This is a genomic window from Streptomyces sp. NPDC051913, assembly GCF_044593635.1.
In the GTDB taxonomy this organism is placed as follows: Bacteria; Actinomycetota; Actinomycetes; order Streptomycetales; family Streptomycetaceae; genus Streptomyces.
The window spans coordinates 170,862-227,940 of the sequence record NZ_JBIUCI010000008.1 but is presented as its reverse complement, the minus strand read 5'-3'; the positions used below and the strand labels follow the sequence as shown (position 1 = coordinate 227,940).

Annotated in this window: 50 protein-coding genes and 4 pseudogenes (1 of these 54 running past the window's edge); 32 read left to right on the top strand and 22 right to left on the bottom strand. The window is 70.2% G+C overall.

The window, feature by feature from the left end; all coding sequences use genetic code 11:
* Positions 1-124: 124 nt before the first annotated feature.
* Positions 125-772, bottom strand: a complete 648-nt coding sequence (locus ACIHIX_RS25265) for a hypothetical protein (RefSeq protein ID WP_399959798.1) — start codon at positions 770-772, stop codon at positions 125-127.
* A 28-nt stretch (positions 773-800) separates the two neighbouring features.
* Here ACIHIX_RS25265 and ACIHIX_RS25260 point away from each other — a divergent pair, with 28 nt between their 5' ends.
* Positions 801-938, top strand: a complete 138-nt coding sequence (locus ACIHIX_RS25260; RefSeq protein ID WP_399959796.1) for a hypothetical protein — start codon at positions 801-803, stop codon at positions 936-938.
* Between the two features lie 125 nt (positions 939-1,063).
* Here ACIHIX_RS25260 and ACIHIX_RS25255 read toward each other — a convergent pair whose 3' ends face one another.
* From ACIHIX_RS25255 to ACIHIX_RS25245, 3 genes are all read right to left on the bottom strand, one after another.
* The gene (locus ACIHIX_RS25255; protein ID WP_399960207.1) at positions 1,064-1,429 is read right to left on the bottom strand and encodes a hypothetical protein; all 366 of its coding nucleotides are present in this window, start codon (positions 1,427-1,429) and stop codon (positions 1,064-1,066) included.
* An 83-nt stretch (positions 1,430-1,512) separates the two neighbouring features.
* Entirely contained in the window at positions 1,513-2,277 is a 765-nt protein-coding gene (locus ACIHIX_RS25250; RefSeq protein ID WP_399959794.1) for a response regulator, read from the bottom strand.
* Positions 2,274-3,635 (bottom strand): sensor histidine kinase, encoded by a 1,362-nt coding sequence (locus tag ACIHIX_RS25245; protein WP_399959792.1) that lies wholly within the window; start codon positions 3,633-3,635, stop codon positions 2,274-2,276. The genes ACIHIX_RS25250 and ACIHIX_RS25245 overlap by 4 nt, the downstream gene beginning before the upstream one ends.
* A 1,085-nt stretch (positions 3,636-4,720) precedes the next feature.
* Here ACIHIX_RS25245 and ACIHIX_RS25240 point away from each other — a divergent pair.
* Positions 4,721-6,154: a glycoside hydrolase family 43 protein gene (locus tag ACIHIX_RS25240; RefSeq protein WP_399959790.1), complete on the top strand. Its 1,434-nt coding sequence runs from the start codon at positions 4,721-4,723 to the stop codon at positions 6,152-6,154.
* Between the two features lie 364 nt (positions 6,155-6,518).
* The gene (locus tag ACIHIX_RS25235) at positions 6,519-8,075 is read left to right on the top strand and encodes an alpha-L-arabinofuranosidase B (RefSeq protein WP_399959788.1); all 1,557 of its coding nucleotides are present in this window, start codon (positions 6,519-6,521) and stop codon (positions 8,073-8,075) included.
* 205 nt (positions 8,076-8,280) lie between these two features.
* On the opposite strand, the gene ACIHIX_RS25230 is transcribed toward ACIHIX_RS25235, so the two are convergent.
* Positions 8,281-8,598 (bottom strand): expansin EXLX1 family cellulose-binding protein, encoded by a 318-nt coding sequence (locus ACIHIX_RS25230; protein WP_399959786.1) that lies wholly within the window; start codon positions 8,596-8,598, stop codon positions 8,281-8,283.
* A gap of 666 nt (positions 8,599-9,264) precedes the next feature.
* Between ACIHIX_RS25230 and ACIHIX_RS25225 the strand changes: the two genes are divergently transcribed.
* The 4 genes from ACIHIX_RS25225 to ACIHIX_RS25210 all read left to right on the top strand — a co-directional run bounded on the left by ACIHIX_RS25225 (position 9,265) and on the right by ACIHIX_RS25210 (position 12,834).
* The gene (locus ACIHIX_RS25225; RefSeq protein ID WP_399959784.1) at positions 9,265-10,281 is read left to right on the top strand and encodes a pirin family protein; all 1,017 of its coding nucleotides are present in this window, start codon (positions 9,265-9,267) and stop codon (positions 10,279-10,281) included.
* Between the two features lie 246 nt (positions 10,282-10,527).
* Positions 10,528-10,998: a MarR family winged helix-turn-helix transcriptional regulator gene (locus ACIHIX_RS25220; protein ID WP_399959782.1), complete on the top strand. Its 471-nt coding sequence runs from the start codon at positions 10,528-10,530 to the stop codon at positions 10,996-10,998.
* Between the two features lie 74 nt (positions 10,999-11,072).
* On the top strand, positions 11,073-12,179 hold the full coding sequence (locus ACIHIX_RS25215; RefSeq protein WP_399959780.1) for an LLM class flavin-dependent oxidoreductase: 1,107 nt from the start codon (positions 11,073-11,075) through the stop codon (positions 12,177-12,179).
* Between the two features lie 223 nt (positions 12,180-12,402).
* The gene (locus ACIHIX_RS25210; RefSeq protein ID WP_399959778.1) at positions 12,403-12,834 is read left to right on the top strand and encodes a tetratricopeptide repeat protein; all 432 of its coding nucleotides are present in this window, start codon (positions 12,403-12,405) and stop codon (positions 12,832-12,834) included.
* Positions 12,835-12,925: 91 nt separating this feature from the next.
* On the opposite strand, the gene ACIHIX_RS25205 is transcribed toward ACIHIX_RS25210, so the two are convergent.
* The 5 genes from ACIHIX_RS25205 to ACIHIX_RS25185 are packed head-to-tail and all read right to left on the bottom strand — an operon-like array spanning position 12,926 to position 17,562.
* Positions 12,926-13,570 carry a CoA transferase subunit B gene (locus ACIHIX_RS25205; protein WP_399959776.1) on the bottom strand — a complete coding sequence of 215 codons (645 nt, stop codon included), beginning with the start codon at positions 13,568-13,570 and terminating at the stop codon, positions 12,926-12,928.
* Positions 13,567-14,322 carry a CoA transferase subunit A gene (locus ACIHIX_RS25200; RefSeq protein ID WP_399959774.1) on the bottom strand — a complete coding sequence of 252 codons (756 nt, stop codon included), beginning with the start codon at positions 14,320-14,322 and terminating at the stop codon, positions 13,567-13,569. Before ACIHIX_RS25200 ends, ACIHIX_RS25205 begins: the two co-directional genes overlap by 4 nt.
* Positions 14,322-15,518, bottom strand: a complete 1,197-nt coding sequence (gene fahA, locus ACIHIX_RS25195) for a fumarylacetoacetase (RefSeq protein ID WP_399959772.1) — start codon at positions 15,516-15,518, stop codon at positions 14,322-14,324. The genes ACIHIX_RS25200 and fahA overlap by 1 nt, the downstream gene beginning before the upstream one ends.
* Positions 15,515-16,384: a hypothetical protein gene (locus tag ACIHIX_RS25190; protein WP_399959771.1), complete on the bottom strand. Its 870-nt coding sequence runs from the start codon at positions 16,382-16,384 to the stop codon at positions 15,515-15,517. The genes fahA and ACIHIX_RS25190 overlap by 4 nt, the downstream gene beginning before the upstream one ends.
* Entirely contained in the window at positions 16,381-17,562 is a 1,182-nt protein-coding gene (locus tag ACIHIX_RS25185; RefSeq protein ID WP_399959770.1) for a homogentisate 1,2-dioxygenase, read from the bottom strand. Before ACIHIX_RS25185 ends, ACIHIX_RS25190 begins: the two co-directional genes overlap by 4 nt.
* Positions 17,563-17,740: 178 nt before the next feature.
* Between ACIHIX_RS25185 and ACIHIX_RS25180 the strand changes: the two genes are divergently transcribed.
* Positions 17,741-18,412, top strand: coding sequence for an IclR family transcriptional regulator (locus ACIHIX_RS25180; RefSeq protein WP_399959769.1), 672 nt, complete (start codon positions 17,741-17,743; stop codon positions 18,410-18,412).
* Between the two features lie 74 nt (positions 18,413-18,486).
* Here the strand turns inward: ACIHIX_RS25180 and ACIHIX_RS25175 are convergent.
* The 3 genes and pseudogenes from ACIHIX_RS25175 to ACIHIX_RS25165 form a co-directional block, all read right to left on the bottom strand.
* A pseudogene (locus tag ACIHIX_RS25175) lies at positions 18,487-18,867 on the bottom strand (hypothetical protein); the annotation flags it as partial.
* A gap of 549 nt (positions 18,868-19,416) precedes the next feature.
* Complete coding sequence (locus ACIHIX_RS25170) at positions 19,417-20,103, bottom strand: CBS domain-containing protein (protein ID WP_399959768.1); 687 nt, start codon at positions 20,101-20,103, stop codon at positions 19,417-19,419.
* Between the two features lie 16 nt (positions 20,104-20,119).
* Complete coding sequence (locus tag ACIHIX_RS25165; RefSeq protein ID WP_399959767.1) at positions 20,120-20,584, bottom strand: Crp/Fnr family transcriptional regulator; 465 nt, start codon at positions 20,582-20,584, stop codon at positions 20,120-20,122.
* Positions 20,585-20,777: 193 nt separating this feature from the next.
* On the opposite strand from ACIHIX_RS25165, the gene ACIHIX_RS25160 reads away from it, so the two are divergent.
* Genes ACIHIX_RS25160 through pflA form a run of 3 tightly spaced genes read left to right on the top strand, consistent with a single transcriptional unit; the run spans position 20,778 to position 24,002 of the window.
* Positions 20,778-20,969: a hypothetical protein gene (locus ACIHIX_RS25160; RefSeq protein WP_399959765.1), complete on the top strand. Its 192-nt coding sequence runs from the start codon at positions 20,778-20,780 to the stop codon at positions 20,967-20,969.
* A 34-nt stretch (positions 20,970-21,003) separates the two neighbouring features.
* Complete coding sequence (gene pflB / locus ACIHIX_RS25155) at positions 21,004-23,265, top strand: formate C-acetyltransferase (RefSeq protein ID WP_399959763.1); 2,262 nt, start codon at positions 21,004-21,006, stop codon at positions 23,263-23,265.
* The gene (pflA, locus tag ACIHIX_RS25150) at positions 23,262-24,002 is read left to right on the top strand and encodes a pyruvate formate-lyase-activating protein (protein WP_399959761.1); all 741 of its coding nucleotides are present in this window, start codon (positions 23,262-23,264) and stop codon (positions 24,000-24,002) included. Before pflB ends, pflA begins: the two co-directional genes overlap by 4 nt.
* Positions 24,003-24,151: 149 nt before the next feature.
* On the opposite strand, the gene ACIHIX_RS25145 is transcribed toward pflA, so the two are convergent.
* Both ACIHIX_RS25145 and ACIHIX_RS25140 read right to left on the bottom strand, forming a co-directional pair.
* Complete coding sequence (locus ACIHIX_RS25145; protein WP_399959759.1) at positions 24,152-24,799, bottom strand: universal stress protein; 648 nt, start codon at positions 24,797-24,799, stop codon at positions 24,152-24,154.
* 37 nt (positions 24,800-24,836) lie between these two features.
* A complete protein-coding gene (locus tag ACIHIX_RS25140; protein WP_399959757.1) occupies positions 24,837-25,418 on the bottom strand; it encodes a hypothetical protein in 582 nt (193 codons plus the stop codon).
* Between the two features lie 424 nt (positions 25,419-25,842).
* Between ACIHIX_RS25140 and ACIHIX_RS25135 the strand changes: the two genes are divergently transcribed.
* The 3 genes and pseudogenes from ACIHIX_RS25135 to ACIHIX_RS25125 form a co-directional block, all read left to right on the top strand.
* Positions 25,843-26,913 carry a zinc-dependent alcohol dehydrogenase family protein gene (locus tag ACIHIX_RS25135; RefSeq protein WP_399959755.1) on the top strand — a complete coding sequence of 357 codons (1,071 nt, stop codon included), beginning with the start codon at positions 25,843-25,845 and terminating at the stop codon, positions 26,911-26,913.
* Between the two features lie 19 nt (positions 26,914-26,932).
* Entirely contained in the window at positions 26,933-27,613 is a 681-nt protein-coding gene (locus tag ACIHIX_RS25130) for a helix-turn-helix domain-containing protein (RefSeq protein WP_399959753.1), read from the top strand.
* Positions 27,614-27,659: 46 nt separating this feature from the next.
* Positions 27,660-27,806 (top strand): annotated as a pseudogene (locus ACIHIX_RS25125) (pyridoxamine 5'-phosphate oxidase family protein); the annotation flags it as partial.
* Between the two features lie 95 nt (positions 27,807-27,901).
* Here ACIHIX_RS25125 and ACIHIX_RS25120 read toward each other — a convergent pair.
* Complete coding sequence (locus ACIHIX_RS25120) at positions 27,902-29,146, bottom strand: nitrate/nitrite transporter (protein ID WP_399959751.1); 1,245 nt, start codon at positions 29,144-29,146, stop codon at positions 27,902-27,904.
* 281 nt (positions 29,147-29,427) lie between these two features.
* Between ACIHIX_RS25120 and ACIHIX_RS25115 the strand changes: the two genes are divergently transcribed.
* From ACIHIX_RS25115 to narI, 4 genes are read left to right on the top strand one after another with little or no spacing between them, the layout of a single operon-like run.
* On the top strand, positions 29,428-33,126 hold the full coding sequence (locus ACIHIX_RS25115) for a nitrate reductase subunit alpha (protein WP_399959749.1): 3,699 nt from the start codon (positions 29,428-29,430) through the stop codon (positions 33,124-33,126).
* Position 33,127: 1 nt separating this feature from the next.
* Entirely contained in the window at positions 33,128-34,648 is a 1,521-nt protein-coding gene (narH, locus tag ACIHIX_RS25110) for a nitrate reductase subunit beta (protein WP_399959747.1), read from the top strand.
* Positions 34,645-35,427, top strand: a complete 783-nt coding sequence (gene narJ, locus ACIHIX_RS25105) for a nitrate reductase molybdenum cofactor assembly chaperone (protein WP_399959745.1) — start codon at positions 34,645-34,647, stop codon at positions 35,425-35,427. Before narH ends, narJ begins: the two co-directional genes overlap by 4 nt.
* Positions 35,424-36,149 carry a respiratory nitrate reductase subunit gamma gene (gene narI, locus ACIHIX_RS25100; RefSeq protein ID WP_399959743.1) on the top strand — a complete coding sequence of 242 codons (726 nt, stop codon included), beginning with the start codon at positions 35,424-35,426 and terminating at the stop codon, positions 36,147-36,149. Before narJ ends, narI begins: the two co-directional genes overlap by 4 nt.
* A gap of 228 nt (positions 36,150-36,377) precedes the next feature.
* Here narI and ppdK read toward each other — a convergent pair whose 3' ends face one another.
* Positions 36,378-39,059: a pyruvate, phosphate dikinase gene (gene ppdK, locus ACIHIX_RS25095; protein WP_399960205.1), complete on the bottom strand. Its 2,682-nt coding sequence runs from the start codon at positions 39,057-39,059 to the stop codon at positions 36,378-36,380.
* Between the two features lie 252 nt (positions 39,060-39,311).
* On the opposite strand from ppdK, the gene ACIHIX_RS25090 reads away from it, so the two are divergent.
* Complete coding sequence (locus ACIHIX_RS25090) at positions 39,312-41,039, top strand: GAF domain-containing protein (RefSeq protein WP_399959741.1); 1,728 nt, start codon at positions 39,312-39,314, stop codon at positions 41,037-41,039.
* A gap of 170 nt (positions 41,040-41,209) precedes the next feature.
* Here the strand turns inward: ACIHIX_RS25090 and ACIHIX_RS25085 are convergent.
* Positions 41,210-41,495, bottom strand: a pseudogene (locus ACIHIX_RS25085) (glycoside hydrolase family 65 protein); the annotation flags it as partial.
* A 125-nt stretch (positions 41,496-41,620) separates the two neighbouring features.
* Here ACIHIX_RS25085 and ACIHIX_RS25080 point away from each other — a divergent pair.
* The 8 genes and pseudogenes from ACIHIX_RS25080 (at position 41,621) to ACIHIX_RS25045 (ending at position 48,668) form a co-directional block, all read left to right on the top strand.
* Positions 41,621-42,523, top strand: a complete 903-nt coding sequence (locus ACIHIX_RS25080) for a universal stress protein (RefSeq protein WP_399959739.1) — start codon at positions 41,621-41,623, stop codon at positions 42,521-42,523.
* Positions 42,524-42,603: 80 nt separating this feature from the next.
* Positions 42,604-43,005 (top strand): annotated as a pseudogene (locus ACIHIX_RS25075) (universal stress protein); the annotation flags it as partial.
* The gene (locus tag ACIHIX_RS25070; protein WP_399960203.1) at positions 42,982-43,503 is read left to right on the top strand and encodes a universal stress protein; all 522 of its coding nucleotides are present in this window, start codon (positions 42,982-42,984) and stop codon (positions 43,501-43,503) included. The pseudogene ACIHIX_RS25075 and the gene ACIHIX_RS25070, both read left to right, overlap by 24 nt.
* A 45-nt stretch (positions 43,504-43,548) precedes the next feature.
* Positions 43,549-43,833: an SHOCT domain-containing protein gene (locus ACIHIX_RS25065; RefSeq protein ID WP_399959738.1), complete on the top strand. Its 285-nt coding sequence runs from the start codon at positions 43,549-43,551 to the stop codon at positions 43,831-43,833.
* Between the two features lie 386 nt (positions 43,834-44,219).
* Positions 44,220-45,509, top strand: coding sequence for a nucleotide sugar dehydrogenase (locus tag ACIHIX_RS25060; protein WP_399959736.1), 1,290 nt, complete (start codon positions 44,220-44,222; stop codon positions 45,507-45,509).
* The gene (locus ACIHIX_RS25055) at positions 45,506-46,966 is read left to right on the top strand and encodes a glycosyltransferase (RefSeq protein WP_399959734.1); all 1,461 of its coding nucleotides are present in this window, start codon (positions 45,506-45,508) and stop codon (positions 46,964-46,966) included. Before ACIHIX_RS25060 ends, ACIHIX_RS25055 begins: the two co-directional genes overlap by 4 nt.
* Positions 46,963-47,115, top strand: coding sequence for a hypothetical protein (locus ACIHIX_RS25050; RefSeq protein WP_399959732.1), 153 nt, complete (start codon positions 46,963-46,965; stop codon positions 47,113-47,115). The genes ACIHIX_RS25055 and ACIHIX_RS25050 overlap by 4 nt, the downstream gene beginning before the upstream one ends.
* Positions 47,116-47,150: 35 nt before the next feature.
* Positions 47,151-48,668, top strand: a complete 1,518-nt coding sequence (locus ACIHIX_RS25045; RefSeq protein WP_399959730.1) for a polysaccharide deacetylase family protein — start codon at positions 47,151-47,153, stop codon at positions 48,666-48,668.
* A 232-nt stretch (positions 48,669-48,900) separates the two neighbouring features.
* Here the strand turns inward: ACIHIX_RS25045 and ACIHIX_RS25040 are convergent, their stop codons facing one another.
* The 4 genes from ACIHIX_RS25040 to ACIHIX_RS25025 all read right to left on the bottom strand — a co-directional run bounded on the left by ACIHIX_RS25040 (position 48,901) and on the right by ACIHIX_RS25025 (position 51,338).
* Positions 48,901-49,521 (bottom strand): hypothetical protein, encoded by a 621-nt coding sequence (locus ACIHIX_RS25040; protein ID WP_399959728.1) that lies wholly within the window; start codon positions 49,519-49,521, stop codon positions 48,901-48,903.
* 257 nt (positions 49,522-49,778) lie between these two features.
* Entirely contained in the window at positions 49,779-50,594 is an 816-nt protein-coding gene (locus ACIHIX_RS25035) for a rod shape-determining protein (protein ID WP_399959726.1), read from the bottom strand.
* Positions 50,591-50,965, bottom strand: a complete 375-nt coding sequence (locus tag ACIHIX_RS25030; RefSeq protein WP_399959725.1) for a TraR/DksA family transcriptional regulator — start codon at positions 50,963-50,965, stop codon at positions 50,591-50,593. Before ACIHIX_RS25030 ends, ACIHIX_RS25035 begins: the two co-directional genes overlap by 4 nt.
* A gap of 46 nt (positions 50,966-51,011) precedes the next feature.
* The gene (locus ACIHIX_RS25025) at positions 51,012-51,338 is read right to left on the bottom strand and encodes a TraR/DksA family transcriptional regulator (RefSeq protein WP_399959723.1); all 327 of its coding nucleotides are present in this window, start codon (positions 51,336-51,338) and stop codon (positions 51,012-51,014) included.
* A gap of 342 nt (positions 51,339-51,680) precedes the next feature.
* On the opposite strand from ACIHIX_RS25025, the gene ACIHIX_RS25020 reads away from it, so the two are divergent.
* From ACIHIX_RS25020 to ACIHIX_RS25000, 5 genes are all read left to right on the top strand, one after another.
* A complete protein-coding gene (locus ACIHIX_RS25020; RefSeq protein WP_399959721.1) occupies positions 51,681-52,634 on the top strand; it encodes a HAMP domain-containing sensor histidine kinase in 954 nt (317 codons plus the stop codon).
* A complete protein-coding gene (locus ACIHIX_RS25015) occupies positions 52,631-53,296 on the top strand; it encodes a response regulator (protein WP_399959719.1) in 666 nt (221 codons plus the stop codon). The genes ACIHIX_RS25020 and ACIHIX_RS25015 overlap by 4 nt, the downstream gene beginning before the upstream one ends.
* A 635-nt stretch (positions 53,297-53,931) precedes the next feature.
* Positions 53,932-56,196, top strand: a complete 2,265-nt coding sequence (secD, locus tag ACIHIX_RS25010; protein WP_399959717.1) for a protein translocase subunit SecD — start codon at positions 53,932-53,934, stop codon at positions 56,194-56,196.
* 188 nt (positions 56,197-56,384) lie between these two features.
* Positions 56,385-56,576 carry a hypothetical protein gene (locus ACIHIX_RS25005; protein WP_399959715.1) on the top strand — a complete coding sequence of 64 codons (192 nt, stop codon included), beginning with the start codon at positions 56,385-56,387 and terminating at the stop codon, positions 56,574-56,576.
* 93 nt (positions 56,577-56,669) lie between these two features.
* Positions 56,670-57,079: the 5' portion of a dihydrofolate reductase family protein gene (locus ACIHIX_RS25000; protein WP_399959713.1), read on the top strand. Its footprint extends 163 nt past the window's final position; the window shows 410 of its 573 coding nt (coding positions 1-410); its start codon is at positions 56,670-56,672; its stop codon lies beyond the right edge, outside the window.

Genomic DNA, 57,079 nt, shown 5'->3' with positions numbered 1-57,079 from the left:
AGCGGGTGCCGACATCTGGCCGCGCCCGCTCTCCCTGGACAGCGAGTGTGCCTGACCAAGGCGGTGCGGTTCGACGGCAGTTGGAAGCGGGGCGGCCCCCGGATCGTGCGGCGGCCGGGGCGGTTCAGGCGGGGCCTTCGAAGGCGGGGTGCCGGCCCGCCCGGCGTCGAACGAAACCGCGTCGGCCGGCCAGCAGCGCGAGGCCCGTCCAACCGCCGACGCCCATGGCCAGCGAGCCGAGCCGACCATCGGGGTCGACATCAGAGGCAGCCTCCATGGGGACGACTCCCTCCGGGGCACGGACGACCGTGAGCCGGTCGCCGACCCGCCACTCCGGGGCGCTCCCGTCGTAGTCGAGCGTCTCCGTGAGCTTGTCGCCGGAGGGACCGACGAGGGAGAAGCGGTGGTTCGAGCCGCCGTCCTGGGCGGCGCTGTCGGCCGTGATGCGGACCGTCTCGCGCACGCCCCGCAGGTCCAGCGCGGCTTCGGGGGCGTACTGGACCGAGCCGACGAGGACGAACACCGCGGGCAGGACCGAGAGAACGGCCAGCCACCACGCGTGGTGCAGGAAGCGCAGGAGGATCACGAAGACGAGGCACCCGACGAAGCCGGTGATGATCGGGATCACATCCACGCCCAGGGCGAGATACGCGATCCCGGTGTTGACCGCGGCGATGATCCAGCCGATCCCCACCACGAAGAGCGTGAACAGGAAGTATGTCCCCCGATTGATGGTGCTGGCCTGCGACTTCTTCATGTCCACTGCGGTCATTCGCGGCAGCATAGCCAGCCTTGCCACCATGCCCGACGACGGGCTACGGCCTCCGGCGCGGTGGCAGGGCGGTGGCGACGACAAACAGGCCGAAGAGGGTGACGGGCAGCAGCCCGACGGGACGGAGAGCATGACCGCGGCGGCCGGCATCGGGGCGTGGCTGTAGGCGCTGAGCCGGCCTGTCGCCAGAGAGTAGGCGTGCGCTCCTGCTCCCTTCCAGGAAGCCGATGGCGTACGCCGCCACGCGGCACCGGACCCACAGCGGACGACCCGGTCGCACCGCCGTCCCGGTCACAGCCGGTCCGTCAGATCCTCCGCGAACACGTGCGACAGAGGTTGCGGTCCCACGTACTGCTGGCAGTTGCACTGGCCGGCCTCGTAGTGCAGCGGCTTCTTGTCCTCGTCCCAGGCCGTCGGTACTTCGACGCGCTCGTGGCACCGGCCCTGCTTGTCGTGTTTGGCCAGGTGGTGCGTGCAACCGCACACCGGCTCCGGCGGCTTGTTCGCCGACTCGATGGCCAGGCGTTCCTGTTGCGCCGCCTCCATCAACTGCAGTTTCCGCTCATGCCGATTGCGCAGTGCGGTGCGGACGGTGTCGGCCGCCCATGCGAAGCCGCCCGTCCAGAAGATGATGAGAACCCACCAGAACCAGTCCACCGGCTGACCTCCCCCTGTCTCGCCGAGCGCCAGCATAGAGGGCGTCCTCGGGGCGCCTCCTGCGGGTAGCGGTGGGCGGGCGGTCAGGGGCTGTCGTCGGCGCCGGTCATCCAGTCGTCCGCGCCGATCGGCGTGATCCGCTGTGAGGCGGGGCTGACCAGTCCCGTCTCGTAGGCGAGGACGACGGCCTGGACTCGGTCGCGGAGTCGGAGTTTGGCGAGGACGCGGCCGACGTGGGTCTTGACGGTGGTCTCGGCCAGGTGGAGGCGGTGGGCGAGTTCGGCGTTGCTCAGGCCCTGAGCGAGCAGGCGCAGGACTTCGAGTTCGCGTCGGGTGAGCATGGTCAGGTCGCGGTGGAGCGCCGCGGCGTCGGAGACCGGGGCCTGTGGGACGTACGCCTCGGAGGTGGTCGCTGCCTGGCGGGCGTATCGCTCGACGAGGCGCCGGGTGATGGTGGGGGCGAGCAGGGCGTCGCCGGTGCGGACCATGCGGACGGCGGAGACCAGGTGTTCGGGGGTGACGTCCTTGAGGAGGAAGCCGCTGGCCCCGGCGGAGAGGGCCGCGTAGACGAGTTCGTCGAGGTCGAACGTGGTCAGGATGATCACCCGCGGCGCGTCCGTGGTGTCCCCGTCCAGGATGCGGCGGGTGGCCTCCAGGCCGTCCAGTTCGGGCATCCGGATGTCCATCAGGACGACGTCGGGCCGGGCCCGCCGGACCGCGTCGACGGCCTCGATGCCGTTGGCCGGCTCGGCGATCACGTCGATGCCGTGCGCGGTGAGGATCATCCGGAAGCCGGTGCGGACCAGGGCCTGGTCGTCGGCGACGACGACGCGCAGCGGGGCGGTCACACGGTCTCCAGGGGAACCAGGGGGATGAGTGCGGTGACCCGGTAGCCGCCGGTGAGACGGCGGTTGGTGTGCAGGGTGCCGCCATAGACGGCGAGGCGGTCGCGCAGGCCGGTCAGTCCTCGGCCGTTGCCGGTGGCCGCGGACGCCGACGGGTCCCCTCCGGTGTCGGTGACCTCCACGCGGAGCCGGCCGGTCTCCTGTGCGACGGTCACGGTCGCGCTCGCTCCGGAGGCGTGCTTGACCGTGTTCGTCAGGGCCTCTTGTACAACGCGGTAGGCGGCCAGCCCGACGCCGGCGGGCACGTCGTTCGGTGCGCCGGTGAGGTGCAGGGTGACCGGGACGCCGGTCTGGCGCACGCGGGCGATCAGGGACTCCAGTTGGTCGAGGCCGGGCTGGGGAGTGAGGTCGACGGTGGCGGCCAAAGCGGGGGCGTCGTCGTCCGTCTCCATGGTGAGCAGGCCGAAGGCGTGCCGCAGTTCGGCCAAGGCCGCCCGGCCGCCGGCCTCGGCGGCGAGCAGTGCCTCGCGGGCTTGGTCGGGGGCCGCTTCCATGACCGTGCGGGCCGCGCCGGTCTGGATGACCATCATGCTGACGTTGTGGGTGATGACGTCGTGCAGTTCACGGGCGATGCGGGCCCGCTCCAGTTCGGCCGCGCGGCGCAGTTCCTCGGCCCGTTCGCGTTCGAGTACGGACATCCGCGTCCGGCTCTCGTCGGCGCGCAGCATCCAGGTGCGCAGCCCGACGGTCGCCATGAGGAGGGGGACGAGGACCAGCAGCGGGACGTACTGGTTGGGGACCGGGGTCGACGGCGAGACCATCACCCCGTCGCTGTCACCGGCGACCGCGAGCACCAGCACCGGCAGGCTCGCCAGGGTGGCCGCGCGGTACGGGCTGTAGGCCGCGGCGCTGTAGGCGGCGACGACACAGGCGTAGAAGACCAGCCGCCGGGCGTCGTGCGGGGTGAGGACGGCCGCGGCCGTCACGATCCACAGCACGGCCAGCGGATATCTGCGACGCAGCACCAGTGGCGCCCAGGCGAGCACGCTCAGGGCCACGGCGGCGATCACGCTGCTCGTCTCCGTCGCACGGACGAGCGGGGCGATGCCGTCGTTGGAGTCGCGCACCAGGTCGGCCCCGCTGTCGACGGCCCAACTGAGCATGACGAAGCCGCAGACCACCACCAGGATCCCGTCGAAGGCGAGACTGCGACGGGCGGGGCGCGGCAGCGGGCCGCTCGGGCGTCGCAGCAGCCTTCCCCCGTCACGCAGCGGGTGCCGCAGCAGCCCGAGCCCCTCCAACACAGGACGCTTCAGCCGCCCAACCCCGTCTTCCAGCCGGTGTGCCACTGCCGCGCTCATCACCGAGGCATTGTGACCGATGCGCGGACACGGGGGCATCCTGCCAACTGACCACTCCCGCCCTCCCTCTGTCCTTCCCACGTCTACGTCTCAGGGATGACACAGGACGCCCTCATCCGATCGAGCCACGCAAATGCCTCGGCCGACCGACGCGCCCACCCCTCCTGTGTCTGCGGCACGAGGGACGTCTGCTCGACGCAGCGTCCAAGTTCGTCGAGCAGGGCGGCGGACGGGCAGCCGTCCCTGGGGCTGCCGCGGTGCTGGGCGGACAGGTACCAGCGCACGCTCTGTTGGAGTCAGGCGTGGCCGGGCGCCGCCCGTTCGAGTGTTTCTTCGAGCGGTGAACCTCTAACCGTCACGAACGCACGGCCGACGCGGTCGATGGCTACGTCCGTGCGTTCTCCCGCCCCGGGCGCCCTGCACGCGAGCTTCGACGACTACCGCGCCATGCAGCAGGACATCGCCCTCGACGACATCGACGCCGCCGAGGGCCGCCGGCTCACCATGCCGGTACCGGCCCTTCATCCCAGACGAGCAGCCAGAGGAACTGATGGCGCATCTGCGCGGCTTTCAGGCCGGCAGGACCGAAGCGGTGAAATGGTCGTGGCCGCGTCGCACGAGGGTCCTGGGCGCGCGGCCGGCCGCTGAACTCCCTGCGTTTCGCACGCCGTTCGTGAATTCGGCCAGACCGTAGATCCTGCGCTCGCCCCTGTCAACGCTTTGGTCGAAGAGCGTCCGACGAGTTGGCTGACGCGTGCCATGAAAGGCCCATGGATTGTCGGATGTATTGACGCCTCCCGATTTCCCCACTTAATGTCTGCCCGATTCTACGAACGTTGTTCGATATCCCGCACTTCAGAATCGATCCACCCCTGGCTGACCGAGGCCGCAACTCGGTCACCGCCGCTGATATCCCAGCATTCCGAAGGCTGCCACCGCCGTGCCGGACCCCAGTGAACAGGAGCCCTCTGAGGACAGCCCCCTTCCGGATCGTGCGGTAGCCGTCCTGTTCCCCCACCGAGACGAGCTCCCCCGCCACCCCGCTCTTCCCGACGGTGGCAGCTTCACGAAGACAGGAGATCCACATGTCCGCGCTCCGCGCCCGGCTGACGGTGATACTGCTCGCCGCATGCCTCCTCTTCGCCGGCCAGGCCCTGACCACACCCCAACAGGCCGACGCAGCCGATCCGGGTTACCTGATGGTGCACTTCACCGGTGAGGGGGCGACCAACCAGCAGATGTACCTCTCGCACAGCACGGACGGCGTGCACTGGAACGACCTCAACGGCGGCGGGATGGTCCTGCGCTCCACGGTCGGCACGAAGGGGGTGCGCGACCCCGCATTCGTGAGATCCCCCGACGGCAGCAAGTACTGGATCATCGCGACCGACCTGTGCATCGACTGCGGGCAGAGCTGGACGGACTCCATCAACAACGGCAGCCGCAACCTGGTCGTGTGGGAGTCGACGGACCTGGTCACCTGGTCGGAGCCTCGGCTGCTCAACGTCGCCGGCGCGATCCCCGACGGACGCAACGCCTGGGCACCCGAGGCGATCTGGAACCGCGACACCAACGACTACGTCCTGTACTGGGCGACGAACGTGCCCCTCAACGGCAAGACGAAGCACCGCATCTACTACGCCCGCACCAGCGACTTCCGCACCATCACCACCCCGCAGACCTACATCGAGCGCCCCGGCACGCAGGAGATCATCGACACCCAGATCATCGAGATGCCGGCCGGAGTGGGCAACTACCGCTACGTGCGGGCCTCCGGCGACGGCCAGATCACCCTTGAGGGCAGCAACTCCATCCTCGGGACCTGGACCCGGCTCGGCGACCTCTCCGGCATCGGCCTGACCGGGTCGATGGTCGAGGGCCCGATGTGGATGAAGTTCAACGGCACCAACAAGTGGGCCCTCTACCTCGACCAGTACGCCTCCGGCGGCGGCTACATGCCGGTCCTGACCACCGACCCGTCCAATCCCGCCTCCTACCAGAAGCAGGCTTCGGGAACCTACGACATGGGCGGCACGAAGAAGCGCCACGGCTGGATCATGAACCTGACCGCCGCCGAGGAGAGCCGCGTCCTCACCCGCTGGCCCAACACCCCCGCCCAGCGGCTCCAGTCGTACAACTTCCAGGACCGGTACGTGCGCCACGCCAACTTCGACGTGCGCATCGATCCCGGCGTGAGCCCCGCCGAGGACGCCCAGTTCCGGCTGCGCCCCGGCCTCGCGGGCACCGGCACCGTCTCCTTCGAGTCGGTGAACCACCCCGGGTACTTCCTGCGCCACTTCAACTTCGACTTCCAGCTCTCCCGCAACGACGGCACCACCCAGTTCGCCGCGGACGCCACCTTCCGCAAGGTCGCCGGCCTCGCCGACACCGGATGGTCGTCGTTCCAGTCGTACAACTACCCCGACCGCTACATCCGCCACTACGCCTACGAGCTGCGCCTCGACCCGATCACCACCGCGACGGGGCGCGGCGACGCCACCTTCCGTGTGACGAGCTGATCCCACGTCGACAGGGACGTGGGACGCGCTGAGGACACCGGGACGCGACTGCTGCCGGCCCTGGTCCGTCAGGGGGCGAGCTACGCCGGCGGCGGCGCCCGGGTCCGTGAAGCCCGGCTGATGTCCCCGCACGGGCGGATCCGCTGCCGGGCATCGCCTGAGACCACGCGACGCCCCAGGCACAGCACACCGACTGACTCGCCGCTTCCCCTGGAGCCGACGAGCAACCAGCACCGGGCCCGGTGCCGATGAGAGCCGACTCCGGCACCGGGCCCGGCAGCGTCGAGGCAACCCGCGCCGTCGCCACCACCGGACACCGAGGGCGCGTCGACGCATCACACCCCACCCTATGAAGGGGCTCTTCATGATCAAGCCACTGTGGATACGCGGCGTCAGACGCGCGCTGCTCGCGGCCGGTGCCACCGCCGCGCTCGCCGCCGGTCTGCTCACCGCCACAGCCACCCCCTCGCAGGCTGCCACCCAAGGGCCGTGCGACATCTACGCCGCGGGCAACACCCCCTGCGTCGCGGCACACAGCACCACCCGCGCCCTGTACGGCGCCTACAACGGCCCGCTGTACCAGGTCAGGCGTGCCTCCGACAACGCGACCAAGGACATCGGCCTGCTGAGCGCCGGCGGATACGCCGACGCCGCGCAGCAGGACTCCTTCTGCGCGAACACCAGCTGCGTCATCACCGTCGTCTACGACCAGTCACCCAAGGGCAACAACCTCACCCAGGCACCGGGGGGCGGAGCAGCCGGCGGGCCGGACAACCTTGCCAACGCCGTCGAGGCCCCGGTCACCGTCGGCGGGCACAAGGCGTACGGCGTCTACGTGGCCCCCGGCACCGGCTACCGCGACAACAACACCAACGGCATCGCCACCGGCGACCAGCCCGAGGGCATGTATGCCATCTTCAACGGCAAGCACTTCAACGGCGGCTGCTGCTTCGACTACGGCAACGCCGAGACCAACAACCTGGACACCGGCAACGGCCACATGGAGGCCCTCTACTTCGGCAACAGCAAGGCATGGGGCTGGGGCAGCGGCAACGGCCCCTGGGTCATGGCCGACCTGGAGAACGGCCTGTTCTCCGGGGTCAACCGCGGCTTCAACGCCAATGACCCCAGCGTCGACAACCGATTCCTGACCGCCATGCTCAAGGGCAGCCCGAACCAGTGGGCCATCCGCGGCGGCGACGCCCAGTCGGGCGGCCTGTCCACCTTCTACAACGGCATACGCCCCACCGTCTCCGGCTACAACCCGATGCACAAGGAAGGCGCGATCATCCTCGGCATCGGCGGTGACAACAGCAAGTGGGCGCAAGGCACCTTCTACGAAGGCGTCATGACCCAGGGCTACCCCTCCGACGCCACCGAGAACGCCGTCCAGGCCAACATCACCGCCGCCGGCTACAACAGCGGCTCAACCAGCACCGGCTCACTGACCCCCGGCTCCCGGATCTCCCTGCAAGCCACCACCTCGCCCTGCTGCACCTCGCACTACCTGCGCCACAACGACGCCGACACCAAGGCCGTCATCTCCAACATCACCTCCGCCAGCTCGGCCACCGACAAGGCCGACGCCACCTGGATCGTCCGCGCCGGACTGGCCAACACGTCCTGCCTGTCCTTCGAGTCCGCCGACAAACCGGGCCAGTTCCTGCGCCACTTCAACTACCAGCTCAACCTGAACTTCGACGACGGCGGTGGCGCGTTCGCGAAGGACGCCACCTTCTGCCCCACCACGGGCAACAGCGGGGTCGGCAAGTCGTTCCAGTCGTTCAACTTCCCGACCAAGTACATCCGCCACTACAACTTCACGGCCTACATCGCCGGCAACGGCGGCACCAACACATGGGACTCCACGACGTCATGGGCCCAGGACACCAGCTGGCTCATCGCATCTCCCTGGAGCTGACGAGCAACCGGCGGTCGGCACGCGGCCTACCCCCGTCGGCTCAAACTACGAACTGATCAACGTCACCGCGGCATCGGGGCCAGAACAAGGCCACGCCCACGCCGCTTGCAGAATCCACCAGGTCGCTGGGGCGGTATCGGCAACTGCCGCTACGCCCCAGCGATCTTGGAGCCCAGTCATGCTTCAGCGTCGGGCCTCGCACGGGTCAGTGCCGGGCGAACTGGACGCGCGTCGGCTGTACGACGTTCGGCAGCACCGCGAGTGCGCTGACGGTCAGCTGTTCCCCGTAGATGTCGGTGACTCTGGTTGCCTTTCCACAGCCGCTGCCATCAGCGGAAATGAAGTAGTTGAAGCTGGTGCGGGGCAGCTGTCGCCAGCCGTCCCCGGCGCTGACCTCCAGCCGTGCGACCGGGTTGCGGTGACCGATGACCTGGATGCCGCACCAGTAGGCGCTGGACCCCGTCTTGTATTGCGCAAGGCAGAGGGCATTCGCTGGTGATCCGTACCGTGATCGACTTGCCATTGGCCGCGCGGACGAGCACGTACGCGCCACAGGCCCTGGAGGTCTCGTAGTCGGCGGTGTTCATCGCCGCGATCATGAAATCCGGGCTGGGGCCGAACAGACAGGCGCCGTCACGGTGCGGCGGAGCTGCTCGCACTTGGGCTCGTCGACGGGCTCGGCGTCGCTGTCCCGGTAGTGACGCCGGCTTCCGGTCGGTTGGTGACGAGGGGCTTTGCCGCGACCGACCCTGCATCGGCCTGGTGGCTGGAGGGCAACGCCATGACCAGGTAGGCGAGAACGCCTGCGGCAGTCAGCGCGACCGTGGCGCCCAGCATGAGTCTGCGTCTGCGCTGCCGCGCGACCTTCCTCGTTGTCATCACTACCTGTCCGTTCAGGATCGAGCCGATGGTGCACTGGCCAGTGCCCGCCGACGGCGGAAAGGTTGCCGATGACTTCGCGTAGCGCCGTTTCCGGGGCCGCGCGCTGGTTCCGACTTCCCGTACAGCGACTACCTGGCGCACGGCCGGACGGGCTCGCCGCGGCTCGCGACCGCGCTGAGGAGGGGCATGCGGCGGGATCCGATACCTGGGTGCCTGCCGCGTGCCGCGAGGTCGGAGGGGTGATCGGCTTGCTCTTTCGTGGCATTATAGTTGATGTAACAACTAGAACATGTGGGAGGTGCGATCGGTGAGCAACGTGGAAACCGACCCCGCGGCACTGCACTGTGGTGCGACCGTCGACGGCGAGAGGCCGGCCGGAGCGCCCAGGGTCGACGTACTGTCGGCCCGGGACGTCCCCCTGGGCGGTCCGCGCGCGATGCGTGTGCGGCGGACGCTGCCGCAGCGGGACCGGACCCTGATCGGCGCGTGGTGCTTCGCCGATCACTACGGCCCCCATGACATCACCGTCTCCGGGAACATGGACCTCGGCCCCCACCCGCACACCGGGCTTCAGACGGTCAGCTGGCTGTTCAGCGGCGAGATCGAGCACCGTGACACACTGGGCAGCCATGCCCTGATCCGGCCCGGCGAGATGAACCTGATGACCGGTGGGCACGGCATCGCCCACTCGGAGGTCTCCACCCCGAACACCACGATCATCCACGGTGTGCAGCTGTGGGTGGCGCTGCCGGAGCAGCACCGCGATGCCGGGCGGGCCTTCGAGCACTACGTCCCCGAGTCGGCGCACCTGAACGGGGCGGAGGTCCGGGTCTTCCTGGGTTCGCTCGCCGGAGCCGTCTCTCCGGTGCGGACCTTCGCGCCGCTGCTCGGTGCCGATTTCCTCCTCGTGCCGGGTGCGTCGGTGACGTTCGACGTGGACCCGGCCTTCGAGCACGGCCTGCTGGTGGACAGCGGGGACGTCCGCCTGCTCGACACCGTGGTGAAGCCGGCCGAACTCGGTTACGTCCCCTGCGGCGAAGCCGCCCTGACGCTGGTGAACGAGTCGGACACCGCGGCGCGGACGATTCTGCTCGGCGGGCCGCCGTTCGAGGAGGAGATCGTCATGTGGTGGAACTTCGTCGTGCGCAGTCACGACGAGATCGTCAAGGCGCGAGAGGAGTGGGAAGCCTCCTCCGACCGTTTCGGCGTCATCGAGGACTTCCCCGGGGGCCGCATCCCCGCCCCACCCCTCCCCAATGCCGTCATCAGGCCCCGTGGCAACAAGCCGCGCCCGAACGACCAGTTCGGATACCCCGGTTCGTGACCGAAGGCTCCGTCGAACTCTAGGGCGGACGCCACGCAGGTGACAGCCGTGCGGAGCCGTTGTGCGAGTCGCAGGGCCGTGTGTACCCGGATGGGGGGTTGTATGGGCGATGGCCCCGTCGATGGTCCTTTCATGCGGCTGTGTCCGGTAAAGGGTCGGTGAGTGGCTCGACTCCCGACTCCCGGAAGTGGGGGGGGCACACCTCGAGAGGTAGGTGACGAATCAACAAGCCGGTACCCTGGCCGTATGACTCAGCAACCGAAATGGCTCACTCCGGAGGAGCAGGTCGCCTGGCGCAGTGTCGTTCGTATGCACGAGAAGCTGGCCGGTCGGCTCTCCCGTCACCTTCAGCAGGACGCTAACCTTTCGCCCGCCGACTTCGCGGTGCTCGTAGACCTCAGTGAAGCCCCGGACGGCCGCAAGCGCCACGTGGAACTCTCGAGGTGCCTGGAATGGGAGAAGAGCAGGATGTCCCACCAGATCTCCCGGATGGCGCAGAGGGGACTGGTGGCCAGGCAGGAGTGCCGGGAGGACGGGCGCGGCGCGTTCGTGGTCATCACCCCGAAGGGCATGGAGACGATCAAGGCGGCCGTCCCCCGGCACGTCGAGGTCGTCCGTGACCTGTTCGTCGACCTCCTGACACCGGGGGAACTCCGCCAGTTCGCCCTGCTGGCCAACCGCGTGACCGAGCACGTCGAGGGTGCGTCCTCCGTGTGACCGGAATAGTGGCGGGCGGAGGCTCGTTGCAGGGTATTAGTTGATGTATCAACCTCAGAGGAAGGGTGAAGGCGATGCAGTTCGGTATCTTCACCGTCGGCGACGTGGCCCCCGACCCCACCACGGGGCGCGCCCCGAGCGAGCATGAGCGGATCAAGGCCATGGTCGCTCTCGCGCAGAAGGCCGAGGAGGTCGGTCTCGACGTCTTCGCGACCGGTGAGCACCACAACCGGCCGTTCGTGCCGTCCTCGCCGACCACGATGCTGGGCTACGTCGCCGCCCGCACCGAGCGGATCATGCTGTCCACGTCGACCACGCTGATCACCACCAACGATCCGGTGAAGATCGCCGAGGACTACGCGATGCTCCAGCAGCTGGCCGACGGCCGGGTGGACCTGATGATGGGCCGCGGCAACACCGGGCCCGTCTATCCGTGGTTCGGCAAGGACATCCGCGACGGCATCAACCTGGCCATCGAGAACTACGCACTGCTGCGAAGGCTGTGGCGGGAGGACGTCGTCGACTGGGAGGGCCGCTACCGCACGCCGCTACAGGGCTTCACCTCCACGCCGCGGCCGCTGGACGACGTACCGCCGTTCGTCTGGCACGGCTCCATCCGCTCGCCGGAGATCGCCGAGCAGGCGGCGTACTACGGCGACGGCTTCTTCCACAACAACATCTTCTGGCCCAGGGAGCACACCCGGAAGATGATCGAGCTGTACCGCGAGAGGTACGCCCACTACGGGCACGGCACGGCCGAGCAGGCCATCGTCGGGCTCGGCGGGCACGTCTATATGCGGCACAACTCGCAGGACGCCGTCCGCGAGTTCCGCCCGGTCTTCGACCACTCGCCCGTGATGGGCGGCGGTGTGTCCATGGAGGAGTACATGCGGCAGACCCCGCTGACCGTCGGCACCCCCGAGCAGGTCATCGAGAAGACGCTCACCTTCCGCGAGTACGCCGGCGACTATCAGCGCCAGCTGTTCATCGTGGACGGCGGCGGCCTGTCGCTGAAGACCGCGCTGGAGCAGCTGGACATGCTCGGCGAAGAGGTCGTCCCGGTACTGCGCAAGGAGTTCGCGAAGAACCGGCCGGCCGGCGTGCCGGACGCGCCGACCCACGCCTCGCTGCTCGCGGCCCGCGACGCCGATCGCGCCCAGGCCGCCGACCCGGTGGCCTGAGACCGAACGACGAAGGATGTGAAGGGACCTGAAGCAGCTCCCGGCACTCGCTCCTCCTGGAGCGCGCGCTGCGCCCGCTGCTCACATATCTGCGCGCGGTCGTCGTGCCCACCGGGGTGTACGGGGTGGCCGAGGACTGGGATGGAGCAACAGCTGACCGCATTCCGGTCGGCGTGAGGACGTCTGTCCTCCACGAGAGAGCCCGAAGGAGGGCTGAGGACCCATGACCGAGAACTTCAACAGCTACCCGTCGTCCGACGGCGTGGCTCCCGACCGGTGGGCCAGCGCGCTGCACCTGTTCGACAACGGTGCCGGGGCGCCGCATGAGGAGACCACCGTCGAGCGCTGGGAGCGGGCTCGGCTGCTGTTCGACGCCAAGGACTACATCGGCGCCGTCCAGCTGCTGACCGCCGTCGTCGAGGAGGCGCCGGAACAGAACGGCCCGCGGCTGCTGCTGGCGCGCGCCTACTACCACTCCGCCCAACTGGGCCGTGCGGAGAGGCAGTTGCGCGAGATCATCGAGCGCGATCCGGTGGAGCACTACGCCCACCTGATGCTGGGGCGCACGCTGGAACGCCAAGGCAGGCGGGAGGAGGCGGGGCCCTGGCTCCGCCTGGCCGCGGCGTTCTCGGGTGATTTTCCGGACGACGACTGAGGGGGCGCGTCCCGCGCACGAGGAGGCGGGCGCCTCCGATGCGCCTGCCGTCACCACCGCAGCTTTCGGCGTGCCACGCAGGAGGCCGGGGTCAGGCCGCGACAGGGGTACCGGTCTTCTCGCGTACGTCGTCGAGGGTGACGCCGGGGGCGAGTTCGACGAGTCGGCATCCTTCGGGGGTGAGATCGAGGACGGCGAGGTCGGTGATGATCCGCTGGACCACACCCTGCCCGGTGAGTGGCAGGCTGCACTCCTCGACGATCTTGTGTGAACCGTCCTTGGCGACGTGCTCCATGAGCACGATCACGCGCTTGGCCCCGTGGACCAGATCCATCGCGCCGCCCATGCCCTTGACCATCTTCCCGGCCACCATCCAGTTGGCCAGGTCGCCGGAGGCGGACACCTGCATGCCCCCGAGGACGGCGGTGTCGATGTGTCCGCCCCGGATCATGCCGAAGCTCTGGGCCGAGTCGAAGAACGCGGCCCCGGGGCTGACCGTGACGGTCTCCTTGCCGGCGTTGATCAGATCGGCGTCGACCTCGCTGTCGGTCGGGTACGGCCCGGTTCCGAGGATGCCGTTCTCGCTGTGCAGGGTGACCCGGACCCCCTCGGGAAGGAAGTTCGGGATGAGGGTGGGCAGGCCGATGCCGAGGTTGACGTACTCGCCGTCCCGCAGTTCCCGCGCGGCGCGCGCCGCCATCTCCGGCCGTGACCAGCCGTTCTGCTGCTCGCTCATGCCGCTTCCTCCCGGACGGTCCGCTTCTCGATGTGCTTGGTCTGCGGACCGGTGTGGACGATTCGCTGGACGTAGATGCCGGGCAGGTGCACCTGGGCCGGGTCGATCTCACCGGGCGCCACGAGTTCCTCGACCTGCGCGACGCAGATGCGTCCCGCCATCGCGGTGAGCGGGTTGAAGTTCATCGTCGCCTTGTTGAAGACGAGGTTGCCGTCGGTGTCACCGACCTTGGCGTGGACGAGCGCGAAGTCGGCGACGATGCCCTCCTCCAGGAGGTACCGGCGGCCGTGGAACTCGCGTACCTCTTTGGGCGGCGAGGCGATCAGGACATCGCCGTCGCGGCCGTATCGCCAGGGCAGACCGCCCTGGGCGACCGGCGTGCCCACACCCGCGGGGGTGTAGAACGCGGGGATGCCGCAGCCGCCCGCGCGCAGCCGTTCGGCCAGCGTGCCCTGTGGGGTGAGCTCCACCTCCAGCTCGCCGGTCAGGTACTGGCGGGCGAATTCCTTGTTCTCGCCGACGTAGGACGCCGTGACTCGACGGATCCGGCCCAGGTCGAGAAGGATGCCGAGCCCGATGCCGTCCACACCGCAGTTGTTGGAGAAGACCTCCAGGCCGTCGGCGCCCTGCTCGGCCAGTGCCTGGATCATGACGTCCGGTATCCCGGAGAGCCCGAACCCGCCGACGGCGAGCGAGCTGCCCGGGGCGATGTCGGCGACCGCTTCCGCGGCCGTGGCCACCGTCTTGCTCATCACGCCTCCTGACGCTTGCTGCTGACGATCCGGCCCCGGGCCTCGCCGAAACCGATCCGGGTCCCGTCGGCGCCGGGCGCGGTGGCGGTCAGGACGATCTCGTCGCCGTCCTCCAGGAACGTGCGCTCCTGACCGTTGACCGTGACGGGCTCCTTGCCGCCCCAGGTCAGCTCGATGAAGGCGCCGCGCTGGTCCTTGGCCGGTCCGGAGATGGTGCCGGAGGCGAAGAGGTCGCCGGTGCGTGAGGGGGCGCCGTTGACGGTCTGGTGGGCCAGCATCTGGGCGGGGGACCAGTACATCGCGGCATACGGCGGCCGGGAGACGACCTGCCCGTTCCAGACGACGGCGAGGTCGACGTCGAGGCCCCACGGCTCTTCCATGCGCAGATACGGCAGTACGGCGGGCTCCTGGACCGGCGTCGGGACCCGGGCGGAGTCCAGGGCGAGCAGCGGCACCACCCAGGGCGAGATCGTCGATGCGAACGACTTGCCCAGGTTGGGGCCGAGGGGGACGTATTCCCAGGCCTGGATGTCGCGTGCGGACCAGTCGTTGAAGAGCACGACCCCGAAGATGTGCCGCTCGGCTTCCTCGGCGCCGATGGACTCGCCCATGGCGTTGCCGGTGCCGAGGACGAAGCCGAGTTCGGCCTCGATGTCGAGGCGGGTCGACGGTCCGAAGACCGGCGCCGGGTCCTGGGGGCCCTTGCGCTGACCTGCGGGCCTGATGATGTCGGTGCCCGACACGACGACGGAGGCAGCACGGCCGTGGTAACCGACCGGAAGATGCTTCCAGTTGGGCATCAGCGGGTCCGGGTTGTCGGGGCGGAAGAGCCGGCCGAGGTTGGAGGCGTGGTGCTCGGAGGCGTAGAAGTCGACGTAGTCGGCGACCTCGAAGGGCAGGTGAAGGGTGACCGAGCCCAGGTCGTGAACCGCCCCGGCGGGGATCTCACCCCGGAGCCGTTCGGTGATGGCGGCCCGGACCTCGACCCAGCGGGCGTGCCCCTCGGCCATGAAGGCGTTCAGGCTCGGCTGGGCGAAGACGTCGTCGTCCAGGAGGACGGCCAGGTCGATGACGTGGTCGCCGTAGCGGGTGGCCACGCGCGGCTGGTGGCCGGGTGTGGAGTAGACACCGTAGGGCAGGTTGGTCAGGCCGAACAGGGAGTCGGCCGGGACGGTCAACCGGGTCGTGCTGGTCATGCGGACACCTCGGTCAGGTCGGCGATCGTCGCGGCTTGCAGCAGGCCCAGCCCGGCCGACTCGGTGGCGGGTTCGGCGACCGAGCAGGTGCCGAACGAGCGGAAGACGTCTCGAACGCGGGGCGACAGGGCGCGCACCCGCTCGGCGACACGGTCGCCGTCCCGATCGGCGAGCAGCGCGACCAGTTCCGCTTCCCCGGCGCCTTTCAGGGCCGCGTCGGTGGCCACGAGCAGGTTGAGGAACCCGTGCTGCTCGAAGCCCGTCTCGGGATCGGTGCTGCGCAGCGCGTGGTGCAGTCCGGCGGTCGCCTTGAACGCCACCCCGGCTCGCGTCGCGGCCAGCACGGCCGCCGCGAGTTCGTGCTCGTCGGGGTAGAGGTCGGCGCGTACGCCGCCGGTGCGGAACTTGGCCAGGTACGGCGTGCCGGCAAGTTCGGCGAGCAGCGCCTCGCGTCGGTCGTCGCGCGGGACCTCGACATAGACGGTGAGATCGGGATCGTCCTTGATCGCCTCGGCCAGGGCGGGGACGACCGTGTCGGCGGCGACGCCGTCCGGTACGGCGACCTCAAGCCCGACCAGCCGCACGGCCGGAATCCGCCGAGCCGCGGCGACAGCCTCGGCGACACCGGGCAGCGCGACGGTCACGGAGAGGTCGAAGGAACCCTCCGGTAGATCGGCGGTCAGCTCGGCGCCGAGCCGCTCGACGTCCTTGGCGGCCAGCACGAACGGGCCGACCAGCCCCGCGTGGGCACCGCGCGTGTGCGCCACATGTGCCGGAACCGCCTCCTCGATCGGCAGACTGCCGGGCGGAAAGACGGCAGCGTCGTCGAACAGGCCGACGAACACCGGCGGGATCTGCGAGGTCATCGGTTCTGCTCCCAGGAGTAGGCGTACGTCCCGTCGTCCGTGCCGCGGCCGGCCTCACCGAGCTGAAGGGGCCGGAAGGTGTCGACCATGACCGCGAGTTCGTCGAAGAACTCCGCCCCGATCGAGCGCTCCATCGCGCCGGGCTGGGGACCGTGCGGGTGGCCGCCCGGGTGCAGGGAGATCGAGCCCTGTCCGATCCCGGAGCCCTTGCGGGCCTCGTAGTCGCCGCCGCAGTAGAACATCACCTCGTCGGAGTCGACGTTGGAGTGGTAGTACGGCACAGGGACGGCCAGCGGGTGGTAATCCACCTTGCGTGGCACGAAGTTGCAGATCACGAAGTTGTGGCCTTCGAAGACCTGGTGGGCCGGCGGCGGCTGGTGGACCCGGCCTGTGATCGGCTCGAAGTCACGGATGCTGAACACGTACGGGTAGAGGCAGCCGTCCCAGCCGACGACGTCGAAGGGATGGTTCGGGAGGGTGTGGACGGTGCCCACCACACCGCCGGGTCCGCGGTGCTTGATGTACACCTCGACGTTCTCGCCGTCGGCGAGCTTCGGACCGACCGGGAGGCGCAGGTCGCGCTCGCAGTACGGGGCGTGCTCCAGCAGCTGGCCGTACTTGGACAGGTAGCGGCGCGGGGGGCCGATGTGTGAGTTGGCCTCGATCGCGTAGATGCGGACGGTCCCGTCCGGGACGATCCGGTACGTGGTGGCCCGCGGGACGATGACGTAGTCGCCGTCGCCCACTTCGAGGTCACCGAAGACCGTCTCCACGCGGGCCCGGCCGTCCTCGACGTAGAGGCACTCGTCGCCGATCGCGTTGCGGTAGTAGGGGCTGACGGTGTCGGCCACGACGTACGCCAGCCGCACGTCGTCGTTGCCCAGCAGCAGCCTGCGGCCGGTGACGGCGTCGGTGCCGGACGCGGCGTCCGCGAAGAGCTTGTGCGTGGAGAGATGCCGGGGCACCAGGGGGTGGTTGGGGGTGAGGGTCTGGTCGCCCAGTTCCCACACCCGGTACTCCCGTACGGCCGACGGGATGTGCCGGTGGTAGAGCAGCGAGGAGTCCGAGGAGAAGCCCTCCTCGCCCATCAGCTCCTCGTAGTAGAGGTTCCCGGCGGGATCCCGGTGCTGGGTGTGGCGCTTCGGCGGAACCGCCCCCGCCTGGTGGTAGTACGGCACGAGTCTCTCCTCTGTGCGCTCAGCGCACAGATGTGTGCGATAGCAGCGACAAAATTGACGGTAGGGCGGGGGTGACGGTGCAGTCAAGGTGCCGGCGCCGTGATCCCGGCCGCCGTTGTGTGTCTGACGTGGCTTAACGTGGCGCCCGAAGGGCTCTGGCGATTTCTCGGAGGTGTTGATGGCCACCCTGCAAGGTCTGGATCGTGGGCTTCGGGCGCTGGACCTGATCTCGCTGTCGGCCGACGGGCTGACGGTGGCGGACCTGGCGGCGCGGCTGGAGATCGACCGGGCCATCGCCTACCGGATCGTGCAGACGCTGGAGGAGCACGCGCTGGTGTCCCGGCAGGGGAAGCGGGTGCGGCTCGGCGCCGGTGCCGCCACGCTGGCGGGGCGGTTCCAGCATCAGCTGGTGCTCGTGACCCAGCCGGTGCTCCAGGGGCTCGCGGACGCCACCGGTGCCTCTGCCTTCCTGACGGTGGCGCACGGCGCGCGCGAGTGCGTCCCCGTCGCGGGTGCGCAGCCGACCGTCCAGCACGGCCCGGTCCAGGTGGGCTATCGCATCGGTGTCCGGCATCCGTTGGAGCGCGGGGCGAACGGTGTCGCCATCCTCGCGTTGCAGCCGCCCCTGCCGGATGACTCCGAGGACGTCGTGAGGGCCCGCGAGCTGGGTTACAGCGTCACCTCGGGGCAGCTTCAGCAGGGTGCCACCGGCATCGCCGCGGGGTTCGAGGTGCCGGGCGCGGCGGGCGCCTCGGTGGGCGTGGTGGCGATGCACGAGTTCGACATCGAGTCGGTCGCCGCCGAGGTGAAGGCGGCGGCCTCGCGACTGGCGTCGCTCAGCAAGGCCTGACGCGGGGCGGCGTCACCGGCGGTCGCGGTTACGATCACCCACTCTCGACCAGGGCGCGCAGCCCCTCGCCCCGTTCACGCACGCGGCCCTCGGGGCACCGGTACCGCCTCCTCCGTGGCTTCGGTGTCCGGCCGCTGCCGGGCGAACCGCCGTGTCAGCAGGCGCAACGCGTCGGCTCCGGCGGGCACCAGCCCCCGCGGGAGGAAGAGCACGGCGACCACCAGCAGCAGTGCGTAGACCGCGTACGAGAACACCTGCGGCGCGTGCGCGGGCATGCCCGGTTGCGAGCCGACGTCGAGGCCTCCCACCACGGCCATGACGACGAACTGGACGGACAGCAGCACCCCGAACGAACCCGGGGCGAGGTACGCCATGAAGAAGGCGAAGATCCCGCCGGCGAGCCCGGCGAACGCCGCCGACAGGCCGAACACCGCGAGCTGGACGGGAGCGTACGACGTTCCTCGTGAGGAGCATGACCAGTTCGCGCCTCCTGAGTTTGGGTCGGAGTGGGCGTCGGTATTTCTTCACGTAGTAGTTGATGCGGCAACTATAAGGAGCTGCCCATACGCCGACGTATGTGAGGCGGCGAGCGCCGGAGGACGCACGTCGACCCCTCGTCACACAACGGCGAACCGATCGATTCGGCCCTCGGTCGGGCGACCTCATCGCCGCGGCCGGAAAAGCCAGGCGCTCACAGCTGTCGCCGCGAGCTACGGATTGCGACGTCGTTGACGCCTCACTGGTGAAGGGCTCTGCCCAGCCGGTCCCACCGGCCCGCAACTCCCGGTCCCCGATCAGCAGGCGCCCGCTCAAGGCGTGCGCGAAAAGGCGGTGCTCGTCGGCAACCTGGAGGACTCCGTCGATCACGGTGGTGACCGTCTCCGGACCACGGTGGCGATGCCACTCGAAGCCGGGAGTGGAGACCGGCCCTCGACCAGGACCAGGGACGGCGGAGCGCCGTCGCCTCACCGAGCATTCGACGCCGAGCGCCTGACATTCCCGCCTCAGAGTCGCGCGGCCCCCGCGCCCGGTGAGCCGGCCGAATTGCCGCGCTCCTCCAGCTCGAAGTCCACGTCCACCACACCCTCGACGGCCCGTATGAGACGGGCGGCCACAGGAATCAGCGACGTGTCCCGGACTCGACCGGCGAGCTTCACGACGCCGTCGTGCACCTGGACGAGGACCGTCGAGCCTGGAGCGGGGAAGAGGTAGGCAGCGACTTCGCGACGGACTTCCTCGGCGATCTCGTCGTCGCTGCGCAGGAAGACCTTGAGCAGGTCGGACCTGCTGACGATGCCTTCCAGCATGCCCAGTTCGTTCACCACGGGAAGCCGCTTGACCCTGGAGTGCGCCATGGTCCGGGCGGCCTGGGCGAGAGTCGCGTCGGGGTGGGTGGTGAGCGCCGGGGAGGTCATCAGCTCCTCCGCGGCGACCGCGTCGGCCTTCGCCAGGTCGGACCGGTGGCGCAGCTGGGTGTAGCGGTCCGGGTCGCTGTCGCGGAACTCCTCCTTGGGCAGCAGGTCGGCCTCGGAGACGACACCGATGACACGCCCCTCGCCTTCGAGGACGGGCAGGGCGCTGACCTTCCAGTCCTGCATCATCTGCACGATCTCTTTGAAGGTGGCCTTACGACCGACGGCGGTGACCGTGTGGGTCATGACGTCGCTGACGATGTGCGGGGTGCCGTGCATGATCACTCCTCGCGGTTCAGACGGCGGTGCCGGCGCCGTACGGGGCGTACAGGTCCAGCAGCCGGGTCCGGGTGGAGCGGAGGCGGTGGGCGAGTACGTCACCGACCCACTGGGCGACGGTGTTGCCCATGGCCGGGTCGTCCTGGCACATCAGCCGGACGGCGGTGGCGTCGAACTCGTACGCCCGTACCGGGGTCGTCGCCTCGGCACCCAGGTGCCAGACATGCGGGGTGAACAGCCAGGACCAGCCCACGAGCTCGTTGTCCCGGAGGGTCTCGATGACGGCCGCGCGGCGACCGGGCACGTGCATGTCGAGCTCGACCGTGCCGGTGCGGATGACCCAGAACCGGTCGGCCTTGCCGCCCTCCTCGAACAGGCGCGTCCCCTGTGGGAAGGAGACTTCGCGGGCGTAGCGCATCAGCCGCTGCCGGTGCTCGGCGGGCAGGGCGCGCAGCATGCTGGGTGCGGGGGTGGTGATCATGGCGTGCCTCTCGACGGACGCTGGGACTCCCAAGGTCAGCTTGTGCCCGCCGTCGGGCACAGGCCATGGGCCACCCGGCCCCTAGGCGCGGGCCGGCCGGCTCCTACGAGGAGACCTCCGGCACCCTGCCGGGCACCCGGCGCGGCGGTTCGATGAAGACGTAAGCAACCTGCTCTACCGAGGGGTGAGAGAAGTGGGTACGTCGCTGACGCCCGAGTTCTGGAGGCTGTTCGCGGTCCTTCTGGTGATCTCCGCGGCAGTCACCTTCCTGATGAGCGCCGCGCTCGACGCGCTGGTCGTGCGGCTGCAACAGCGCCGTCGGCCGCCTGCCGACCGCAAGGACAGGACACCTGAGCGGCCCGCGCAGATCCCGGCCCACCACTGACTCCGCGGTCCGCACGAGAGCGAGGTAAACGGCGATGACCACTACTGTGACAGCCGACCACCGGACAGCCGGGCCCTGGCGAGGCTTCGCCGGGACCGGCTGGCGCGAACGCGTCGACGTGCGCGACTTCATCCAGGCCAACTACACACCGTACGAGGGCGACGCGGCCTTCCTGACGGGTGGCCCCACCGACCGAACCCGCGCCGTCTGGGAGAAGGTCAGCTCCCTGTTCCCGGAGGAGCGTGCCAGGGGAGTCCTCGACGTCGACACCGCCACCCCCTCCACGATCACCTCGCACGCCCCCGGCTACATCGACCGTGACCGCGAACTGATCGTCGGCCTGCAGACCGACGCTCCGTTGAAGCGTGCGATCATGCCGAACGGCGGCCTGCGGATGGTCCAGAGTGGGCTGAATGCGTACGGCTATGAGCCCGACCCCTTCGTGACGAGGGTCTTCGGCACCTACCGCAAGACCCACAACGACGGTGTCTTCGACGCCTACACACCCGAGATGCGCGCCGCACGCAGGGCCGGCATCATCACCGGACTGCCCGACGCCTACGGCCGCGGCCGGATCATCGGCGACTACCGGCGCGTTGCGCTGTACGGCACGGACCGGCTCGTCGAGGCGAAGAGGGCTGAGCGGGCTCTGCTGGACGCCCGCCCCTCCACCGGCGACGTCATCCGGGACCGGGAGGAACTCGCCGAGCAGATAAGGGCGTTGGGCGAACTGACCGAGATGGCCGCCTCCTACGGCTGTGACGTCTCCCGGCCCGCCGCCACCGCCCACGAGGCCGTGCAGTGGCTCTACCTCGGCTATCTCGCCGCCGTGAAGGAGCAGAACGGCGCCGCGATGTCCCTGGGACGCACGTCCACCTTCCTCGACGTGTACCTCCAGCGCGACCTGACGGACGGCCTCATCGACGAGACGCGCGCCCAGGAACTGATCGACGACTTCGTGATCAAGCTGCGGATCGTACGGTTCCTGCGCACGCCGGAGTACGACGCACTGTTCTCCGGCGACCCCACCTGGGTCACGGAGTCCATCGGCGGCATGGGCGCCGACGGCCGCACCCTGGTCACCCGCACCTCCTTCCGCTTCCTCCAGACCCTCTACAACCTCGGCCAGGCACCGGAACCCAACCTGACCGTGCTGTGGTCGCCGCGACTACCGACCGGCTTCAAGGAGTTCTGCGCTCAGGTCTCGATCGACACGAGTGCCGTCCAGTACGAGTCCGACGAACTGACGCGCCCGTGCACCGGGGACGACACCGCGATCGCCTGCTGTGTGTCGGCGATGGCGGTCGGGAAGCAGATGCAGTTCTTCGGCGCGCGGGTCAACCTGGCCAAGGCGCTGCTCTACGCCGTCAACGGCGGCCGGGACGAGATGACGGGCGAGCAGATCGCGCCCCCGACGCCCCCGCTGACGGGTGACCACCTGGATTACGAGGAGCTTTCCAAGGCGTACGACGGGGTTCTGGACTGGTTGGCCGCGACGTACGTCGACGCGCTGAACGTCATCCACTACATGCACGACAAGTACGCCTACGAGCGCGTCGAGATGGCCCTGCACGACCACCCCGTACACCGCTTCATGGCGTGCGGTATCGCCGGTCTGTCGGTCGCCGCCGACAGCCTGTCCGCCGTGAAGTACGCGCGGGTGAAGGTGTTCCGTGACGCCACCGGACTCGCCGTCGACTTCCGTACCGAGGGCGACTTCCCGGCGTACGGCAATAACGACGACCGGGCCGACGCCATCGCCGTAGGACTGGTGGAGTCGTTCATGGCGAAGGTGCGCAGGCACCCCGCCTACCGGGACGCCGAGCACACGCAGTCCGTGCTGACGATCACCTCGAACGTCGTCTACGGCAAGCACACCGGCAACACACCTGACGGCCGCCGCGCCGGAGACCCCTTCGCGCCCGGTGCCAACCCGATGAACGGCCGCGACCGGCACGGGGTCGCGGCCTCGGCGCTGTCGGTCGCCAAACTGCCGTACGAGCAGGCCCGCGACGGCATCTCGCTGACGACGACCATCACGCCCGAAGGTTTGGGCCACAACCCGGGCGAGCGCGCCGGGCACCTGGTCGGCATCCTCGACGCCTACATGGCCGTCGGCGGCTTCCACATGAACGTCAACGTCCTCGACCGGGCCACGCTGGAGGACGCGATGCAGAACCCGGAGAAGTACCCGGACCTCACCATCCGTGTGTCCGGCTACGCCGTCAACTTCGTCCGGCTGACGCGGGAGCAGCAGCTCGACGTGATCAGCCGTACCTTCCACGGATCGCTGTGAGCGAGGTGGCGACCACCGGCCGGATCCACTCCTGGGACCTGTCCACCGGCGTGGACGGCCCCGGGACCCGGTTCGCCCTCTTCGTCTCCGGCTGCCCGCTGCGCTGCCTGTACTGCGCCAACCCCGACACCTGGCACATGCGCGACGGCAAGGAGGTGAGTGTCGACGAGGTGATGGCGAAGATCGAGAAGTACCGCGCCTTCATCACCACGGCCGGCGGGGGAGTCACCGTAACGGGCGGCGAACCGCTGCTCCAGCCCGCCTTCACCGGCGAGCTGCTGCGCCGCTGCAAGGAAGCCGGACAGCACACCGCCCTCGACACCTCCGGCTTCCTCGGTACCCGCGCCACCGACGAACTCCTCACCGACACCGACCTGGTGCTGCTGGACATCAAGTCCTTCGACGTCACGGCCTACCGGCGGCTGACGGGTGGCGAACTCACCCCCACCCTGAACTTCGCCACCCGCCTCGACCGGCTCGGCATCCCGATGTGGATCCGCTACGTCCTGGTGCCCGGCTGGACGGACGCCCCGGAGTCCGTCGAAGGCCTGGCCCGCTTCGTCTCGGGGCTCGGGTCGGTCGACCGCGTGGACGTTCTGCCGTTCCACAAGCTCGGTGCCGCGAAGTACGAGGCGCTCGGGCTCCCGTTCCCGCTGCGCGACACCCCCGTTCCCGATCCCGGACTCGTCGAGCGGGTCCGGGAGCGGTTCAGGGCGCACGGTCTGGCGGCCTACTGACCGCGGCACCACTTCCGGTACGCGGCGACGGCGGTCGGCAGGGTCGGGAAGATCAGCTCCGTACCCACGGAGTCTGCGAGGCCGTATGCCTGGAGGTCGTCCTGGAGGTCCTGCTTGATCCGTCACCAGGGCCGTGCGTCGAGGCACGCTCAGGACGGCACCACGGCGACCGGGCACCGGGATTCACGCAGGAGCACGCGCGTGACCGGCCCGGGTTCGTCCGCCCCGGGCTCACGGCCCACGACCAGCAGGCCCGCGCTCGCCGACCGCTGGACCAGCGCCCGGGCCGGGGTCAGCAGCCGGACGTCCTCCAGCACGGGCACCTCGGGGTACTTCTCCCGCCACGGCCGCAGTACGTCGGACAGCAGCTGCACCTCGTCGTCCTCCCAGCCGCCGCGGTCCTCCTCCGGTACGCCGAAGGGCAGTTCGGCCGCGCAGGAGGGGAGCCGCCAGGCGTGCACGGCGTGCAGGAGTACACCCCGCAGCCGGGCGGTGACGAAGGCGAAGTCGATTGCTCCCTGGGCGGGTTCACGAGCATCGACGCCGAGCACGATCTCGGTGGAGCGGCGCGTGCCGGGCCTCCCGGTGATCAGGACGACAGGACAGGCGGAGTAGGCGAGGGCATCCTGCGCGTGTGCGCCGGCCACGACCAGTTGTGCTGTGTCCGGCACGACGGTCAGCGGGCCGTGGATCACCCGGAGCGGGAGTCCTCGTGCTGTCGCTTCCTGCGAGGCCCACTGGACCACCGCCCGGTCGTGCGCCGAGCCGTCGGTGCGGGCAACGATGTCTTGTTCCATCACGATTCGCCTTTCGATCGAGCCGCCAGAGGCAGCGTCAGCTGGTCCGGTGCCCCCACTTCGGCCCCACCAGGTCCCACTCCCGTCCCCATGTGTCGATACGCCGCCGGTCGAGCCGCGACCGTGCGACGGCTCCCACGGCGAGGACGGCGCCCGCGAGAGCGAGCCCGGCGGCGGCACCCAGGACGCCCGCCTCGACGGCGGCCGCGCCGGAGCTCGGCGGTGCGGCGACCCATGTGCCGCGCCCGTCCTGCCAGGCCACGACATGCGTTCCGGCCTTGAGACCGGTGTCGACGAGCACGTTGTCGGTGCGGGTGGATCCGTCGGGTGCCGTCCAGCGGACCTTCGCCAAGGCCTTGTCGCTCGACGACCGGACGGCAGGCGTGCGATGCGGCACGTCGGCGAGCAGCACGGCGCGGACGGGGTGCCGCCCGGCACGCCGCTGGGCGAGCGCGTCGTCCGCGGTGTGGGCCGTCACCAGGCCGGTGATCGCGCCTCCTACGGCGACGACCGCCCACACGGCCAGTACGACCCAGGCCTCGACGATGTCGTCCCGGCGCCGCAGGGGATTGCTCCGCCAGCGCCAAAAATGCTTCCTGGACCGCTTGCGGCAGCTCATGAACATGCACCTCCTCCAGTTGTTCGCAGTCCTGAAGGTGGCAGTCGCCGGTGCGCCCGGGCACGGGCCGACCAGGTGCACCGCAGGGCCGCCCGGCACCGGATCCACGGCCGAAGTGGGGCCGTTCAGCCCATGGCGGCAGGGAGGCGGTCGGTCTTCGGCGACGGCGGACGGCGTGGAAGGGCCGAACGGTCCCCGGAGGCCGGGCCCGACGGGCCAAGGGACATCCGCACGGCTACCGCACGCGGCCGTCCCCGTCCGACCCGCGAAGTGGCCCGACCGGCCCAAGCGGTCTCCGTACCCGCAGGCCAGGCTGGACTTGCGGGGCAAATCCGGCGCAGGGTGGCACCAGGCGCGTACTGGTCGCCGAGACCTCGCAGCCGACACCGGGCTCCGCAGCCGATCGAGTGGAGTGAGGAGCGCCATGAAAGCCTTCGTGTTCCACGGCGCCGGACAGTCCGCCTGGGAAGAGGTCCCGGACCCGGCCATCAAGGAACCCACCGACGCCATCGTGCGCGTCGGTGCCGTCACCATCTGCGGCACGGACCTGCACATCCTCAAGGGCGACGTCCCCGAGGTGCGCCCCGGCACGGTGCTGGGGCACGAGGCGGTCGGCGAGATCGTCGAGACCGGCAGCGACGTCCGCACCGTGCGGCCGGGGGACCGGGTCCTGGTCTCGTGCATCAGCGCGTGCGGCCGCTGCGCCTACTGCCGGCAGGGCACATACGGGCAGTGCCGCGACGGCGGAGGATGGATCCTCGGCCACCTGATCGACGGCACTCAGGCCGAGTACGTCCGCGTCCCCTACGCCGACCTGTCCGTGCACTCCCTGCCCGCCGCCATGGAGAGCAAGGACGCCGTCCTGCTGGCCGACATCTTCCCGACCTCGTACGAGGTGGGGGTGCTGAACGGGCGGGTGCAGCCCGGAGACACCGTCGTTGTGGTCGGAGCCGGTCCCATCGGTCTGGCCGCGATCGCCACGGCTCGGCTGTTCAGCCCCGAGCGGATCGTCGCCGTCGACCTGGCCGCTGCCCGGCTGGAGGCCGCTCGCAAGCTCGGCGCCGACGCGGTGGCCGACGCCGGGGAGACTCCCGAACAGCTGATCGCCGACCTGACCGACGGGCTTGGCGCGGATGTCGTGATCGAGGCCGTGGGCGTCCCGGAGAGCTTCGAGCTGTGCACGCGCATGGTCCGGCCGGGCGGGCACGTCGCCAACGTCGGCGTGCATGGCGCACCGGCGACCCTGCATCTCGAGGATCTGTGGATCAAGAACGTCACCATCACCACCGGCCTGGTCGACACCTACTCCACCCCCACCCTGCTGCGGATGGCCGCAGCCGGACGGCTGCCCACCGCGCAGCTGGTGACCCACACCTTCCCGCTCGACCGCATGGAGGAGGCGTACGACGTCTTTGCCCGCGCCGCCGACACCGGCGCCCTCAAGGTCGTGCTCGGAGGAGAGCAGCACGAGACCGTCGCCGTGCGCGAGCGCTGAAGGGAAGGACGTGACGACCATGCCCGAACGGACGGGAGCCGACACCGCCGGGACGACGGAGCGGCCGCTGGGCGATCTGGGCCGCCGACTCGCCGCCCGGCGTGCACACCTCGGCCTCACCCGGCAGGAGACGGCCGCCCGGGCGGGCATGACGTCCACCTACCTGAAGCACCTGGAGGAGCATCCCGGCGCCGCACCGAACAGGAGCACGATGCTCAGCCTGGCCACGGCCCTGGAGACCACGGTGTCCGAACTCACCGGCGGAGTCGACGACCTGCCCCCCGGTCCTCAACAGGCCGCTCCCAGACCCCGGTTCACCGAACTGGGCTTGTGCGAGTGCATGGCCCTGCTCGGCACTCACGGAGTGGGACGGATAGCTGTGTCGACTGTCTCGGGGCCCGTCATCGTGCCGGTCAACTACACCGTCGTCCACAGTGTGATCGTCTTCCGGACAGCCTCCGGTGCGACTCCGTCGCTGGCGTCCGATCACCGAGTGGCCTTCGAGGTCGACCGCATCGACGAGGCCTTCAGCAGAGGATGGAGCGTGCTCGTGCGCGGGCCCGCACGAACGGTCACGGACCGTGACGAGACCCGCTGGCTCGACCAACGGGCGTACAGCGCGCCCTGGGCCGGCGGTCACCGCGACGTTTGGGTGTGCGTCGAGCCGCACACCGTCACAGGGCGTCGGATAACCGCGTGACGCCGTTCCCGCACAGACCGGACCGGCCAGGGTGGTCGAGGCACAGGCCGACCATGAACGGCTGTTGCGGACCGGGCCGCGCTCCTGGGTGTCCTGACCGGAGGAGGTCTTCTTCCGCATCGAGCCCGAGTTGGTGACCGGTCGCGAACTCGTGGGCGGTCGTACGGTCTACGGCCTGAAGCTCAGGTCCTGACGTGCCGCGTCACCGCACAGCAGTCCGCCCGGCGCCGGATGTGCGCCGGGCGAATCCTGAGGTGAAGCAGGGTCAGGAAGACCGGAGAGGTCTACTCAGTGCTGCGTCGCAGGCCGGCGTCGGGCGACCGCGTGGCGAACACCGGTCCCCGCGAAGGTGAGCGCCCCGGCCGCGACGGCGGACAGCAGGAGGAGGCCGATGGCGTACGAGCCGTAGGCGCCGTACAGCGAGCCCATCAGCAGGGGCGGAACGAATCCACCCAGGCCGCCCGCGGCACCGACGACGCCGGTGACCGAGCCGACCTTGTCGGTGGGGGCCAGCAGGGCCACCAGGGCGAACACGGCGCCGCTGCCCGCGCCGAGAGCCGCACCCATCGACAGGAACGCGAGCGTGCCGACCGGCGCCAGGGCCGGGGTGAAGGCCTGCACGAACGCCCCGGTGAACAGTACGGCCAGTGAGCCGCCGACGACCTTCACCGGGCCGATGCGGTCAGACAGCCAACCGCCCACCGGGCGCATCGCCACCGCCAACAGCACGAATCCGGCCATGCGGTCGGCCGCGTCGGCCTGGGTGAGGCCGTAGCCGGTCTTGAGGTACGTCGGCAGATAGACGGAGAAGGCCACATAACCGCCGAAGCAGACCGCGTACAGAGCGGACGCCTGCCAGGTGATGCCGAGCTTCAAGGTCGCGCCCAGTCGTCGGGCCAGCGGCTCGGTCGGTACGGTACGGCCCGGCGCGTCCCGCAGGATCAGCGCGGCCACGACGGCGTAGACCACGAGCACACCGGCCGTGATGAGGAACGGGTTCGCCATGCCGTGCGCGTCGACCAGCTTCACCGTCGTGAGCGCACTGATCGCGGTGCCGCCCATGCCGGCGCCGAAGATCCCGATCGCCAGACCGCGCCGCTCGGGTGGGAACCAGGCGCTGACGAACGGCACACCGACCGCGAACGCGGTGCCGCCGATGCCGAGGAAGAATCCCCCGGCCAGCAGAGCCGGCAGGGAGCCGTGCCCGGCCAGACCGAGATACAGGACCGGGACGACGGTGGCGGCCGACACCACCGGGAACATCACCCGCCCACCGAAGCGGTCGGTCAGCGCGCCGACCGGGACGCGGCCCAGGGAGCCGACCACGACGGGCACCGCCACCAGCAGCGACTGCTGGAAGGAGGTGAGGTCCAGGGTGTCCTTGAAGCGCGGGCCGAGTGGGCTGAGCAAGGCCCAGGCCCAGAAGTTGACGGCGAAGCCGAGCGTGGCGAGTACCAGCATCGTCCACGCCCGGCTGGAGACGGACACGCCGGTCGACGGTGTCTCGTGGTGATTCCTCGACGGCTGGAGCATGCCACCGGGTCCTTTCTACTGGTGCGTTGACGTGTTGGGCCTCGAATCCCCAGTCGCACGGCGTGTGCTGGTGGCCCGGCGGCCACTATCGGCCGGGGGCTGTCCGGGGGAGCTGGGGTCGTCGGTCCCCATTGCGGGGCCTGACGGCCCCTGCTCGCGGGGCCGGTCGGATCACACCGAGTCCGGCAGCGACCCCGGTCCCGGGAAAGGACCGACCGGGCATCGGCCAGGGCCGTTCGGCCCACGGCGGCTGTGCCGGGGCGTGCCTAGCGTTTGCGGCCATGGAGAGTGAGCACAACGCACGACAGAGCCGGCCGCGCGGCGCCGAGGCCTGGCCACTGGCCGCGCGCCGCCTGCTGACCCGCCGTGAGGTGTCGGCGGACGGCCGGGCCGTCTTCGGCACCGGCGACCCGGCCTGGGAGGGCTTCTACCGGGACCGGTGGGCACACGACAAGGTGGTGCGCTCCACCCACGGCGTGAACTGCACCGGCTCCTGTTCGTGGATGGTGTACGTCAAGGACGGCATCATCACCTGGGAGCACCAGGCCACCGACTACCCGTCCATCGGCACCGACTGCCCCGAGTACGAGCCGCGCGGCTGCCCCCGCGGCGCGTCCTTCTCCTGGTACACCTACTCGCCCAGCCGCGTCCGCTACCCCTATGTACGGGGCGCGCTGCTGAAGCTGTGGCGCGAGGCCCGCAGCCGCCTCGGCGACCCGGTAGCCGCCTGGGCGGAGATCACCTCCGACCCCGCCAAGGCCCGCGCCTACAAGAAGGCCCGCGGCAAGGGCGGCCTGGTGCGGGCGAGTTGGGACGAGGTGAACGAGCTGGTCGCCGCCGCCCACGTGCACACCATCAAGGCGTACGGCCCCGACCGGGTCGCCGGTTTCTCCCCGATCCCGGCGATGTCCATGGCCTCCTTCGCCGCAGGCGCCCGTTTCCTGTCGCTGATCGGCGGCACACTGCTCTCCTTCTACGACTGGTACGCCGACCTCCCCATCGCCTCCCCGCAGGTCTTCGGCGACCAGACCGACGTCCCCGAGGCCGCCGACTGGTGGAACGCCGGCTACCTGATCATGTGGGGCTCCAACATCCCCGTCACCCGTACGCCCGACGCGCACTTCCTCACCGAGACCCGCTACAACGGCACCAAGGTCGTAGCCGTCAGCCCCGACTACGCCGACAACGTCAAGCACGCCGACGAATGGCTCGCCCCGCACCCCGGCACCGACGGGGCGCTCGCCATGGCGATGGGGCACGTGATCCTGCGCGAGTTCCTGGTCGACCGCGAAGTGCCCTATTTCCAGCAGTACTTGAGGACGTACACAGACGCGCCGTTCCTGGTGGCCCTGCGCGAGCACGGTGAACACGGCCTGGTCCCCGACGGGTTTCTCACCGCGGCCGATCTCGGCCGCGACGACGAGGAGCACGCGGAGCACAAGACCGTCCTCCTGGACCGGGCCACCGGGGAACCGGTGGTCCCGGGCGGCTCGCTCGGCTTCCGGTGGGGGGAAGCCGAGCGAGGCCGTTGGAACCTTGAACTAGGCGCAGTAGAACCCGAATTGAGCCTGCTGGAGTCGGCCGAGGACACCGTCCCGATTGCCCTGCCCCGCTTCGACGAGGGCACCACCGAGGGCGGCTCGACCATGCTCCGGGGCGTCCCGGTCCGCACGATCGGCGGCCGTCTGGTCACCACTGTCTTCGACCTGATGCTCGCGCAGTACGGCGTCCACCGTCCCGGCCTGCCGGGCCACTGGCCCACCTCCTACGAGGACGTCACCCAGCCCTACACCCCGGCCTGGCAGGAGACGATCACCTCCGTCCCCGCCGAACAGGCCGCCCGAATCGCCCGCGAGTTCGCCCGTAACGCCGAGCGCACCCAGGGCCGCTCGATGATCGCGATGGGCGCCGGAACCAACCACTGGTTCCACTCCGACACCATCTACCGCGCCTTCCTCGCCCTGACGACGATGACCGGATGCCAGGGCGTCAACGGCGGCGGCTGGGCCCACTACGTCGGCCAGGAGAAGATCCGCCCCATCACCGGCCTCCAGCACCTGGCCTTCGCCTTCGACTGGCAGCGGCCCACACGGCACATGGCGGGCACCTCGTACTGGTACCTCAACACCGACCAGTGGCGCTACGAGGCCTTCGGGCCCGAGGAGTTGGCGTCCCCGCTAGGTGAAGGCCGCTTCAAGGGCAAGGCGTTCGCGGACACCCTCGCGCAGGCCGTACGGCTCGGCTGGACCCCCGGCCATCCCGGTTTCAACCGCAACCCGCTCGACCTGACCGACGAGGCGGCCGCCGAAGGCCGCCCGGTCGCCGAGCACATCATCGGCGAACTCAAGGCCGGACGGCTCAGGTTCGCGGTCGAGGACCCCGACGACCCGGCCAACTTCCCGCGGGTGCTCACCGTGTGGCGGGCCAACCTGCTCGGCTCCTCCGGCAAGGGCAACGAGTACTTCCTGCGCCATCTGCTCGGCACCGACAGCGCGGTGCGCAGCCAGGAAGCGCCTCCCGGCGCCCGCCCCGAGGACGTCGTCTGGCGCGAGGAGGCACCCGAGGGCAAGCTCGACCTCCTGGTCGCCATGGACTTCCGGATGACCTCCACCGGCCTGCTCGCCGACGTGGTCCTGCCGGCCGCGACCTGGTACGAGAAGGACGACCTGTCCAGCACCGACATGCACCCCTTCGTGCACGCCTTCACCCCGGCCATCGCCCCGCCCTGGCAGGCCCGCACCGACTACGACACCTTCCTCGGGCTCGCCGACCGCTTCAGCGAACTGGCCGTCGAGCACCTGGGCAGCCGCACCGATGTCCTTGCCGTGCCGCTGCTGCACGACACCCCCGACGAACTCGCCCAGCCCGGCGCAGTGCGGGACTGGAAGGCGGGGGAGTGCGAGCCGATACCCGGACGCACGATGCCGAGGCTGGTCACCGTCGAGCGCGACTACGCGGCCGTCGCCGAGAAGATCCGCGCCGTCGGCCCACTCCTCGACACCCTCGGCACGACCACCAAGGGCGTCACCGTCCACCCCGACCGGGAGATCGACGAGCTGAGGCACCGCAACGGCACCATCAGGGACGGGATCGCCGCCGGACGCCCCTCGCTCGCCACCGCCACCCATATGTGCGAGGCGATCCTCGCCCTGTCCGGCACCACCAACGGACGGCTCGCCACCCAGGGCTTCCGTGAGCTGGAGGAACAGACCGGCAGCGAGGGGCTCGTGGAACTCGCCGCCGAGCGCGAGGCCGAGCGGATCACCTTCGCCGACACGCGCACCCAGCCCCGCGCGGTGATGACCTCGTACGAATGGTCCGGCAGCGAGACCGGCGGCCGCCGCTACTCCCCGTTCGTCATCAACACCGAGCACAAGAAGCCCTGGCACACCCTCACCGGCCGTCAGCACTTCTTCGTCAGCCACGACTGGATCGCCGAACTCGGCGAGCAACTACCCGTCTACCGGCCGCCGTTGGATGCCGGCCGCCACTACGGGGACGAGCATCTGCACGACGGACAGGCCGAGGTGACGGTCCGCTACCTCACCCCGCACTCCAAGTGGTCCATTCATTCCGAGTACCAGGACAACGCCTACATGCTCGCGCTCTCCCGCGGCGGCCCGGTGATCTGGATGTCCACCGCGGACGCCGAGAAGATCGGCGTCAAGGACAACGAGTGGATCGAGGCGTACAACCGCAACGGCGTGGTAGCAGCCCGCGCCGTGGTCACGCACCGGATGCCCGAGGGCACGGTGTACATGTACCACGCCAAGGACCGCACGGTGAACGTCCCGAAGACCGAGATCAGCGGCAAGCGGGGCGGCATCCACAACTCCCTGACCCGGCTGCTGCTCAAACCCACCCATCTCGCGGGCGGCTACGCGCAGTTCACCTACGCCTTCAACTACTACGGCCCCACCGGAAACCAGCGCGACGAGGTCACCGTCATCCGCCGCCGCTCGCAGGAAGTGGAGTACTGAGATGCGCGTGATGGCCCAGATCGCCATGGTGATGAACCTCGACAAGTGCATCGGCTGCCACACCTGCTCGGTCACCTGCAAGCAGACGTGGACCAACCGCACCGGCGTCGAGTACGCCTGGTTCAACAACGTCGAGACGAAGCCCGGCGTCGGCTACCCCCGCCGCTACGAGGACCAGGAACAGTGGAAGGGCGGCTGGATGCTCGACCGGCGGGGCCGTCTGGTCCTGCGCTCCGGCGGCCGCGTCAAACGCCTGCTGTCGATCTTCTCCAACCCGGACCTGCCCGCCATCGAGGACTACTACGAGCCGGTCACCTACGACTACGACAACCTCGTCAGCGCCCCGGCCGGCCAGGACATCCCCGTCGCCCGCCCCCGCTCGGTCCTGACCGGCAGGCCCACCGCCATCACCTGGGGTGCCAACTGGGAGGACGGCCTCGGCGGCGCCCCCGAGAACGCGGGCGGCGACCCCAACCTGACCGGCGAATGGGCCGAGAAGGTGAAGTTCGAGTTCGAGCAGACCTTCCTCTTCCACCTGCCCCGCCTCTGCGAGCACTGCCTCAACCCGGCCTGTGTGTCGGCCTGTCCGTCCGGCGCGATGTACAAGCGCGTCGAGGACGGCATCGTCCTGGTCGACCAGCACCGCTGCCGCGGCTGGCGGATGTGCGTCACGGCGTGCCCGTACAAGAAGGTCTACGTCAACCACGCCACCGGCAAGGCCGAGAAGTGCACCTTCTGCTTCCCTCGCGTCGAGGCCGGCCAGCCCACCGTCTGCTCCGAGACCTGCGTCGGCCGCCTGCGCTACCTCGGCCTGCTCCTCTACGACGCCGACCGCGTCGGCGAGGCCGCGGCCACCCCGGACGAGCAGGACCTGCTGGACGCCCAGCGCGGGGTCTTCCTCGACCCGAACGACCCCGAAGTGCGGGCCGCCGCACGGGAGTCGGGCATCCCCGAGGACTGGCTGGACGCGGCCCGCCGCTCCCCGGTGTACGACCTGGTCTGCCGCTACGAGGTGGCCCTGCCCCTGCACCCGGAGTACCGCACCCTGCCCATGGTCTGGTACGTGCCACCGCTCTCCCCGGTGCTGGACGCCGTCACCGGCGCGGGCGGCGATCAGGACGACCCCGACCACGTCTTCGCCGCGGTCACCCGGCTGCGTATCCCGCTGGAGTACCTGGCCGAGCTGTTCACCGCCGGCGACACCGATGTGGTGGCCGGCGTGCTGATGAAACTCACCGCGCTCCGCTCCCACATGCGCTCCCGCACCCTCGGCGAGGAGGCCGACGAGACGGCGCTGACGGCCGTCGGCCTGACCGCCCGAGAGGCCGAGGACCTGCACCGGCTCCTCGCCGTCGCCAAGTACGCCGACCGCTATGTCGTCCCGGCCGCCCACAAGGAGGACGCCACCGCGCTCACCGCGATGGAGAGCCGCTGTCCGGTGGAGTCCGCCGAACCGTCCGAACGCCGGGTCCTGCTCGGCATCCCCACCCTGCGCCGTGCATCCGACGGAGGCCGAGCATGACCCCCCTGCCCGCCACCATCCCGGCGATCGTGCGCACCCGCATCCGCGCGGCCACCCGCCGCCGTACCGTGCCGACCCCCGACGATCTCGAGCGCCGCGCCCTGCTGCTGCGGCTGCTCTCGCTGCTCCTTCAGTACCCGGACCACGAACTGACGGACGACAGCCCCCGGTTGGCAGCCGCGGTGGCCGCCCTGCCGCCGTCCCCGGCCACCTCCGAACTCGCCCTCTTCATGGACTGGTTCAGGAGCGAGGAGCCCGAGGCGCTGGAGCGGCACTACGTCGAGATGTTCGACCTGCGCCGCAAGAGCAGCCTCTACCTCACCTACTACCTGCACGGCGACACCCGCCGCCGCGGTATGGCCCTGCTCACCCTCAACAACCGCTACCGGGCCGCCGGCTGGGACATCGACGGCGGCGAACTGCCCGACCACCTCCCGGTCGTCCTGGAGTTCGCCGCGCTCGCCGGACCCGGCCGAGGCGAGGCACCCCTGCGCCAACACCGGCGCGGACTGGAGCTCATCCACCAGGCCCTGACGGACGCCGACTCGCCCTACCGGCACCTCCTCGCCGCCCTGCGTACCCTGCTGCCGCCGCCCACCGACGCCGACCTGGCGGCCGTCGCACAGCTCGCCGCCGAGGGACCGCCCGACGAGGACGTGGGCCTGGACCCGTACGGGACGTACGGCGAGGGAGAGTTCGCCCCGCCGGGAGCATTCGTCCCGCCCGAGCAGGCGCCGCCGACACTCACCCCGCCCGCACCCCCGGAAGGCCACCGATGAACACCTCCACCGCAGACCTGTTGCTGTGGGTCGCCTTCCCGTACGTCTGCCTCGCCGTGTTCGCCGTCGGCCACGTCTGGCGCTACCGGCACGACCAGTTCGGCTGGACCACCCACACCAGCCAGCTCCTGGAACACCGGTGGCTGCGCTGGGGCAGCCCGCTGTTCCACCTGGGTACCTTCATGGTCATCGCCGGTCATGTCGTGGGGCTCGCCGTGCCCGCCTCATGGACCGAGGACGCGGGTATCAGCGAGCACACCTATCACACGACGGCCGTGTGGGCGGGTTCGGTGGCCGGCGTCGCCATGCTCACGGGGCTCGGCATGCTGTGCGCCCGACGGCTCCTGACCCGGCGGATCAGACTGACCACCGACCGCAGCGACAAACTGCTGTTCCCGCTGTTGTCCGCCACCGTCCTGCTCGGCATCAGCGCCACCGCCACCCACAACGTGTTCGGCGGCGGCTACGACTACCGCGAGACTGTCTCCGTCTGGTTCCGCGGAGTCCTCACCCTCCAGCCGCAGCCGGAGGCGATCGGCGGCGCACCCTTGCTCTTCCAACTGCACGCCCTGACCGCCTCTCTCCTGTTCGCCGCCTGGCCGTTCACCCGCCTGGTACATGTGTGGAGCGTTCCGGTCGGCTACCTCGTCCGGCCCTACCTGGTCTACCGGCGGCGCGCCACGACGCCGGCCCTGGAAGCGCGTCCGCGTCGCGCCGTATGAGACACCCACGCTGGGTGTGCGAGGTGAGCAGGGCGCTCGTCGTGGTCCATGACGGGCTTTCGAAGAGGTGCGTAGCTCAAGGCGCGGTACAGGTGGGGACACGAGCGGAGCGGCACCGCGGGGGATCGGTGCCGCTCCTGCCTTCAGCATCGCCCGGGCGACCCGCAGATGGCCAGGGCCGATGGGCCCGGATGCGAGCCCGGACGGCCCCGGCCCACCGCGGTTGCCTCACCGGCTGTCGCTGCCCTCCGTTTGGGGCAGAGCCGCCCGCCCCGCCTCCAGGCGGGCCACAGGTACCCGGAACGGCGAGCAGGACACGTAGTCCAGTCCGGCCGTGTGGAAGAAGTGGACGGAGTCGGGGTCGCCGCCGTGTTCGCCGCAGACGCCGATCTGGAGGTCGGGGCGGGTGGTACGGCCCTCGTCGACCGCGAGGCGGACCAGTCGGCCCACCCCGTCGCGGTCGATCGTCTCGAAGGGTGAGGCGGGGAAGATGCCCTTGTCGAGGTAGGCGGAGAAGAACGCCGCCTCGACGTCGTCGCGGGAGAAACCCCAGGTGGTCTGGGTGAGGTCGTTCGTGCCGAAGGAGAAGAACTCGGCCTCCTCGGCGATCCGGCCGGCGGTGAGCGCGGCGCGGGGAAGTTCGATCATCGTGCCGACGGGACACCGGACCGGGACGCCTGATTCCCTGGACACCTCGGCGAGCACCCGCTCCACCTCCGCGCGCTCGATCCGCAGCTCCTCCACGGCGCCGACCAGCGGCACCATGATCTCGGCACGCGGTGATCCTCCGGCCCGCCGACGGGCGACGACGGCCTCGGCGACGGCCCGCACTTGCATGGCGACCAGCCCTGGAACGACCAGTCCCAGGCGCACGCCACGCAGGCCGAGCATCGGGTTCTCCTCGTGCATGCGGCTCACGGCGTCGAGCAACTCCCGCTCGTGCGGGTCCGGTTGCTCGCCGTGTGCCTCGGCGGCGGCGATGCGTACGGCGAGTCCGGTGCGGTCGGGCAGGAATTCGTGCAGCGGCGGGTCCAGCAGGCGGATGGTGACCGGCAGGCCGTCCATCGCCTCCAGGATGTCGGTGAAGTCCTGTCGCTGGAGCGGCAGGAGAGCCGCCAGCGCCCGTTCACGGTGGGCGTCGTCGCGGGCCAGGATCATCTCCTCGACCAGCTTGCGGCGCTCGCCGAGGAACATGTGCTCGGTGCGGCACAGCCCGATACCCTGCGCCCCGAACCGGCGCGCGCGCCGCGCGTCCTCGGGGGTGTCGGCGTTGGCCCGCACCTCCAACCGTCGTACGGAGTCGGCGTGTTCGAGCGCCCGGGCGACGGCGCTGACCACGCCCGTCGCCTGCTCGCCGGTCTCCAGGAACCGCATGACGGCGGAGTCGACCAGGGGGAGCGCCCCCAGGTACACGCCACCGGCGGAGCCGTCCACGGAGAGCACTTGGCCCTCCTCGACGACGGTGCCCTCGCGCGTGGTGAAACGCCGGTCCTGCACCGTCAGTTCCTCGGCACCGCACACGCAGACCTTGCCCATGCCCCGGGCCACCACGGCCGCGTGGCTCGTCTTGCCGCCGCGGCTGGTCACCACGGCCTGCGCGGCGATCATGCCCGGCAGGTCGTCGGGCGTGGTCTCCTGGCGCACCAGCACCACCTTCTCGCCGGCCGCCGCACGCCGTACCGCCTCGGCGGAGTCGAAGACCGCCGCGCCGACCGCGGCACCCGGGGACGCGGGGATGCCGTGCGCGAGCGCCTCTCCGGTGGCGGACGCGTCGAACGCCGGGAACATCAGCCGGGCCATCCCGTCGCCGTCGACCCGGGCCAGAGCCTCTCCCCGGGTGACGAGCCCCTCGTCGGCCAGCTCGGCGGCGATGGCGAACGCGGCTTCGGAGGTGCGCTTGCCGACCCGGGTCTGGAGCATCCACAGTGTCCCGCGTTCGATGGTGAACTCGATGTCGCACAGGTCGCGGTAGTGCCGCTCCAGGGTCCGCATGTGGTCGCGCAGCTGCTCGTACGAAGCAGGATCCAGCCGCTCCAGCTCGGTCAGCGGCACGGTGTTGCGGATGCCGGCGACGACGTCCTCACCCTGCGCGTTGGGCAGGTAGTCGCCGTACAGGCCGCTGCGGCCGGTGGCCGGGTCGCGCGTGAAGGCCACGCCGCTGCCGGAGTCGGGGCCCAGATTGCCGAAGACCATGCGCTGCACGGTCACGGCGGTGCCGAGGTCGTCGGGGATGTGCTCACGTCGGCGGTAGATGCGGGCGCGTTCGCCGTTCCAGGACCGGAAGACGGCCAGGACCGCCCGGCGCAGCTGCTCGGCGGGCGACTGCGGGAACTCGTCCCCCGTCTCGTCGCGGATCAGCTCCTTGTACGCCTCCACCAGCTCGGCGAGGTCGCCCGCGTCCAGGCGCAGATCGTCGGGGGCGTCACGCAGACTCTTGAGCCGCGTCATGACCCGCTCGAACAGCGACGCGTCGACCCCCATGACCGTGCTGCCGAACATCTGGATGAGCCTGCGGTACGAGTCCCAGGCGAACCGCTCGCTGCCGGAGGCCTTGGCCAGCCCCAGGACGGAGTCGTCGTTGAGGCCGATGTCGAGGACCGTCTCCATCATCCCGGGCATGGAGAACCGCGCCCCGGAGCGAACGGACACCAGCAGCGGGTCGTCCCGCTGTCCCAGCCGCCGGCCGGCCGCGGCCTCCACGGCCGACAGGTGGTGGGAGACCTCCGCCGTCATGCCGTCCGGCTCCGCGCCCGTGGAGAGGAAGGCCCGGCAGGCATTGGTGGAGACGGTGAAGCCCGGCGGGACCGGCAGGCCGAGGCGGGTCATCTCGGCGAGGTTCGCGCCCTTGCCGCCCAGCACGTCCGCCATGTCCCGGCGGCCCTCATGGAAGTCGTACACATAACGGACCATGACGCTGCGCTCCTCGGCTCGGCGTGCTCGGTTCGGCTCCTCGGTCATGACGCGCTTCCAGCGTCGGACAGGGCCGGCCGGGCCCGGCAGGTGCTGTCCGTCCCCCCTGCGGGGCCGAACGGCCCCGGTGTCTCTTCTGCCGACCCGTGTCCGCGGATCCGGTCCTGTACCGCCGCGCGCCCTCGGCCGGTAGCGTGGCCAGTAGCCGGAGAGGTCGGTGCCCGCCCGCCCACAGAATCCGAGGAGGCGCAGGTGGGAAGCCCGGAGGAGCACTGGGAAGCCCGTGTACGGCTGCCGCAGCTGAGGCTGGACGAGCTGCTGGCGGAGCTGCAGGCCCGGCTGGACGCGGCCCGCGGCACCCGGGACCGGGTGCACAGCCTGCTGGAGGCCGTGCTCTCCGTCGGCCGGGAGCTGGACCTTGAGCAGGCCCTGCGCAGCATCGTCGAGGCCGCCGCGGTGCTCGTCGACGCCGAGTACGCCGCCCTCGGCGTGATCGACCCCGACGGCGCGCGGCTGTCCGCCTTCCACACGGTCGGGGTCACCGAGGAGCAGATCGCCCGGATCGGGCCCTATCCGGAGGGGCACGGCATCCTCGGCGAACTGATCCACCACCCCGAGCCGCTGCGGCTCACCAAGATCTCCGAGCACCCTTCCTCGTACGGTTTTCCACCGGGCCACCCGCCCATGAACACCTTCCTCGGCGTCCCCATCCGGGTACGTGACCAGGTCTTCGGCAACCTGTACCTCACCCAGAAACGTGGTGGTGCGCGGTTCGACGACGAGGACGAGGCGGTCCTGTCCACCCTGGCCGTGGCGGCCGGGGTCGCCATCGACAACGCCCGCCTCTACGAGGACACCCGGCTGCGGGAACGCTGGCTCCGGGCGAACGCGGAGATCACCCACACCCTGATGTCCGGCGGCGGTCGCACCGAGGTGCTCGGCCTGATCGCCGAGCGAGCCGCCGAGATCACCGCGTCGGCGCTGGCCGCGGTCGCTCTACCGGTGGGGGGCGTCGGCTCGCTCGTGGTGGAGATCGCCGTAGGGCTGGACGCCGACGCGCACCGGGGTCTCGTCCTGCCACTGGAGACGACCCTGATGGGGCTGGCCTTCTCCAGCGCCGCCCCGGCCGTCAGCACGGACGTCCTGCACGACGCACGGATCTCCCCGGAACCACCCCGCTTCGAGGGCCTCGGCCCCGCCGTCGCCGTTCCCATCGGCACGGGCGAGGGGGGTGTGCGAGGCGTGCTCCTGCTTGCGCGGGAATCCGGCCGGCTCGCCTTCACCGCGACGGAGACGGAGACCTTGCAGGGCTTCGCGGCACAGGCCGCCGTGGCGATGGAGCTGGCCGAGCGCCGTCAGGACGCGGAGGAGGTGGCGGTGCTCAAGGACCGCGACCGCATCGCCCGCGACCTGCACGACCTGGCGATCCAGCGGCTGTTCGCGACCGGCATGACCCTGCAGAGCGCGGGCCGGTTCATCGAGCACCCGGAGGCCTCCGAGCGGGTCGTGCGGGCGGTGGACGACCTCGACGAGACCATCAAGATCATCAGGTCGACGATCTTCGAGCTCCGGTCGCGCGAGGGCGCGGGTGGGTCCGGGTTGCGGGCGCGTGTCGTGCGCGTGGTGGGCGAGGCCGCGCCGGTGCTGGGCTTCGCGCCCAGTGTGCGGATGGAGGGACTGGTGGACACCCAAGTGCCGGGCGAGACGGCCGACCATGTGGTTGCCGTGCTCTCCGAAGCCCTCACCAACATCGCCCGCCACGCCCACGCCGACCGCACCGACGTCGCCCTTGCCGCCGATTCCCGGCGGGTGTGTCTCACCGTCACCGACAACGGCGCCGGCATCGCCCCCGACGGCCGTCGCAGCGGATTGCGCAACATGGCGGAGCGGGCTCAACAGCTGGGCGGGGAGCTGGAGTTGAGTGGCCCTCCCGACGGCGGCACCACTCTGCTGTGGTGGGTGCCGGTACCGGCGGAATAGGGACCCGCCCCGCCCGGTACGGGAGCGGACGACCAGACGGTGGTCGTCGCCTCCTGGGAAAGGGTGGCAACCTGCCGGAACGTCGGCACCGCGCACAAGCCAGGCTTGGGACCGGAGGCCCCGGCCGTTCGACAGGGCAGCCCGGCGGAAGGCGGTTACGAGGAGATCGCGCCGTACGACATCAGCTCGGGCAGCGGCACCGGGGTTCAGTCACAGCGCGCCCGCACGGGGTCTACAGGCAGGTCAGCTGGCGCTGGACGAGGTCGAGTGTGTCGGGCATGGCACCCATGCCTTCGCCTGTGGTGCCGCCCGGCAGGTCGGCGATCTCGCCGCTCAGTGCCTGCCGGCCTACGTCCAGGCCTCCGCATGCCGTGCCCGGGCCAGGACCCAGCCCTGTACGAGACCGCTGGGGGTGGAGTGGTGGCTGGTGCGGCGCAGGTGATGGTCGATGGTGCGGTGTCCTGAGGGACTGAAACAGGTGCCGGTCGGTCCTGGTGGAGGGCCCGGTAGCCCCTGCCCGCGGGCGGAACCCGGCGAGACGCTGGAACTGGGAAAGGGACCGAGCTCAGGGAGGTGTCGTCATGGTGCTCTCCGTTGTCGCCGGAGTCGACGGATCCGCCGAGAGCCTGGCCGCCGCGGAGTGGGCCGCGCACGAGGCCGTACGGCGAGAGCGGTCGCTGCGTCTGGTGCACGTCTGGAACTGGCACCCCCGCCAGGAGGATGGCGAGATCGCGACCGCCGCCCAGCGGCATCTGGCCCGGCGCTTCCTGCGACAGGCGGAGGAACGGGTCCGTGCCGTCTGCCCGGACGTCCGCTTCACCGACGAGCAGATGGAGGGCCCGGCGACCGCGGCCCTGCTGAAGGCCGCCGAGCAGGCCGAGCTGATGGTTCTGGGTTCGCGTGGGCTGAGCGGCTTCACCGGATTCCTCGTGGGTTCGGTCGCGCTCGGCGTGGTGGCGAAGACCACACGCCCCGTCGTGCTCGTCCGGGCGGGCGAGACGTCGGCGGACGAACACGTCCCGGCAGCCGACGGAAGCGCAGCGACGGACACCGGCTACCGGGACGTCGTCCTTGCCGTCGCCCTCGACGACGCCTGCGACGAGGTCATCGAGTTCGCCTTCGAGTCGGCCCGGCTCCGGCACGCCCGGCTGCGGGCCGTGCATGCCTGGCAGGCGGCCAATCCGATCTCTCTGGGCGCGGGCGACATCGGCCTGGTCGACCACCCCTGGCGGTCCGACGAATGGCTGGGCTTCCTCAAGGCCGTGCTCCAGCCGTGGCGCGACAAGTACCCCGACGTGGAGGTCCTGGAGACCGTGGTGGAGGAAAAGCCCTCGACCACGCTCGTCCGGGCCGCGACCGGAGCGAGCCTCCTCGTCGTCGGCCACCGCCTCGCCGAGCGGCCGGTCGGCCCGCGCACCGGACCCGTCACCCATGCCGCGATCCATCACGTCGGCTGCCCGGTGGCCGTCGTGCCCCATTTCTGAATCCCCGAGGAGGGGCCCGTACCGCGCAAAATGCCCCGGAACGGCAGCAACAGCTGGGGGAGGCAAGGGAGGTGACGGTCATGCAGAGGACCGTGGTGGCCGGCCTTGACGGTTCGCGCGAGAGCAGTGCCGCAGCCGACTGGGCGGCCAGGGAAGCCCTGCGCCGCGGACTGCCGCTACGTCTGATGCACGCCTGGGAGGGTCTGCCGCGGGACGACGGCGACGCGGAGCTGCCCGAGCTGAGGGGGCCGCAGTATCACGCTCGCCGGGTGCTGCGCGCCGCTGTCGAGCGGCTGAACGAGCGGTACCCACAGCTGTACGTCGCCGCTGAACAAGTGCGCATTTAGCCCGGTCCGGCGCTGCTCGCCGAGGCGGAGAACGCCGAGTTGCTGGTCATCGGAAGTCAGGGGTTCGGCGGCGTGGGCGGGTTCATGTCGGGGTCGGTCGCCATGGCCACCGTGGCCCACGTCGAGCGGCCGGTCGTTCTCGTCCGTGCCGGTGAGACGGCGGCGGACGAACATCTGCCGGACGGCTCCGAGAAGGCATCGGCTCGCACCCCCTACCGTGATGTCGCGGTGGCCGTGGACATTGACGAACCCTGCGACGAGGTCCTGGACTTCGCCTTCCGCGCCGCGGAACTCCGCCACGCTCCGCTGCGCGCCGTGCACGCTTGGCACGTGCCGCTCACCCGGCCCGTCCCGGGAGTCGAGGATCGCGCGCTGATCAGGGCGGAGGCGGAGCGCGAGCTCGCGGCGCTGCTCGAACCCTGGCGTGCGAAATACCCCGACGTGAACGTCCGGGAGAATCTGCACGAGGGCCGTGCCGCACACGTCCTCGTACGGGCGGCGAGCGGGGCCGGCCTCCTGGTCGTAGGCCACGGCAGGCGCCGTGCCGCGCTCGGCTCGCACACCGGCCCCGTGGCCCACGCCCTGATCCACCACGTGAACCGGCCGATCGCGCTGGTACCGCACGCTCGATGACCGCGGACCGCTGCTGCGGTCGGCGACCGATGATCAAGAAAGTGGGTGGTCCAGGTGTACTGGAACTCGCATGACATGAACGGCTGGGGCTGGGCCACGATGTCGTTCGGCACGCTTCTCGTCCTGGCCCTCATGGTCATCGTCGGCGTCCTGCTCTACCGCGCCCTGGACCATGTCCCCGCCCGACCGCACACGGGTGACACTCCGCCGGCCCCCGAACAGGCGCTGGCTCAGCGATACGCCCTCGGGGAGATCGACGACGACGAGTACCGACGCCGACTGGCCGTTCTGCGCGAGAGCGCCTCCGCCTGGGGCGAGCACCTGCCCTGACGAGGCCTACCACAGGGCCGGATGCCGCGCTGCGGAACCGCAGCGCGGGAAGCCGACCGGCTCGGCGCAGGGCTCCGGCTCGCTCACGCCCTCGTGTGGCCGTCAGCCCATGTACCGCCGACGTACCGCCGAGAGACCAGAGCGGAGGCGCGGTGTGGTGAACGGCGCGCTGGCCCACGTTCAGCGTCTCGCGGCTGCTCCACCCGGCGGAGAACGACGGCAGACCTACTCTGCTCAGGTGAATGGATCATGACGCGACGGCGGGGCATGATCCGAACTTCACATTGGTCTCTAGATCATATTCTATGGCAATTTCGCAACGGGACATCGACCGTTCCGCCCTCTCGGCAGCCCTCGACGTCCGCGGACGATGTTGGGGAGACCGGGTGCCCGCAGTGGGTGAGCCGGGCGCCGAACCACTGCGCGGAGTCACAGTCGCTGTCGTCGGTCTCGGATACGTGGGCCTTCCGACCGCACTGAGCCTGTGGGGTGCCGGTGCCCGCGTGCTGGGAATCGAGGTCAGTGCCCAGCGGCTGCGGGACATCAGGTCCGGCTATGTGGACCTTCTGCCCGCCCAGCAGGCGGAGTTGGCGGTGGCCGGGAGCACTGAGGACTTTCTGCTGACCGACGACCCGGACGCCATGAGCCGGGCGGATGCGATTGTCATCTGTGTACCCACCCCGGTGACCCAGGACCACCAACCCGACCTGCGCTCCCTGCGGCGAGCCTGCGCCACGGTGGTGGAGCGTGCTGTACCGGGGCAGTTGCTCGTCCTGACCTCCACCAGCCATGTCGGCACCACGCGGGAATTGCTGCTGACGCCGTTGGCGGCGCGTGGGCTGCGAGCCGAGGAGGACATCCTGGTGGCCTTCGCGCCCGAACGCATCGACCCGGGCAACGACCGGCACACGCCCGAGAACACTCCGCGCATCATCGGCGGCGCCGGACCTGTCAGTTCCTGGGCCGCCTCGCGGCTGCTGGCGCCCACCGCATCGCAGATCCACGAGGTGGCCGACCCCGAGACCGCGGAGATGGCCAAGCTCTGGGAGAACATCTTCCGGGCGGTCAACATCGCCCTGGCCAACGAACTCGCCGATGCCTGCGCACACTTGGGGCTGCCCACGCTGCCCGTCATCGAGGCGGCCGCGACCAAGCCGTACGGGTTCATGCCCTTCTACCCGGGCACCGGGGCAGGAGGCCACTGCATCCCCTGTGATCCGTACTATCTCCTCAGCCAACTCCCCGCCGGTGACACGTCCGCCCCGCTACTGCGCACAGCCATGACCGCCTTGCGCGAACGGCCGTCGGTCATCGCACAGCAGGCACACGACCTGTTGGCCGACGACGGGGTGGCCCTGTCCTGCGCACGCGTCCTCGTCCTCGGAGTCGCCTACAAGGCGGGAGTGTCCGACGTACGGGAGAGCCCGGCTCTTCCGCTCCTCGACCTCCTTGCCGAGCGCGGAGCGAACGTGCACTACAGCGACGCCCATGTGCCCACGCTCGCCCGCGGAGACCGGGAACTTCGTTCCGTGACGTCCCCGCAGGACGAAGCCTGGGACCTGGTGATCATCCACGCTGCGCACCCGGGTGGCGACCTCAACTGGCTCGACGCCGTACCGCGGGTGCTCGACTCCCGGCACCGGTTGCGCACACCTACCCCCACCGCAGCCCGATGACGTCCGCGACCCCCACCTCGACACGCACCGGCCCCGAGAGCCGCGTCCAGGCGCGCCTCGGCAGCGCCCTGGAGGCCATGGACCCGCTCGAACGGGCCGGACTGGTGCGGCTGCTGGCGCTGACAGCGCTGTTGCCCGTGCTCCTGCTGATCGCCGAGCGCGCCGTCCGCCTGCCGTACGCCTCCGGCCTGCTCACCTGGTACGGGATCTCGGTCCTGACCGGTACGACGACCCTCCTCTACCTTGCCTACACGCAGTACGACGATCCGGCCGAGCGCACCCTGCGCCGACGAGCCCGGACCCTCGAGGAGTTCCCCGCACTGCCCGACCAGCCACGGGTCAGCTTCCTGCTCGCGGTCAAGGACGAGGTCGGCAACGTCGAGGCATGCATCAGGTCGATGGCCGCGTCCGACTACCCCGACCTGCAGATCGTCGCCGTCGACGACGGGTCGTCCGACGGGACCGGTGCCGTCCTTGAGAGGCTCTCCGACGAACTCGGTATCACCGTCATCCGATGCGAGCACAACATCGGAAAGAAGGCGGCCCTGGTCAAGGCCTGCGCGGTGGCCGACGGACAGGTGCTCGTCTTCACGGACTCCGACTGCGTCGTCGCCCCGGACGCCGTCCGGCGATGCGTTCAGGCCATGGTCCGGCACCCCGAACTCGGTGCCGTCAGCGGCCACTGCCGAGCGTTGAACGCGAACGCCAGTATCCTCACCCGTCTCCAGGACGTCTGGTACGAGGGCCAGTTCCGTATCGCCAAGGCCGCGGAGTCGGTGTTCGGCTCGGTGTGCTGCGTCTCCGGACCCCTTGCCGCGTTCCGCCGCGAAGCCATCTACAACTATCTGCCGGCATGGGCGGAGGACCGGTTCGCGGGCGCCCCGTTCCGCTTCGCCACTGACCGGCAGCTGACCGGGTACGTACTCGGTCAGGCATGGCGAGGCAGAGCCCTCAAGGACCGGCACGCCGCCTCACCCTTCGTCGCCCAGCACGACTACCCCGAGCGCCGATGGCTGGTCTCCTACAGCCGGTCCGCCGGCGTGTGGACAAACGTGCCCTCCCACTGGCGGCCTCTGCTGCACCAGCAGGTGCGCTGGAAGAAGAGCTTCATCCGCAACCTCTTCTTCACCGGCGCCTTCATGTGGCGCAGGGGCCCAGGGCCGGCCCTGCTCTACTACGGACACGCCCTGTGGGTGATGGCCGCACCCGCCCTGGTGTTCCTGCACCTGGTGTGGGCGCCCCTGTACTGGAGCGCGGCACTCGCCGTCCTCTACCTGGCCGGAGTACTCCTCAAAGGATGCCTGTGGGGACTGGCCTTCCGACTGGACAACCCCGGCGACCGACGCTGGCGCTACCGCCCCCTGATGAGCCTGCTCTCATGCTGCGTGCTGGCATGGCTGCTGCCCTACGCCGCTCTCACTCTGCGCCGCGGAATCTGGACAAGGACTTCTGAATGACCACGCTGAAGGAAACCACCACGACATCCCTGCCGAACCTGTGCAGACGTGGAGTGCGCTCCGCAGCCAGATTCACCACGACCGTCCTCTCCCTCGCGGCCCTGGCCACTCTCTACTACGTAGTCCTGACCCGCGGGTTCACACTGTGACGGGCCGACCGGACCCCGGCGCCTCGTCGGCGGCGATGAGATCACCCCGCAAGCGTCTGCGGCACGTCGCGGTCCGCGTTCTGCTCTCCACCTTGGCCATCGCCGTGGTGGCCGCACCCTTCCTGGCCTCCTGGAGTCACGACGTCGCACGCCGCGCCGTCTCCGCGCAGGTAGCGGCGCCCGGATCCCACGACCGGACCCTTGCCGCGTCGCTGACCAAGGCGGACGCCAGTGCACCCGTCGTCCTTGCCTACCACGACATCAACCCCCACCCCGGCAACCGCTACACACTCACCCCGCAGCAGCTCGACGCGCAGCTTTCCGCCCTCAAAGCTGCCGGATACCGCTCCCTGTCCACCGAGATGTTCATTCGCTACCTGCGCACCGGCCGAGCGCCCGCGCCCCGCAGCGTCTATCTCACCTTCGACGACGGAACACGTGGCCTGTGGGCCTACGCCGACCCGATCCTCGCCAAGCACCGGATGCGCGCAGCCGCCTACCTGATCACCGGCATGGTCGGCACCCACCGCCCCTATTACCTGTCGTGGCAGGAGATCGACCGCATGTCGTCGTCCGCCCGCTGGGACTTCCAGGACCACACCCACCTGAGCCACTCCCGCCTGGCCGTCGACTCAACCGGCCGCAAGGGCTCCGCCCTCGCCAACCGCATCTGGCTGAGCGGGCCGAAGCGGCTGGAGACCGAGTCCGAGTACCGCTCACGCATCAGCCTCGACCTCGACCGGTCGCTCCGAGCCTTCCGCGAACACGGCCTGCCTGCACCCCAGTTGTTCGCCTACCCGTACTCGGAGACCATCGCACCGACCAACCTCGTCGGCCGGAGTACCTCCGCCCTGGAGAAACTGCTGCGCGACCGCTTCACCGCCACACTCACCAACACCTCCTCCCGCCCCCTGCCCGCCGGCCCTCGAGCCGCGCTCCAGCGCCAGGTGCAGCGTCTGGAAGTGTTGCGGAACACGAGCAAGGCGGCTCTCCTTCGCCGACTGGGGCAGTGGACCTCCCGCTCAGCCGGCGATCCCGCCGAACCCCTGGGCCATCCCGACCAGTGGCAGTTCCCGGACGGCCCCCAAGACATCGACCTCACCGCCGTGACCGGCAAGGGCTTGGCCCACGGCACCTACGCTTCCGCTGTCCATCTGCCCCTGGCGACCGCCGACTGGCGCGCCTACCGCGTGACCGCGACGGCCGATCGCCTCAGCGGAAGCGCGACCGGAGTGTCCATCGAGATGGGCCACGGCAGTCTGAGCCCCTGCACGCTCACGGTCTCGGCGACCGGCCTGCGCGTCAGTGAACGGCCCATCCACGGCAAGGCCCGCATCACCACGCGCCGACTCACGGAGTCGTCGGCGCGCCGGATCACACTGCGGGTGTCCCCGCGCGAGAAGCGGATCACCGTGGACGGCACCACGGTGGTGATCACCGCGGACCCTCCCGTGGAACCTGCGGCCGCCAGCGGAGGTCTCATGCTGGCGGTTCGCAACGAGGCCGGAGAGAGACCATGGCCCCGCTTCACGTCCTTGCACATCTCCCCATGAGGAAGGCAGCGCAGGCCACTTCATCATGGCCGTGCGCTTCCGGGGAATCCGGTCGGCTCAGGCTGGGGCTGCTCGATCCGGGCCAGCAGCCCCAGCGCGGCGAACAGCGCTGTCCGTTGGCGGGGTGTACCACCAGCGCCGCGGATCCCGCCCGTCGGCAAGGGTCAGCTCCGACTCGCGCTGCCGGTCCGCGACGGCATCCAGCTGATCGAGCTCTCGGCAGCTCTGCGGGTCAGCGAGACGCGGTCCATCTACGAGCGACATCAGCCCAGGCCGCGTCCCACCGGGCGAGGTTGTGCCGTTCCAGCCTGCGGCTGGCGTAGCCGTATGCGGCGGCACCGAGGAGTGGGACGGCCATGGCGGCAAGGACGGCGTAGCCCATGACGTGGTCACGGACCTGCGTCATGGTCATGGGCGGGTCGGTGATCTTTGACTCGTTGTCGACCCAGACGCGGACGGTGCTGCCCGCCGGCAGGGCGGGCTCGACGTCGGCCTTCGCGGTGCGGGTGTGTCCATGAGGGTCGGTGAAGCGGACGGAGGCCGGGTACAGGGCCTTCTTCGCCTCATCTGATCCTGGTTCTGGATGGCGAGGAGCGTCGCGGACCAGTATGGCGGGGGTGTGATGGCGTGTGGCGGCCTGGTGCCGGGCGGTCTCCAAGTAATGGCGGTAGGCGGCGTCGCCGACCAGGAACATGGCGACGGGTGTGGTGGCGAGCACGGCCACAAGGAGTGCTGCCGCGATCCAGCCCTGTGCGAGATCGGTGCGACGGCGCAGGGGGTTGCGCCGCCACCGCCACAGCAGAACGCGCGGAGGCTCTTCAACAGGGGGTGCTGGGGGAGTTGCCCGGGCCACGATGTCTCTCCTTCCGCGTGATCGTGACAGCCTCCCCGCTCGTGTGGCGAGGACGGGACGGCGCCGTGCCCTAGGCCGTGTCTTTCGGATCATCCCGGGGCCGCGGGGCTTGGCACGCACATCTGCCGCGTTGTCGTCGGTCGCCGACGCTCCGCGTCTACTCCCTCCTCCGCCTTGCAGCTGCACGCACCAAGCCCCGCTCACCGGCACCGGTTCAGCACCGTCGCTCCGAGTCGGGCTGATCCGAAAGACACGGCCTAACCGCGGTGCACCGGGCCGGTGAGCGCGCAGGGGTGGGCGTGAACAGACTGCAGAAGCCGTGCGGCGCCGCGGACCGCGCTGGTGTGCGGGGCCGGGACGGGCTGGACGGGCGAGTGGAGACGGTCGACGAGCGGGTAGGTGATGTCAACTCGTAGCGCGCCCCCGCCGGCGAGGAGTGGACCACGTCGAAGGGCGTCCAGCGTCAGGGACGTGTGGTCCTGCTCCAGCATGGTGGTCACCATGGCGACGACCGCTTCGGTGATCCGCGTCGCAGGGGTGCGGCTGTCCAGGTCGCTGGTGCCCAGGGCGGTGCAGTGGGCGTCGGTCACCGCGCCGTCGGCGAGCAGTGTGACCTCGGTGAGGTGGGCGCCGATGTCCACGACGAGCAGGGGGCGGGTCAGGTCGGCATCCGCGGCCACGGCCACGGCGCGCGCGGTGGGGACGGTCAGTACCGTGCGCGGGCGCAGGACCTCGACCGCGGTGCGGGCTTCGGCCCGGTAGGCCGTGCCGCCCAATGCGGGCGTGGTCAGGATGAGCAGCGGGCGCCCGAAGCGGGGCAGGCGGTGACCGAGCAGCCGGTCGAGCATCCTGGCGGTTCCGGGAGTGTCGACGATGCTGCCGCGCTGAATGGGGTACGTGGCGCCGTGGCCGGGGAAGGTGACCGTGGGCACGTCGAGGATCATGCGTCGCCCAGACGTCCAGGCTCGGGTGCGGGCGCTCCCCATGTCGAGGGCTATGCCGGTGCACCGCCGGCACCAGGGCCACAAGCGGTGCCGGGCGGCCACGGGACGGGGACGGGGGACGGTGGTCACCGGCCGGCCTCCCTGACCTGCTGGCAGCGGGCGCAGTAGCGGGCCTGCGGCACGATCAGCAGTCGCTCGCGGGCGATGGGGCCGCGGCACAGATGGCAGGTGCCGTAGCGGCCCTCGTCCATCCGCTTGAGGGCGGCTTCGACGTCGGCCAGAACCATGCGAGCGGAGGCGGCGAGCTTGACGCGGACCTCGGTCTGCGCCGCGGCCCGCCGGTCGGCAGCCGCGTCGAGACGGGTGGGGGCGGAGTCCGACAGCTGCTGAAGCTGTTCCTGGCGGAACAGACGTTGTTCGTGCAGGTTCTCGCGGAGTGCGGCGAAGTCCTCGACCGAGACAGTGGTGTGGGCATCCTCGACCATCTGCTGGTTCACCAAGTCACCTCCTGGGCAGGGCGGGAGAGGGGGTTCCGGGCGGCGTCCGTCAGGCGGTGTCACGCTGGCAGGGCACGCAGAACGGGGTGTAGGGCAGGATCTCCAGGCGTTCGACCGGGATGGTCTTGGAGCAGTTCTGACAGATGCCGTAGCTACCGTCTCGAACGCGGGCGAAGGCGGCCTCGACCTGGGCGAGGACCTGCTTGACGGTGGCTTTCTGCGCGGACATCACCTGTTCCTGGGCGTCAGGCCCAGCCCCGCCGATGGCCCGCAGTTGGGTGAGGCGGGAGGCACGTTCTTGTTCGAGGCGCTGGAGGGCCTCATGCGCCGTCAGCCGCTCGCGACGGATCTCGGTCTGGGGCGTGTCGAGCGACATGGCCGTTCCTTCTTTCTGGAGGGAGGCGCAGCGCGCCGGGCAGGCAGCAGTCGGAGGCGAGGACCGGGGAGGCACCGGGCCGGTTCCTGCGTCCAGCGTGGCCGTGCTGCCGCCGAGATCCCATCGGGCGCGATACCCATCTGTGGCAAGGCCCAGGACCCATTGCGGCGTGGGCAGGCCAGGCTCCGGGAAATGGGCATTGGAGCCCATCGACGGCGACGCGGCAAGCGGGCAGCCTGGACGGCAGGCCGGTTGAGACCAGTGGCCGCGGCACACACATGAGGCGCGCGGTGACAGACAGAGGAAACGCAGCCGTGTCACCTGGAGAAAGGCGTCATCGCGGTGTCCCTGTTCTGGCGGATCTTCGCGCTCAACGCGGTCGTGCTGGGAAGCGCCACCGCGCTGCTGCTGTGGGCTCCGGTCACCGTCTCCGTGCCGGTACTCCTGACCGAGGCGGTCATCCTCGTGGCCGGCCTGATCGTCATGCTGGTCGCCAACGCGGCCCTGCTGCGGATCGGCCTGACCCCGCTCGACCGGCTCACCCGGCTGATGACCACCGTGGACCTGCTGCGCCCCGGCCAGCGGCTGCCGGAAGGCGGCCTTGGCGAGACCGCCGAACTGATCCGCACCTTCAACGCCATGCTGGAGCGCCTTGAGCACGAACGCGCCACCAGCAGCGCCCGCGCCCTGTCCGCACAGGAGGCGGAGCGCCGCCGTATCGCCCAGGAACTGCACGACGAGGTCGGCCAGAGCATGACCGCGATCCTGCTGGCGCTGGAGCGGGCCGCCGGTGAGGCGGGCGAACCCCTGCGCAGCGAGCTCCGACAAGCGCAGGAGATCACCAGGGGAAGCCTGGACGAGGTGCGCCGCCTGGTCCGCCGACTACGGCCGGGCGCCCTGGACGACCTCGGACTGATCAGCGCACTGACCTCGCTGACCACCGAGTTCGCCACCCACGTCGGGTTGCGCGTGGTGCGCCGCTTCGACACCGGGCTCCCCGCGCTGGACCAGCAGACGGAACTGGTGCTGTACCGCGTCGCCCAGGAAGCCCTGACCAACGCCGCCCGCCACGCCGAGGCCGACAAGGTCGAGGTGAGCCTGCGCCACACCGACGCAGCGATGGTGCTGGCCGTCAGCGACGACGGCCGCGGCACCGGCGGCGCCCGCGAAGAAGCCGGAATCCGTGGAATGCGCGAACGAGCCCTGCTGATCGGGGCCACGCTGGATGTCACCTCACAGCCCCAGGCCGGTACGACGGTCCGCCTGACCGTGCCCCTCCTCAGGAAGCAGCCATGACCAAGCCCCACACATCAGTGATCCGTATCCTCGTCGCCGACGACCACGCTCTGGTCCGTCGCGGGGTACGGCTGATCCTCGACCGTGAGCCGGACCTCGAGGTCGTCGCCGAGGCGGGGGACGGCGCGGAGGCCATCGAGCTGGCCCGCACCCATGAGGTCGACCTGGCGGTCATGGACATCGCGATGCCCCGGAAAACCGGCCTCCAGGCCACCCGGGAACTCCTCGCGCTGAAGCCCGGCGTACGAGTGCTGATGCTGACCATGCACGACAACGAGCAGTACTTCTTCCAGGCGCTGAAGGCCGGCGCCAGTGGCTATGTGCTGAAGTCCGTGGCGGACCGCGACCTGGTGGCGGCCTGCCGGGCCGCGATGCGCGACGAACCCTTCCTGTATCCAGGCGCGGTCACCGCACTCATCCGCAACTACCTCGACCGGGTCCACCAGGGCGAGGAGCCGCCCGAGCAGATACTGACGGCACGGGAGGAAGAGGTCCTCAAACTCGTCGCCGAGGGCCACTCCTCCAAGGAGATCGCGGAGATGCTCTTCATCAGCATCAAGACCGTCCACCGGCACCGCGAGAACCTGCTGCACAAGCTCGGCCTGCGCGACCGGCTGGAACTCACCCGTTACGCGATCCGCGCCGGTCTCATCCAGGCCTGACACCGCCGACTCCTCAAGCCCCCGGCTGCCCACTCCCCAGCCGGGGCTTGAGGTACCGACTGCCACCGACCGACTGCCACCGACCGGCTGCGACCGACGGGCTGCCACCGACCGTCTGCTACCGACGGGCTGCCGTCGATGCGAAAGGAGGAGGGGGATGGCTCGCCTCGCACGCCCCGTAACGCGCACGCGCGGGCCTCGCTCGGCAGCGGTATGGGTCGTCCTGCTCGCTGTTCTCGCCATCCTGCTCAGCTCATACGCCCCGGGCAGCGAGCACCCCCGTGCGATGAGTGGCACAGGGGCCGCCGACGAAGCCGCATCGGCACACAGCATGTCGTACGCGGACAGCACGGACCCCGCGACCCCCACCCTCTCCGTACGAAGCGATCGCAACGGCACCGGCGAACGCCATGCTCCGCCGGTCGCCACCCCAGCGGCGGCACGGGGAACATCAGCCGCCCCGCTCCCGTGCACACCGCCGCCCTAAGCGACGTCCCCGCTCGCATCGGAGCAACCGGCACACCGTCACGGGGTCCGGGCTCCACCCGCGCTCTCCGGCACCTGAACCCCGACCACTTCCCTCTTCTCCACCGCGGCCACGACCCTGGCAGCGGTGCGCCTGCCGGAGGCCCGCTGTGAAACGATCCCCGCACATCAGAGGACTGATCGCCCTCGCCACCATCGCCCTGTCCCTGTACGTCGCGCTCACCGTGCCCGTCCACCTCGGACTCGATCTGCGCGGCGGCACCCGCATCATGCTGGAGACCCGTCCCACGTCCGCCACCGACGCCGACGGCGAGGCAACAGACCGCACGGTGGAGGTGCTGCGCGGACGCATCGACGCTCTCGGTGTCGCCGAACCCACCATCGCCCGCTCCGGCAGCGACCGGATCGTCGTGGAACTGCCCGGCCTGAAGGACCCGCGGAAGGCTGCCGAGGTGCTCGGCCGCACCGCCCAGCTCAGCTTCCACCGCGTGCTCGGCACCGTCGCCGACGATCTGCCCCAACCGCTGCCCAAGCGGCCCCGCGAGCAGGTGCTGGCCGACGAGTCCGGCCGGCACCTGCGTCTTCGGGCGGCTTCACTGACCGGCAAGGACGTCGAGAGGGCGGCCGCCCGCTTCGACCAGCAGAGCGGTGCCGGATGGCACGTGACCGTCGACTTCAGGGGATCAGGCGAGGAGAGGTGGGCCCGCCTGACCGGCGAGGCGGCCTGCCACGCGGCCGGAGACCCGGGCCGCCGGGTCGCCATCGTCCTGGACGGCAAGATCATCTCTTCGCCGCAGGTCGACCCGTCCGTCGCATGCCGTTCCGGCATCAGCGGCGGCTCCACCCAGATCACCGGCACCTTCGACGACGCCGAGGCCAAGGAGCTGGCCCTGCTCATCAACGGTGGCGCGCTGCCGGTGCCGGTCGAGACCATCGAGCAGCGCACCGTCGGCCCCACCCTGGGCGCCGAAGCCATCACGGCCAGCGCGTGGGCCGCCACCATCGGCACCGCACTGACCTCGCTGTTCATCATCGGCGTCTACCGCATCATGGGGTTCCTCGCGGCCCTGGCACTGCTCTGCTACGGCCTCCTCTCCTACGCCGCCCTCGCCGCCCTCGGAGCCACCCTCACCTTGCCGGGCCTCGCCGGATTCGTGCTGGCCATCGGTATGGCCGTCGACGCCAACGTCCTCGTCTTCGAACGCGCACGAGAGGAGTACGCCGCAGGTCACCGCCGCACCCCGCGCTCGGCCCTGACGTCCGGATTCCGCAGGGCCTTCAGCGCGATCGCCGACTCCAACATCACCACCCTCATCGCCGCCGGCCTGCTCTTCTTCCTCGCCTCCGGACCCGTGCGCGGATTCGGCGTCACACTGGGCATCGGCGTCCTCGCCTCCATGATCAGCGCCCTGGTCATCACCCGCGCCCTCGCCGACTACGCGATCGCCCACCCCCACCTGCGCCGCCGCCCGCACCTCACAGGCATCGCCCACACCGGCACCGTCCGCAACCGCCTCAGCCGCACCGAGCCGAACCTCCTGCACCACCCGCGCCGATGGCTGGCAGCCTCCGCAGCCGCCCTCGTCCTGGCCGCAGCAGGGATCGCTGTACGCGGCCTCGACTTCGGCGTCGAGTTCACCGGTGGCCGCCTCATCGAATACACCACAGCCGTCCCCGTAGACGCCGACCGAGCCCGTACCGCACTCGCCGACGCCGGCTTCCCCCGGGCCGTCGTCCAGACCTCCGGGGAAAACCAACTCACCATCCGCACACACCACCTGAGGGACACCCAGGCGGCGGCCATCACCAACACCGTCACCGACCTGGCGCGCACAGCCGACAAGATCCGCGACGAAGCCATCGGACCCACCCTGGGCAAGGAACTGCGCCGTGGCGCCCTCATCGCCCTCGTGGTCGCCCTCGGCGCCCAACTGGCGTATCTCGCGGCACGCTTCCGCTGGCTGCTGGGAACCTCCGCGGTCGCCGCCCTCGCCCATGACGTCGTGATCCTCATCGGTGTCTTCGCATGGCTCGGCAAACCGATCGACGGCGTCTTCCTGGCCGCGCTGCTGACCGTCATCGGCTACTCCGTCAACGACTCCGTCGTCGTCTTCGACCGCATCAGGGAACTGGCCCGGCGTGACCACAAGGAGCCCTTCGCCCGCATCGCCAACCAGGCGCTCCTGCAGACCCTGCCCCGCACGGTCAACACCGGCATGGGCGCCGCCTTCATCCTCACCGCGCTGGCCCTCCTTGGTGGCGACACCCTGACCGACTTCGCTCTCGCACTCCTCATCGGCCTTGTTGTCGGCACCTACTCCTCGATGTTCACCGCGACACCGCTCGCCATCGAACTGCAGAAACACAGCGGAGCCGACCGCATCCCCGCGGCCAGGTGCAGCACCCGCCAATGACATCGCGGAGGCCCGGTCCTGGACGTGCATACCTACTTCGCTCTTGTTGAGGCAGCACGCCGGCTGACCGAGCGCGTGACCACCAGCGCACGGCTGTCTATTCCGGCGACATGGCCCTGCTGAGCGGCGGCATGATCTCCCTCGGGCAGCGCATCAGACGGGTCGGCGGGTGAGGTTTCATCGGGAGGATGAACGCTGCTCGGGCGCGTGGCCGGATGCTGGCCTTGTTCTCCCTGGCCTACAGCGATCCCGAGCGCAGCATCGCCTTCGGGTACGAGGCGATGCTGCGCCAGGGCCGACGGCGCGTGCGCGGGCAGCCTTCTGGATCTCGCCCGGCCTGGACGACGCTGACGACTCGAGAGGCAAGCGGGCTCGTGTGAACTGTTGCCGCTGCGATGCCCGATGAGTAATGCCGCCTTACCGGGTCTACAGCACAGTTGAACCAATCTGGATCGAAACCCCAGGAGGTCGCCGTGTCCACATCAGTGCTCGACATGTCGGTGTCACTCGACGGATATATCGCCGATCCGAACGATTTTCTGGGCGGCGACGATGGCGAACGACTGCACAAGTGGGCCGACCCGGAGAACGAGACCGGATCGCTGTCCGGGCCGGCCGCTCAATTCCAGGACGAATGGAACTCAGCCGGCGCGGTGCTCGCGGGACGACGCACTGCCGAGCTCATGGATCACTGGGGTGGCGATCACGGTGGACTCCCGATCTTCGTGCCCAGTCACCGCCCGCCCGGCCCCGCCGCCCGTTGGGGCTATCCGTTGGTGACGTACGTGACCGACGGGATCGAGAGCGCGATGGCACAGGCCAAGGCCGCCGCCGGGGACAAGGACGTGCAGGTACGTGGCGCGTACACGGCGCAACGGGCGCT

Bases quoted from the DNA above. Each gene is read 5' to 3' on its own strand.
- ACIHIX_RS25265 (WP_399959798.1), bottom strand. From the start codon at position 772: ATGACCGCAGTGGACATGAAGAAGTCGCAGGCCAGCACCATCAATCGG.
- ACIHIX_RS25260 (WP_399959796.1), top strand. From the start codon at position 801: ATGCCCGACGACGGGCTACGGCCTCCGGCGCGGTGGCAGGGCGGTGGC.
- ACIHIX_RS25245 (WP_399959792.1), bottom strand. From the start codon at position 3,635: ATGAGCGCGGCAGTGGCACACCGGCTGGAAGACGGGGTTGGGCGGCTG.
- ACIHIX_RS25240 (WP_399959790.1), top strand. From the start codon at position 4,721: ATGTCCGCGCTCCGCGCCCGGCTGACGGTGATACTGCTCGCCGCATGC.
- ACIHIX_RS25235 (WP_399959788.1), top strand. From the start codon at position 6,519: ATGATCAAGCCACTGTGGATACGCGGCGTCAGACGCGCGCTGCTCGCG.
- ACIHIX_RS25230 (WP_399959786.1), bottom strand. From the start codon at position 8,598: ATGGCAAGTCGATCACGGTACGGATCACCAGCGAATGCCCTCTGCCTT.
- ACIHIX_RS25220 (WP_399959782.1), top strand. From the start codon at position 10,528: ATGACTCAGCAACCGAAATGGCTCACTCCGGAGGAGCAGGTCGCCTGG.
- ACIHIX_RS25215 (WP_399959780.1), top strand. From the start codon at position 11,073: ATGCAGTTCGGTATCTTCACCGTCGGCGACGTGGCCCCCGACCCCACC.
- ACIHIX_RS25210 (WP_399959778.1), top strand. From the start codon at position 12,403: ATGACCGAGAACTTCAACAGCTACCCGTCGTCCGACGGCGTGGCTCCC.
- ACIHIX_RS25205 (WP_399959776.1), bottom strand. From the start codon at position 13,570: ATGAGCGAGCAGCAGAACGGCTGGTCACGGCCGGAGATGGCGGCGCGC.
- ACIHIX_RS25200 (WP_399959774.1), bottom strand. From the start codon at position 14,322: ATGAGCAAGACGGTGGCCACGGCCGCGGAAGCGGTCGCCGACATCGCC.
- fahA (WP_399959772.1), bottom strand. From the start codon at position 15,518: ATGACCAGCACGACCCGGTTGACCGTCCCGGCCGACTCCCTGTTCGGC.
- ACIHIX_RS25190 (WP_399959771.1), bottom strand. From the start codon at position 16,384: ATGACCTCGCAGATCCCGCCGGTGTTCGTCGGCCTGTTCGACGACGCT.
- ACIHIX_RS25180 (WP_399959769.1), top strand. From the start codon at position 17,741: ATGGCCACCCTGCAAGGTCTGGATCGTGGGCTTCGGGCGCTGGACCTG.
- ACIHIX_RS25170 (WP_399959768.1), bottom strand. From the start codon at position 20,103: ATGCACGGCACCCCGCACATCGTCAGCGACGTCATGACCCACACGGTC.
- ACIHIX_RS25165 (WP_399959767.1), bottom strand. From the start codon at position 20,584: ATGATCACCACCCCCGCACCCAGCATGCTGCGCGCCCTGCCCGCCGAG.
- pflB (WP_399959763.1), top strand. From the start codon at position 21,004: ATGACCACTACTGTGACAGCCGACCACCGGACAGCCGGGCCCTGGCGA.
- ACIHIX_RS25145 (WP_399959759.1), bottom strand. From the start codon at position 24,799: ATGGAACAAGACATCGTTGCCCGCACCGACGGCTCGGCGCACGACCGG.
- ACIHIX_RS25140 (WP_399959757.1), bottom strand. From the start codon at position 25,418: ATGAGCTGCCGCAAGCGGTCCAGGAAGCATTTTTGGCGCTGGCGGAGC.
- ACIHIX_RS25135 (WP_399959755.1), top strand. From the start codon at position 25,843: ATGAAAGCCTTCGTGTTCCACGGCGCCGGACAGTCCGCCTGGGAAGAG.
- ACIHIX_RS25130 (WP_399959753.1), top strand. From the start codon at position 26,933: ATGCCCGAACGGACGGGAGCCGACACCGCCGGGACGACGGAGCGGCCG.
- ACIHIX_RS25120 (WP_399959751.1), bottom strand. From the start codon at position 29,146: ATGCTCCAGCCGTCGAGGAATCACCACGAGACACCGTCGACCGGCGTG.
- ACIHIX_RS25115 (WP_399959749.1), top strand. From the start codon at position 29,428: ATGGAGAGTGAGCACAACGCACGACAGAGCCGGCCGCGCGGCGCCGAG.
- narH (WP_399959747.1), top strand. From the start codon at position 33,128: ATGCGCGTGATGGCCCAGATCGCCATGGTGATGAACCTCGACAAGTGC.
- narJ (WP_399959745.1), top strand. From the start codon at position 34,645: ATGACCCCCCTGCCCGCCACCATCCCGGCGATCGTGCGCACCCGCATC.
- narI (WP_399959743.1), top strand. From the start codon at position 35,424: ATGAACACCTCCACCGCAGACCTGTTGCTGTGGGTCGCCTTCCCGTAC.
- ppdK (WP_399960205.1), bottom strand. From the start codon at position 39,059: ATGGTCCGTTATGTGTACGACTTCCATGAGGGCCGCCGGGACATGGCG.
- ACIHIX_RS25080 (WP_399959739.1), top strand. From the start codon at position 41,621: ATGGTGCTCTCCGTTGTCGCCGGAGTCGACGGATCCGCCGAGAGCCTG.
- ACIHIX_RS25055 (WP_399959734.1), top strand. From the start codon at position 45,506: ATGACGTCCGCGACCCCCACCTCGACACGCACCGGCCCCGAGAGCCGC.
- ACIHIX_RS25050 (WP_399959732.1), top strand. From the start codon at position 46,963: ATGACCACGCTGAAGGAAACCACCACGACATCCCTGCCGAACCTGTGC.
- ACIHIX_RS25045 (WP_399959730.1), top strand. From the start codon at position 47,151: ATGAGATCACCCCGCAAGCGTCTGCGGCACGTCGCGGTCCGCGTTCTG.
- ACIHIX_RS25025 (WP_399959723.1), bottom strand. From the start codon at position 51,338: ATGTCGCTCGACACGCCCCAGACCGAGATCCGTCGCGAGCGGCTGACG.
- ACIHIX_RS25015 (WP_399959719.1), top strand. From the start codon at position 52,631: ATGACCAAGCCCCACACATCAGTGATCCGTATCCTCGTCGCCGACGAC.
- ACIHIX_RS25005 (WP_399959715.1), top strand. From the start codon at position 56,385: ATGAACGCTGCTCGGGCGCGTGGCCGGATGCTGGCCTTGTTCTCCCTG.